The organism is Nitrospirota bacterium (assembly GCA_040757335.1).
Taxonomy (GTDB): Bacteria; Nitrospirota; Nitrospiria; order 2-01-FULL-66-17; family 2-01-FULL-66-17; genus JBFLXB01.
The window spans coordinates 57,672-111,198 of sequence record JBFLXB010000008.1; the positions used below are offsets into that span (position 1 = coordinate 57,672).

57 protein-coding genes and 1 pseudogene (1 of these 58 running past the window's edge) are annotated in these 53,527 nt (G+C 62.4%); 47 read left to right on the forward strand and 11 right to left on the reverse strand.

All coding sequences use genetic code 11. The annotated features are described in order from the left end of the window. From AB1451_06270 to AB1451_06330, 13 genes are all read left to right on the forward strand, one after another. On the forward strand, window positions 1-672 hold the 3' portion of the coding sequence (locus AB1451_06270; GenBank protein ID MEW6682513.1) for a sirohydrochlorin chelatase. It extends 177 nt beyond the left edge of the window; only the last 672 of its 849 coding nucleotides appear in the window; its start codon lies off the left edge, out of view; the stop codon is at window positions 670-672. Beyond that, window positions 662-1,042, forward strand: coding sequence for a ferredoxin (locus tag AB1451_06275; protein MEW6682514.1), 381 nt, complete (start codon window positions 662-664; stop codon window positions 1,040-1,042). Before AB1451_06270 ends, AB1451_06275 begins: the two co-directional genes overlap by 11 nt. Then, complete coding sequence (locus AB1451_06280) at window positions 1,039-1,662, forward strand: precorrin-8X methylmutase (GenBank protein MEW6682515.1); 624 nt, start codon at window positions 1,039-1,041, stop codon at window positions 1,660-1,662. Before AB1451_06275 ends, AB1451_06280 begins: the two co-directional genes overlap by 4 nt. Before the next feature lie 63 nt (window positions 1,663-1,725). Beyond that, complete coding sequence (locus AB1451_06285; protein ID MEW6682516.1) at window positions 1,726-1,908, forward strand: hypothetical protein; 183 nt, start codon at window positions 1,726-1,728, stop codon at window positions 1,906-1,908. Further along, a complete protein-coding gene (locus AB1451_06290) occupies window positions 1,908-2,327 on the forward strand; it encodes a hypothetical protein (GenBank protein MEW6682517.1) in 420 nt (139 codons plus the stop codon). Before AB1451_06285 ends, AB1451_06290 begins: the two co-directional genes overlap by 1 nt. A 6-nt stretch (window positions 2,328-2,333) precedes the next feature. Next, a complete protein-coding gene (locus tag AB1451_06295; protein ID MEW6682518.1) occupies window positions 2,334-3,425 on the forward strand; it encodes a cobalt-precorrin-5B (C(1))-methyltransferase in 1,092 nt (363 codons plus the stop codon). After that, on the forward strand, window positions 3,422-4,051 hold the full coding sequence (cbiE, locus tag AB1451_06300) for a precorrin-6y C5,15-methyltransferase (decarboxylating) subunit CbiE (protein MEW6682519.1): 630 nt from the start codon (window positions 3,422-3,424) through the stop codon (window positions 4,049-4,051). Before AB1451_06295 ends, cbiE begins: the two co-directional genes overlap by 4 nt. Then, window positions 4,048-4,686 (forward strand): precorrin-6Y C5,15-methyltransferase (decarboxylating) subunit CbiT, encoded by a 639-nt coding sequence (cbiT, locus tag AB1451_06305; GenBank protein ID MEW6682520.1) that lies wholly within the window; start codon window positions 4,048-4,050, stop codon window positions 4,684-4,686. Before cbiE ends, cbiT begins: the two co-directional genes overlap by 4 nt. Further along, window positions 4,683-5,426: a precorrin-2 C(20)-methyltransferase gene (cobI, locus tag AB1451_06310; protein MEW6682521.1), complete on the forward strand. Its 744-nt coding sequence runs from the start codon at window positions 4,683-4,685 to the stop codon at window positions 5,424-5,426. The genes cbiT and cobI overlap by 4 nt, the downstream gene beginning before the upstream one ends. Further along, the gene (locus AB1451_06315) at window positions 5,426-6,523 is read left to right on the forward strand and encodes a cobalamin biosynthesis protein (protein MEW6682522.1); all 1,098 of its coding nucleotides are present in this window, start codon (window positions 5,426-5,428) and stop codon (window positions 6,521-6,523) included. Before cobI ends, AB1451_06315 begins: the two co-directional genes overlap by 1 nt. Continuing rightward, window positions 6,520-7,437 (forward strand): precorrin-3B C(17)-methyltransferase, encoded by a 918-nt coding sequence (gene cobJ, locus AB1451_06320; GenBank protein ID MEW6682523.1) that lies wholly within the window; start codon window positions 6,520-6,522, stop codon window positions 7,435-7,437. Before AB1451_06315 ends, cobJ begins: the two co-directional genes overlap by 4 nt. Further along, window positions 7,434-8,210 (forward strand): precorrin-4 C(11)-methyltransferase, encoded by a 777-nt coding sequence (gene cobM, locus AB1451_06325; GenBank protein MEW6682524.1) that lies wholly within the window; start codon window positions 7,434-7,436, stop codon window positions 8,208-8,210. Before cobJ ends, cobM begins: the two co-directional genes overlap by 4 nt. Next, window positions 8,207-9,619 (forward strand): cobyrinate a,c-diamide synthase, encoded by a 1,413-nt coding sequence (locus AB1451_06330; GenBank protein MEW6682525.1) that lies wholly within the window; start codon window positions 8,207-8,209, stop codon window positions 9,617-9,619. Before cobM ends, AB1451_06330 begins: the two co-directional genes overlap by 4 nt. Before the next feature lie 186 nt (window positions 9,620-9,805). On the opposite strand, the gene AB1451_06335 is transcribed toward AB1451_06330, so the two are convergent. Beyond that, a complete protein-coding gene (locus AB1451_06335) occupies window positions 9,806-10,132 on the reverse strand; it encodes a helix-turn-helix transcriptional regulator (GenBank protein ID MEW6682526.1) in 327 nt (108 codons plus the stop codon). A gap of 288 nt (window positions 10,133-10,420) precedes the next feature. Between AB1451_06335 and AB1451_06340 the strand changes: the two genes are divergently transcribed. The 13 genes from AB1451_06340 (at window position 10,421) to AB1451_06400 (ending at window position 24,185) form a co-directional block, all read left to right on the forward strand. After that, a complete protein-coding gene (locus AB1451_06340; GenBank protein MEW6682527.1) occupies window positions 10,421-11,326 on the forward strand; it encodes a diguanylate cyclase in 906 nt (301 codons plus the stop codon). A gap of 945 nt (window positions 11,327-12,271) precedes the next feature. Next, window positions 12,272-13,615, forward strand: a complete 1,344-nt coding sequence (locus AB1451_06345; protein ID MEW6682528.1) for a TolC family protein — start codon at window positions 12,272-12,274, stop codon at window positions 13,613-13,615. Then, a complete protein-coding gene (locus tag AB1451_06350; protein ID MEW6682529.1) occupies window positions 13,612-14,664 on the forward strand; it encodes an efflux RND transporter periplasmic adaptor subunit in 1,053 nt (350 codons plus the stop codon). The genes AB1451_06345 and AB1451_06350 overlap by 4 nt, the downstream gene beginning before the upstream one ends. 166 nt (window positions 14,665-14,830) lie before the next feature. Next, on the forward strand, window positions 14,831-17,971 hold the full coding sequence (locus tag AB1451_06355; protein ID MEW6682530.1) for a CusA/CzcA family heavy metal efflux RND transporter: 3,141 nt from the start codon (window positions 14,831-14,833) through the stop codon (window positions 17,969-17,971). Window positions 17,972-18,020: 49 nt separating this feature from the next. Further along, entirely contained in the window at window positions 18,021-18,476 is a 456-nt protein-coding gene (locus AB1451_06360; GenBank protein ID MEW6682531.1) for a heavy metal-responsive transcriptional regulator, read from the forward strand. After that, complete coding sequence (locus tag AB1451_06365; protein MEW6682532.1) at window positions 18,473-18,748, forward strand: thioredoxin family protein; 276 nt, start codon at window positions 18,473-18,475, stop codon at window positions 18,746-18,748. Before AB1451_06360 ends, AB1451_06365 begins: the two co-directional genes overlap by 4 nt. A 14-nt stretch (window positions 18,749-18,762) precedes the next feature. After that, a complete protein-coding gene (gene merF / locus AB1451_06370) occupies window positions 18,763-18,978 on the forward strand; it encodes a mercury resistance system transport protein MerF (protein MEW6682533.1) in 216 nt (71 codons plus the stop codon). A 93-nt stretch (window positions 18,979-19,071) separates the two neighbouring features. Next, the gene (gene merA / locus AB1451_06375; protein ID MEW6682534.1) at window positions 19,072-20,481 is read left to right on the forward strand and encodes a mercury(II) reductase; all 1,410 of its coding nucleotides are present in this window, start codon (window positions 19,072-19,074) and stop codon (window positions 20,479-20,481) included. Then, complete coding sequence (locus AB1451_06380) at window positions 20,478-21,344, forward strand: transporter (GenBank protein ID MEW6682535.1); 867 nt, start codon at window positions 20,478-20,480, stop codon at window positions 21,342-21,344. The genes merA and AB1451_06380 overlap by 4 nt, the downstream gene beginning before the upstream one ends. Window positions 21,345-21,360: 16 nt before the next feature. Beyond that, on the forward strand, window positions 21,361-21,897 hold the full coding sequence (locus AB1451_06385; protein MEW6682536.1) for a hypothetical protein: 537 nt from the start codon (window positions 21,361-21,363) through the stop codon (window positions 21,895-21,897). 19 nt (window positions 21,898-21,916) lie between these two features. Next, complete coding sequence (locus tag AB1451_06390) at window positions 21,917-22,876, forward strand: NHL repeat-containing protein (protein MEW6682537.1); 960 nt, start codon at window positions 21,917-21,919, stop codon at window positions 22,874-22,876. A 127-nt stretch (window positions 22,877-23,003) separates the two neighbouring features. After that, window positions 23,004-23,531 carry a hypothetical protein gene (locus AB1451_06395; protein ID MEW6682538.1) on the forward strand — a complete coding sequence of 176 codons (528 nt, stop codon included), beginning with the start codon at window positions 23,004-23,006 and terminating at the stop codon, window positions 23,529-23,531. 381 nt (window positions 23,532-23,912) lie between these two features. After that, a complete protein-coding gene (locus AB1451_06400) occupies window positions 23,913-24,185 on the forward strand; it encodes a hypothetical protein (protein ID MEW6682539.1) in 273 nt (90 codons plus the stop codon). A 73-nt stretch (window positions 24,186-24,258) separates the two neighbouring features. On the opposite strand, the gene AB1451_06405 is transcribed toward AB1451_06400, so the two are convergent. The 3 genes from AB1451_06405 to AB1451_06415 form a co-directional block, all read right to left on the reverse strand. Further along, complete coding sequence (locus AB1451_06405; GenBank protein ID MEW6682540.1) at window positions 24,259-25,185, reverse strand: hypothetical protein; 927 nt, start codon at window positions 25,183-25,185, stop codon at window positions 24,259-24,261. A 1-nt stretch (window position 25,186) separates the two neighbouring features. Further along, the gene (locus AB1451_06410) at window positions 25,187-25,645 is read right to left on the reverse strand and encodes a hypothetical protein (protein ID MEW6682541.1); all 459 of its coding nucleotides are present in this window, start codon (window positions 25,643-25,645) and stop codon (window positions 25,187-25,189) included. A 193-nt stretch (window positions 25,646-25,838) separates the two neighbouring features. Further along, window positions 25,839-27,428: a hypothetical protein gene (locus AB1451_06415; GenBank protein ID MEW6682542.1), complete on the reverse strand. Its 1,590-nt coding sequence runs from the start codon at window positions 27,426-27,428 to the stop codon at window positions 25,839-25,841. Between the two features lie 396 nt (window positions 27,429-27,824). On the opposite strand from AB1451_06415, the gene AB1451_06420 reads away from it, so the two are divergent. The 10 genes from AB1451_06420 to AB1451_06465 all read left to right on the forward strand — a co-directional run bounded on the left by AB1451_06420 (window position 27,825) and on the right by AB1451_06465 (window position 40,379). Then, a complete protein-coding gene (locus tag AB1451_06420; protein ID MEW6682543.1) occupies window positions 27,825-28,157 on the forward strand; it encodes a hypothetical protein in 333 nt (110 codons plus the stop codon). A 12-nt stretch (window positions 28,158-28,169) separates the two neighbouring features. Further along, window positions 28,170-28,448, forward strand: a complete 279-nt coding sequence (locus tag AB1451_06425) for a metal/formaldehyde-sensitive transcriptional repressor (protein MEW6682544.1) — start codon at window positions 28,170-28,172, stop codon at window positions 28,446-28,448. Further along, a complete protein-coding gene (locus AB1451_06430) occupies window positions 28,445-30,385 on the forward strand; it encodes a cation-translocating P-type ATPase (protein ID MEW6682545.1) in 1,941 nt (646 codons plus the stop codon). Before AB1451_06425 ends, AB1451_06430 begins: the two co-directional genes overlap by 4 nt. Window positions 30,386-30,606: 221 nt before the next feature. Next, entirely contained in the window at window positions 30,607-31,002 is a 396-nt protein-coding gene (locus AB1451_06435) for a transcriptional repressor (protein ID MEW6682546.1), read from the forward strand. A gap of 12 nt (window positions 31,003-31,014) precedes the next feature. After that, window positions 31,015-31,323: a hypothetical protein gene (locus AB1451_06440; protein MEW6682547.1), complete on the forward strand. Its 309-nt coding sequence runs from the start codon at window positions 31,015-31,017 to the stop codon at window positions 31,321-31,323. Between the two features lie 103 nt (window positions 31,324-31,426). Beyond that, window positions 31,427-32,887, forward strand: a complete 1,461-nt coding sequence (locus tag AB1451_06445) for a MerC family mercury resistance protein (GenBank protein MEW6682548.1) — start codon at window positions 31,427-31,429, stop codon at window positions 32,885-32,887. A 344-nt stretch (window positions 32,888-33,231) separates the two neighbouring features. Then, entirely contained in the window at window positions 33,232-34,446 is a 1,215-nt protein-coding gene (locus AB1451_06450; GenBank protein MEW6682549.1) for an outer membrane protein transport protein, read from the forward strand. A 145-nt stretch (window positions 34,447-34,591) separates the two neighbouring features. After that, the gene (locus tag AB1451_06455) at window positions 34,592-35,647 is read left to right on the forward strand and encodes a class I SAM-dependent methyltransferase (protein MEW6682550.1); all 1,056 of its coding nucleotides are present in this window, start codon (window positions 34,592-34,594) and stop codon (window positions 35,645-35,647) included. An 18-nt stretch (window positions 35,648-35,665) separates the two neighbouring features. Beyond that, the gene (locus tag AB1451_06460) at window positions 35,666-38,989 is read left to right on the forward strand and encodes an ATP-binding protein (protein MEW6682551.1); all 3,324 of its coding nucleotides are present in this window, start codon (window positions 35,666-35,668) and stop codon (window positions 38,987-38,989) included. Beyond that, on the forward strand, window positions 38,961-40,379 hold the full coding sequence (locus AB1451_06465; protein ID MEW6682552.1) for a sigma-54 dependent transcriptional regulator: 1,419 nt from the start codon (window positions 38,961-38,963) through the stop codon (window positions 40,377-40,379). The genes AB1451_06460 and AB1451_06465 overlap by 29 nt, the downstream gene beginning before the upstream one ends. 240 nt (window positions 40,380-40,619) lie before the next feature. Here AB1451_06465 and AB1451_06470 read toward each other — a convergent pair whose 3' ends face one another. After that, complete coding sequence (locus AB1451_06470; protein MEW6682553.1) at window positions 40,620-40,898, reverse strand: hypothetical protein; 279 nt, start codon at window positions 40,896-40,898, stop codon at window positions 40,620-40,622. Window positions 40,899-40,922: 24 nt separating this feature from the next. Then, window positions 40,923-41,288, reverse strand: a complete 366-nt coding sequence (locus AB1451_06475; GenBank protein MEW6682554.1) for a VOC family protein — start codon at window positions 41,286-41,288, stop codon at window positions 40,923-40,925. Window positions 41,289-41,387: 99 nt separating this feature from the next. Between AB1451_06475 and AB1451_06480 the strand changes: the two genes are divergently transcribed. The 5 genes and pseudogenes from AB1451_06480 (at window position 41,388) to AB1451_06500 (ending at window position 44,397) form a co-directional block, all read left to right on the forward strand. Further along, the gene (locus AB1451_06480; GenBank protein ID MEW6682555.1) at window positions 41,388-41,843 is read left to right on the forward strand and encodes a helix-turn-helix domain-containing protein; all 456 of its coding nucleotides are present in this window, start codon (window positions 41,388-41,390) and stop codon (window positions 41,841-41,843) included. 85 nt (window positions 41,844-41,928) lie between these two features. Continuing rightward, window positions 41,929-42,516, forward strand: a complete 588-nt coding sequence (locus AB1451_06485) for a hypothetical protein (GenBank protein ID MEW6682556.1) — start codon at window positions 41,929-41,931, stop codon at window positions 42,514-42,516. A gap of 157 nt (window positions 42,517-42,673) precedes the next feature. Then, window positions 42,674-43,147, forward strand: a complete 474-nt coding sequence (locus AB1451_06490) for a GNAT family N-acetyltransferase (protein MEW6682557.1) — start codon at window positions 42,674-42,676, stop codon at window positions 43,145-43,147. A gap of 71 nt (window positions 43,148-43,218) precedes the next feature. After that, window positions 43,219-43,579, forward strand: a pseudogene (locus AB1451_06495) (nuclear transport factor 2 family protein). Between the two features lie 113 nt (window positions 43,580-43,692). Beyond that, window positions 43,693-44,397 carry a methyltransferase domain-containing protein gene (locus AB1451_06500; GenBank protein ID MEW6682558.1) on the forward strand — a complete coding sequence of 235 codons (705 nt, stop codon included), beginning with the start codon at window positions 43,693-43,695 and terminating at the stop codon, window positions 44,395-44,397. A gap of 96 nt (window positions 44,398-44,493) precedes the next feature. Here the strand turns inward: AB1451_06500 and AB1451_06505 are convergent, their stop codons facing one another. Both AB1451_06505 and AB1451_06510 read right to left on the reverse strand, forming a co-directional pair. Beyond that, window positions 44,494-45,474, reverse strand: a complete 981-nt coding sequence (locus AB1451_06505; GenBank protein MEW6682559.1) for an LLM class oxidoreductase — start codon at window positions 45,472-45,474, stop codon at window positions 44,494-44,496. 81 nt (window positions 45,475-45,555) lie between these two features. Next, on the reverse strand, window positions 45,556-45,882 hold the full coding sequence (locus AB1451_06510) for a metalloregulator ArsR/SmtB family transcription factor (GenBank protein ID MEW6682560.1): 327 nt from the start codon (window positions 45,880-45,882) through the stop codon (window positions 45,556-45,558). 722 nt (window positions 45,883-46,604) lie between these two features. Between AB1451_06510 and AB1451_06515 the strand changes: the two genes are divergently transcribed. The 5 genes from AB1451_06515 (at window position 46,605) to AB1451_06535 (ending at window position 50,724) form a co-directional block, all read left to right on the forward strand. Further along, window positions 46,605-47,114: a hypothetical protein gene (locus AB1451_06515; GenBank protein ID MEW6682561.1), complete on the forward strand. Its 510-nt coding sequence runs from the start codon at window positions 46,605-46,607 to the stop codon at window positions 47,112-47,114. A 149-nt stretch (window positions 47,115-47,263) separates the two neighbouring features. Further along, a complete protein-coding gene (locus AB1451_06520) occupies window positions 47,264-47,551 on the forward strand; it encodes a hypothetical protein (protein MEW6682562.1) in 288 nt (95 codons plus the stop codon). 21 nt (window positions 47,552-47,572) lie between these two features. Beyond that, on the forward strand, window positions 47,573-48,964 hold the full coding sequence (locus tag AB1451_06525) for a ParB/RepB/Spo0J family partition protein (protein ID MEW6682563.1): 1,392 nt from the start codon (window positions 47,573-47,575) through the stop codon (window positions 48,962-48,964). Window positions 48,965-48,973: 9 nt separating this feature from the next. Then, window positions 48,974-49,483, forward strand: coding sequence for a hypothetical protein (locus AB1451_06530; protein ID MEW6682564.1), 510 nt, complete (start codon window positions 48,974-48,976; stop codon window positions 49,481-49,483). Between the two features lie 89 nt (window positions 49,484-49,572). Next, window positions 49,573-50,724: a PDDEXK nuclease domain-containing protein gene (locus AB1451_06535; GenBank protein ID MEW6682565.1), complete on the forward strand. Its 1,152-nt coding sequence runs from the start codon at window positions 49,573-49,575 to the stop codon at window positions 50,722-50,724. Window positions 50,725-50,918: 194 nt separating this feature from the next. Here AB1451_06535 and AB1451_06540 read toward each other — a convergent pair whose 3' ends face one another. From AB1451_06540 to AB1451_06550, 3 genes are all read right to left on the reverse strand, one after another. Continuing rightward, window positions 50,919-51,872 (reverse strand): IS5 family transposase, encoded by a 954-nt coding sequence (locus AB1451_06540; GenBank protein MEW6682566.1) that lies wholly within the window; start codon window positions 51,870-51,872, stop codon window positions 50,919-50,921. Window positions 51,873-52,214: 342 nt separating this feature from the next. Then, window positions 52,215-52,913, reverse strand: a complete 699-nt coding sequence (locus AB1451_06545) for a hypothetical protein (GenBank protein MEW6682567.1) — start codon at window positions 52,911-52,913, stop codon at window positions 52,215-52,217. Further along, window positions 52,910-53,110: a helix-turn-helix domain-containing protein gene (locus AB1451_06550; GenBank protein MEW6682568.1), complete on the reverse strand. Its 201-nt coding sequence runs from the start codon at window positions 53,108-53,110 to the stop codon at window positions 52,910-52,912. Before AB1451_06550 ends, AB1451_06545 begins: the two co-directional genes overlap by 4 nt. 93 nt (window positions 53,111-53,203) lie before the next feature. On the opposite strand from AB1451_06550, the gene AB1451_06555 reads away from it, so the two are divergent. Further along, a partial coding sequence (locus tag AB1451_06555) for a DNA methyltransferase (GenBank protein ID MEW6682569.1) occupies window positions 53,204-53,527 on the forward strand: 324 nt, incomplete at its 3' end.

The following is a 53,527-nucleotide window of genomic DNA, read 5'->3' on the forward strand; positions in this document are numbered from 1 at the left end:
GTGCGCGACGGCCATGAGGATGTGGTCGTGCTGCCCCTGCTCTTCTTCGCCGCGGGCCACGCCAAGACCGATGTGCCCCGCGAGATGGTTCGGGCGCGCGAGCGCCATCCCGCCGTGCGATTTCACTACGGACCGCCGCTCGGCATCCATCCCGTGTTGCTGGACGTGGTGGATGAGCGCGTGCAGGCGGTCGAGCGCGGCCTGCCCTCGCGGGACCGCCGCGAGACCGCGATCCTGCTGGTGGGGCGCGGCAGCTCCGACCCCGACGCCAACGGCGACCTGCTGAAGATCGCGCGGCTCTACTGGGAGCACACGCGCTACGGCTGGGTGGAGACCTGCTTCATCGGCGTCACCGAGCCCGATCTGCCCACGGGCCTCGACCGGTGCGTGCGCTTGGGCGCGCGCCGGGTCATCGCGATCCCGTATTTCATCTTCACCGGCGTGTTGATCAAGCGCATCAATCGGATCGTGGCCGAGGCCGCCGCGGCTACGCCGGGCGTGGAGATCGCGGCGGGCGACTACCTGGGGCGGCATCCGGCGTTTCTGGACGTGGTGGAGCAGCGCGCGCGGGAGACGCTCGAAGGGCCGATCCTCATGTCCTGCGACACGTGCAAATATCGCGACCCTGATCTGGTCTTCAACGGAGCGGAGGCGCACGGGCATGGACATTAAATATCCGGAGGTCCTCAAGCCCGTGCTTAAGCCGTTTGCGCGCCACGTCCTGCTCTGCGTGAAGGGCCGGTGCGCGGAGACTGGCCGGTCCGAGCGGTTGTTCGACGCGCTGCGGGACCGGCTGGCCGCCGCCGGTCTCGACGAGGGAGCCGGGCGGGTCAAGCGGACCAAGTGCCAGTGCTTCGCGATCTGTAAGGAGGGTCCGATTCTGGTCGTCTATCCCGACGGGGTCTGGTATTGCCGGGTGACGCCGGATGTGCTGGATCGCATCGTGGACGAGCACTTGGTCGGCGGACGGCCGGTAGAAGAGTTCGTCTTTCATCAGGCAGCCGAGTCGTTGTGCGGTCTCGACGTGGAGGGACCGCCATGACCTATCCCACGATCGTTGATCCCGAGAAGATCGAGGCGGAGAGCTTTCGGATCATCGAGGAGGAATTGGGGCCGCACGAGTTCGGTCCGGGGGAATTTCAGATCGCGCGGCGGGTCATCCACGCCTCGGCCGATTTCGAATTCGCGCGGCGGCTGCGCTTTCACCCGCGGGCGGTCGAGGCGGGGGTCGAGGCGCTGCGGCGCGGGGTGGACGTGGTGGCCGACGTGGAGATGGTGCAGGCGGGGATCAGCAAGGTCGGTCTGGCGCGGTTCGGCGGGGGCGTGCGGTGCTTCATTTCCGACCCGGACGTGATGGCCGAGGCCAAGGCGGCAGGCGTGACGCGGGCGATCATGTCGATGCGCAAGGCGGCGCGGGAAGTCCAGGGCGGGATTTACGCGATCGGCAACGCGCCCACCGCGCTCTTCGAATTGATCCGGCTCATCCAGTCGGGCGAGGCCCGGCCGGATCTGGTCGTCGGCGTGCCGGTCGGCTTCGTCTCGGCGGCCGAATCGAAAGAGGCGCTTTCGGGCCTCGATTGGCCGTTCATCACCGCGCTGGGGCGCAAGGGCGGGACGCCGGCGGCGGTGGCCACCGTCAATGCTCTGTTGAGGATGGCCTAGGGGCCTCCGGGCTGGATGGAGCGAGAGGGCGGGCTCAAGGGCAAACCAAACAAGGAGGAAGAGATGGAACAGGTGATGACACAGGCAGTGACGGGGACCAAGCACGCGCCGATGAGCGTGATCGCGGCGCTGGGGGTGGTGGTGGCGATGCAGGCGGTGGTGATGTTCGGGCCGTCGTTCGCGGGGGCGTGGGCGCACGACGGGCTGCACAGCTACCGGCACAGCCTCGGCATGGCGTGTCACTGATGGGCGCGCGGGGCGTGACGGATCAAGCCCGGCCGTCGCCCTCGGTCCCGGCGATCGGGGCCAGCCTGGGCATCGGCGCGTTGTGGGGGCTTGCGAATCTGGGCGTGGTGGTGGCGAGCGGATGGCCCGAGCTGGAGGGACGGCTCGCGACCAATGGTGCGGCGTTCGCTGCCGGCGGGGCGCTCATGGGGCTCACCGTGGCGCTGATCCTGGCGCTGGTGGGGCCCGCTGATCGGCGCAGCCGGGTGGCGTGGTCGCTGGGCGCGACGTGCGCGGTCTGGATCGTCTTCGTTGCGGCCGGAGCTGCGCTGGGGGCGGTGCAGCCCGAGCGCTACCGTCTGGTGTGGCCCGAACTGCTCCGCGGAGTGGTCCTGGTGGCGGTCCTCGGCGTGCTGCTGGGGTTGGTTCGTCGTGGGTAGGGACGCGTGCAGGCGGCTGAAAAGAAGGGGATGCGCACCGGCTATACCACCGGGGCGTGCGCCGCGGCGGCGGCCAAGGCCGCGACGGGCGTCCTGGCCGGGTGCCCCACGCCGGACCGCGTGGCGCTGACCTTGCCGATCGGTGAGACCGTGACGTTTGCTCTTGCCGAGTGTACGGCGGAGGGCAATCGCGTGACCTGCGGGATCGTCAAGGATGCCGGCGACGACCCCGACGTGACCAACCGGGCGCTGATCCGCGCGACCGTCTCGTGGCTCGACGAGCCGGGCGCGGTGCGGTTGGAGGCCGGGGAGGGCGTGGGCGTTGTCACCAGGCCCGGTCTGGGTCTGGACGTGGGCGCGCCGGATATTACGCGCGGCCCGCGCAAGATGATCACGCAGGCCGTGTCGGACGCGGCCGGGGACGCGCTGCGGACGCGGGGCGTCCGGGTGGTGCTGTCGGTGCCTGGCGGCGAGGAATTGGCGAAGAAAACGGAGTTGCCGCGTCTGGGCGTGGTGGGCGGGGTGGCGATCCTCGGCACCACCGGGATCGTGACCCCGTATTCCACGGCGGCGTTCCGGGCCGGGATCAGCGTGGCGGTGACGATGGCCGCGGCCAACGGGCATCGTCATCTCGTGTTCACCACCGGCGGGATGAGCGAGCGCTTCGCGCGGAAGCTGGTGAACGTCCCCGAGGCGGCGTTCATCCAAATGGGGGATTTTGTGGGATATGCCTTGCAGGCGGCGGTCAAACGGCAGGTAGAGCGCGTCACGATCTCGGGCATGATCGGCAAGCTGTCCAAAATGGCCAAGGGCACGATGCAGACCCACGCGGCGGGATCAGACGTGGACACCGACTTCCTCGCGGCGCTGGCCGAGGAATGCGGAGCGGACGAAACGGCGGTGGCGGCGATCCGGTCGGCCAACACCGCGCGGCACGTGGCGGAATTGGTCGCCGAACACGGCGTCGAAGGCTTCTTCGACCGCCTCGCCGACCGGGTGTGCGCTGCGGCGTCGCGCCACGTGAAGGGCGCGCTCGCGGTCGAATGTCTGCTGACCGATTTCGAGGGCCGGTTGATCGGCCGGGCGGCCACCCCATGACGCCCGTTCAGGTCATCGGCATCGGGGACGACGGGGCCCACGGCCTGCCCGCGAAGCGGATCGCGGTCATCGAGTCGGCCGACGTCCTCGTGGGCGGCCGGCGGCATCTGGCGTTTTTCCCCGAGGCGGGCGCCGATCGGATTGAGGTCGGCTCCAATCTCAAGGAAGTCGCTACGCGGATCGATGGTGCGTCCGCGGATGATCGGAGGGTTGTGGTCCTGGCTTCCGGCGATCCCCTGTTTCACGGGCTCGGGGGGTACCTCGTTGGCAAGCTGGGCGCTGAACGGGTGGTCATCCACCCTCACGTCAGCGCGATGCAGCTCGCCTTCGCGCGGATCGGGGAGCCCTGGCACGCGGCGGCGCTGGTGAGCCTGCACGCGAAGCCGATCGAGGACTTAAAGCCGCCGATCGAGCGCGGCGCCACGCCGATCGGGATCTTCACCGATGAAACGAACACGCCGAATGCGATCGCGCGCTACGTTCTCGGGATGGGAGGCGCCTACTCGGCCGCGGTCTGTGAGAATCTCGACGGAGCGGACGAGCGGATGTGGACCGGGTCGCTCGAACGGATGGTTGCGGAGCCGTTCGCTCCGCTCAACGTGGTTATCTTACGGAGGATCGCATGACGACGCTTGCGCACACATATCCCTCGACGCGTTTCGGCCTGCCGGACGACGCCTTCGTCTACCGGTCGCCGGAGAAGGGCCTGATTACCAAACGCGAGATCCGCGTCCTGAGCCTGGCCCGCCTCGAGCTTACGCCCGACAGCGCGGTATGGGACATCGGGGCGGGCTCGGGCTCGGTGGGCATCGAAGCGGCGCGGCTCTGCCCGCAGGGGCGGGTTTTCGCGATCGAGAAGAACGCCGACGACTTCGCGCTGGTGCGGACCAATTGCGAGCGCTTCGGGGTGACGAACCTCACCGGCGTCTGCGGGAAGGCGCCGGCGGGACTTTCGGCGTGGCCCGATCCCGACGCGGTCTTCATCGGCGGGAGCGGGGGCGTGATGGCCGATGTGCTGGACGTGGTGACCCGCCGCCTGCGCCCCGGCGGCCGGGTGGTGATCAACCTGGTGACGCTCGACAATCTCGCCGAGACGGTGGGGTATTGGCAACGCCTCGACTGGCCGGTCGATTACACGCTGGCGCAAATTTCGCGATCGAAACCGATCCTCAATCTCACCCGCTATGACGCGCTCAATCCCGTGACGATCGTGACGGCGAGGAAACCGGGTGGGGGAAACGGGGAGGGGGTAAGCGGGTGAAACAGAACAACGAAGTCAGTGTGACGGCACAGACCGGGACGTTCTATGGGGTCGGCGTGGGACCTGGGGACCCCGAGCTGCTGACGCTCAGGGCCCTGCGCGTTCTTCAATCGGTTCCCACAATCTACTACCCGGCCTGTGCGCCGGGGGCGAAGAGTTATGCGTCCAAGATCGTCGAACGTCACGTGCGGCCCGATCAGGCACTCAAGGGCCTCCTCTTTCCCATGGAGAAGGACATGGAGCGCCTCCGGCCGATCTGGGAAGAGTCGGCGGCGACGATGGCCGGGGACCTTCTCGCGGGGCGCGACGTGGCGTTCATCACCGAAGGCGACCCGTTCTTCTACAGCACGTTCGTCTACATGGACCGGATCATCCGCCAACGGTATCCCCAAGTGACGATCGAGGTGATCCCGGCGGTGGCGTCGCCGATGGCGGCGGCTGCGCGGACCAGTGTCCCGCTTGCGATGGCGGACGAACGGCTGGCCGTGCTCCCCGCCACGTACGACGACGGATTTTTGCTGCGCGCGCTGGAGGATTTCGACACGGTGGTCCTGCTCAAGGTGAACAGCGTGATGCCCAAGGTGATGACCCTGCTGGAGAAGCTGGGGCTGCTGGATCGGGCCGTCTTCGTCGAGCGCTGCGGCAGCCCCGACGAACGGGTGATCACCGACCTCCGGCGGCTGGAGGGCGAGCGACTCAATTATCTCTCGCTGGTCATCGTAAAAAAAGGAGCCCTGTGATGGCCGACGTGGCGATCGTGGCGATCACCAAGCACGGTCTGGCGCTGGCCCGGACGCTCCACGCGGCGCTGCCGGGCAGCGAACTGCTCGCGTCGAAAAAGTTTCTCGCCGGCGAGGAGCCGGGCGTGCTCGCGATGGAGACGCCGCTCAAGGAGGAAATCGCCCGCTTCTTCCATCGCTACAAACAGATCGTCTTCCTGGTTTCGCTGGGGGCGGTGGTGCGTTTGATCGCGCCGCATCTGAAGGACAAGCACGTCGATCCGGGCGTGCTTGTGGTGGACGACCGCGCGCAATTCGTCATCAGCGTGCTGTCGGGGCACGTGGGCGGGGCCAATGCCTTCACCGACGAGGTCGCCCGTATTCTCGGCGCGACGCCCGTCATCACCACGGCGTCGGACGTGGGCAAGACGATCCCGGTCGACATCCTGGGGCGCGAGCTGGGATGGACGCTTGAGGGCGAGGCCAACGTCACGCGCGTGAGCGCCGCGGTGGTCAACGAAGAGCCGATCGCGGTCATTCAGGAGACGGGGGAGAAGACGTGGTGGACGCGGGATACGCCGTTGCCGCCGCAGATCAAACGCGTTGTCTCGCTGGACGAGGTGGGCGGCGCGGTCTTCGGCGCGTACCTGATTGTGAGTGATCGGGTGCTCGACCTCCCGCCATCCGTCGCCTCCCGCTGCGTGATCTATCGCCCCAAGAGCCTGGTGCTGGGCATGGGGTGCGATCGGGGCGCGAGCTTCGAGGAAGTCGACGGGCTCGTCAAAGAGACGCTGGCGCGGCACGGCCTGGCGCTCGCGAGTGTGAAGGCCCTGGCGACGATCGAGCAGAAGCGGGATGAACCGGCCCTGCTCCGGCTGTGCGAGACGTATCGATGGGAGTTCAAGGTCTATACCAAAGACGAGTTGGCCGATGTTCAGGCGGTGGAGAACCCCTCCGAGACCGTCCGCAAGTGGGTCGGCGTGCCCAGCGTATCCGAGGCGGCGTCTTTGGTCTACGCCGGTGCCGACCGACTGCTGGTGGCCAAGGTCAAATCGACCAAGGCGACACTCGCGGTCAGCCGGATGGTCTTTCCCGATCGACAAGGAGACACACGATGACGCAAGGCGCATTATCGCTGGTCGGATTCGGGCCCGGCCACGGCGAGCATTTGACGATTCGAGCCCGTGAAGCGATTCGCGAGGCCGAGGTCGTCGTTGGATACCGGACGTATATCGATCTGGTGGCCGATCTCTTGGAGGGCAAGGAGGTCGTCTCCACCGGCATGACCGAGGAGATCGAGCGAGCCCGCGCGGCGGTGGAGGCGGCGCGCGCGGGGCGCAAGGTTGCCGTCGTGTCCAGCGGTGACGTGGGGATCTACGGCATGGCGGGCTTGGTGTTCGAAGTGCTGCGGGAGACCGGGTGGGAGGCGGGGCGCGATTTTCCGGTGGAGGTGGTGCCGGGTGTGACCGCCCTCTCGTCGGTGGCGGCGCGCATCGGCGCGCCGCTGACGCACGACTTTGCCGCGGTGAGCCTGAGCGACCTGTTGACGCCGTGGGAGGTGATCGAGCGGCGCCTGGACGCCGCCGGGCGTGGCGACTTCGTGGTCGCCCTGTACAATCCGCAGAGCAAGCGGCGGACCTGGCAATTGGGCCGGGCGCAGGAGATCCTGCTTCAGTACAAGGCGCCCGAGACGCCGATCGCGGTGGTCAAGAGCGCGTATCGCGAGGGCGAGCGGATCGTGCTGTCCGTCCTGGATCGCATGAAGGACGCCGAGGTGGGCATGCTGACGACGATCCTCATTGGCAACGCCAACACGACCCGGTTCGGGGACTACCTCGTCACCCCGAGAGGGTATACCAACAAGTACGCCCTCGACTCGGGCGAACTCTTGTACCAGGGCGTCGACCGGCCGGGCCGCTCGTTGTCGCGGCCCGCGGGGTGGACGCCGGGGACGGACCCCACGGGATCGGGTCCTCTTACGGAATCCCTCCCCCTGGCGGGGAGGGCTGGGGAGGGGGGCGAGCCCTCATGAAGTATCCCGTCCACATCGTCGGCGCGGGGCCGGGCGACCCTGAGTTGATGACCGTCAAGAGCGTCCGGCTGCTCAAGGAGGCTGACGTAGTGGTCTACGCTGGGTCGCTCCTGAGCCCCGAAGTGCTTGCCCTGCTGCGCCCCGAGACCGAGCGCTACGACAGCGCGGTGATGGTCTTGGAGGACATCGTCGACGTGATGGTCCGCGCGGCCTCGTCCAGCCGGCGCGTGGTGCGGCTGGCCTCCGGCGACCCCGGCCTGTTCGGGGCGCTCGGCGAGATGGCGCGGCCCTTGATCGACGCCGGCCTGGAGGTGGAAGTCGTGCCGGGCGTCAGCTCGTTCCTCGCCGCCGCGGCCGCGCTGGGCCGCGAGTTGACGGTGCCCGAGGTCTCGCAGACCGTCGTTCTCACGCGCGCCGATGGACGGACGCCGATGCCCCCGACCGAGCGCCTCGTGGAGCTGGCCCGGCACCAGGCGACGCTGGTGCTCTTTCTGTCGGCCAATCTCGCCAAACAGGTACAGGCCGACCTGCTCGCCACCTACCCGCCCGATACCCCGGTGGCGGTGGTCTACCGCGCGAGCTGGCCCGACGAGCGGATCGTGACGGGCGCACTCGCCGGGCTGGAGGCGCTGATCCGCGAGGCACGGATCACCAAGACCGCGCTGATCTTCGTGGGACGATTTCTCACCGCCGAGGGCACGCGGTCGCGCCTCTACGACGCCACGTTCTCGCACGGCTACCGGCGGGCGACCGCTCCCGCCGGTGCGCCGTGACGTGGCCGCGCCTCGTCATCGCTGGCGCGCACAGCGGGGTGGGCAAGACCACCGTGACCCTCGCCCTCACGCTCGCACTTCGTGATCGCGGGGTGACGATTCAGCCGTTTAAGGTTGGTCCCGACTATCTCGATCCCACCTATCATTCGCTGGCCACCGGGCTCCAGTGCCGCAACCTCGACGGCTGGATGATGGGCGAGGCGGCGGTGCGGCGGTCGTTCGCGCTGGCGAGCGAGGGCGCCGCCCTCTCGATCATCGAGGGCGTGATGGGACTCTACGACGGCGCAGGACCGGCGACCGAGGCGGGGAGCACGGCCGAGATCGCCAAGTGGCTGGCCGCGCCCGTGCTGCTCGTGATCGACGCCTCGGGCATGGCCACCACTGCCGCCGCGCTGGCGCTCGGCTGCGCGCAGTACGATCCGAAGCTGCCGCTGGCGGGCGTGATCTTCAACCGGGTGGGAAGCGCGCGGCACCTGGCATGGCTCAAAGAAGCCGTCGAGCGGGCCACCCCGCTTCGGGTCGTGGGCGGGCTGCCGGAGGAGGCGGGGATCGCGATCCCCGAGCGTCACCTTGGGCTGGTGGGCGCCGACCGCACCATCCTCACCGATGATGTGCGGGCGCGGCTGGCGTCGCTGGCGTGGGAGTGGCTCGATCTGCGGGCGGTTGCGGCGCTGGCGGAGCGCACGCCGCCTCTGGACGTCCCGGAGCCGCCGGCAGCTCATCCACGGCGGCGTCGCCGGATCGGCGTGGCGCGTGACGAGGCGTTCTCGTTCTACTATCCCGACAATCTCGATCTCCTGGAGGCGGTGGGGGCCGAGCTGGTCTTCTTCTCGCCGCTCGGGGACGAGACGCTTCCGCCGCGCCTGGATGGGATCTATCTCGGAGGGGGATATCCCGAGCTGCACGCGGCGCGGCTTGCCGCGGGGGAGCCCATGCGGACGGCGATCGCCCGGTTCGGACAAGAGGGCGGATCGATCTACGCGGAGTGCGGCGGGATGATGTACCTGAGCCGCAGCCTTCACACCCTGGACGGCGCCCGGCATCCCATGGTCGGGCTGTTGCCGGGAGAGGTGCGGATGCTGGCCCGGCGCAAAGCGCTCGGCTACCGCGAGGTCGAGGCGCTGGACGACCTGCCCCACCTTCCCAAGGGTGAGCGGGCTCGCGGCCACGAGTTCCACTACTCGGAGTGGGTCGCTGAGCCAACGCCAGCCGACGAGGTCACTCGTCCCTATGCGCTCATCAGCCGAACGGGGGAGCACATCGGCGTTGAGGGCGTTCGGTGGCGGAACGTGATCGCCAGTTACGTTCACCTCCACTTCGCCTCAAATCCCTGGATACCGGCTAGGTGGCTTGGTTCGATTGACAGCGGTATGAGGTGCGAACGCCAGGCAGTATCTGGCCAACCCTGAACCGGTAGCCAATCCCCGCAGGCGATCTCTGGAAGAGTCTATCTGGCGCGCTGAGCAGGTGGAGATCGTGTCGTGGCAAGGCCCGCGGTGCGAACGACGGGCTGGCGGGCTGTCTCAGCCGCGCTAACACGCGATGTGGACGGGCCGGGTGCTGAGGGATCCGTGGCAGGCTTGTGGCCAAATGGCTTAGCGGGTGACGGCTCTCAGCAGTTTAACGATCAGCCGCAGTTGCTCGTCGGTTGCGTCGTTGACGAATGTGACCGCGACTGCTCTGAGGGTGTGGGGGTGATCCTGGTGCGCATACTCAAAAAAATCCTTCAGGTCGACGCGCAGCACCCGGGCCAAACGCTCCAGCGTGTCCAGGGAGGGAAAGCCGGCCCCCACCTCGAGTCGACTCAAGTGTTTCGGGTCAATCCCGGTCCGTTCTGCAACTTGGTCCTGTGTCCAGCCTCGCCGCTTCCGGAGTTCTTTGATGCGCGCGCCCAGGAGTACCTTGGTCGATGTCGTTCGCATAAACCTCCCTCGGGGGGTGATCGTCGTCCACAAGGGGAAGTTTAGGGAACTATGGGAAAGATGCCTTTTATTGCCAGAAAACTGTGTTTGAGATAGAGTACTCCACATCTCGCAGAGGTTTACGCTGTCGTTTCCCACCTCACAGGCCAGATCCCTGCGGCGTGCGGGTTCCATACCGACTGCGGGACAGTGGTGGGGTGGTGCGACTGCGATGTCAGGTGCCTAAAGTGACTGTGCGTCCGCTCGGAATGGGGCCGGGCGTGCCGAAGAGGATAAGGAGGTCCCCCCATGCCCACGCGGATTCTCATCGTCGAGGACGACAGAACCAGCCGGCAGGAGATGATTCAGGTCTTGAAGGCCTCCAATCCCTTTGTTGAGATCTTCGAGGCGTCTGATGGGATTGCGGCGCTCAAGATCCTCGCGGAGGTGTCGGTGGATCTGGTCATCGCCGATCTCGTGATGCCCCACATGGACGGAGGCAAGTTGTTATCCGCGATCCGGCAAGACGAGCGGTTCGAACACACGCCCGTCATCATCGTCACGTCAAAGATGGACATCCGGGACAAGCTCCTGAGCTTCGAGCGCGGCGCGCAGGACTATCTCATCAAACCCTTCCATCCGGCGGAACTGGTCGCTCGGACCCAAGTGATGCTGAGGCTTCGGGCTCAGGTTCTGGCGTTCCAGGAACGAGCCGTCATGGATGGCCTGACCGGTCTCTATAACCAAAACTATCTCGCCGCGGCACTTGAACGAGAACTCAGACGAAGTCAACGGAACGGTCTCAATGTCTCCTGTCTGATGATCGACGTCGACGATTTTAAAGTGATCAACGATGTCCATGGGCACCTGGCAGGCGACGAGGTCTTACGCACAATCGGTAGATTGCTCCGAGCCCATCTCCGCGGATACGATTTTGCCGTTCGATACGGGGGCGATGAGTTCCTCGTTGTCTTGGCCCAAAACACCTCGGAGGGGGCCATGACCGTCGCCGAGCGTCTTCGCGAGGTCGTCAGCAGCTATGTGTTTTTCCCAGGAGAGGCCTTGTCAAACCCGGTTCGCGTCACCATCGGGGTGGCCTCGGTGCCAGCCGGGTTGATCGACACCGCCGAATGCATCATTCGGGCCGCGGATCGCGCGCTCTATCAGGCCAAGGCGGCCGGGAAGAACCAAGTTCGTCTATGCCAAGGCCTCTGACTTGAAGATCCAGTGTACTTCAGGGAGGTATGGGGATGACACGCACCCTCTCATGCCGAAAGCCCCTGGGATCGCCCTGCAGGACGCTGTCTGGCGGCGGTGGCTTGTAACGATCCGATTGAATTAGTTCGATTATCTGTGACCAATTTTGTGGCAATGTTCTCAGCCGTTCATCGTTCCATCGTCAATCGGTTCTTTCCACAACTTTACCAACAAGTTGTCCGCAGATTCTGTTGACAGTCCGTCTCGCACTCGTAGATTTCGACGCTAACTTACGTCAGTTACAGAGACAGAGATCGATCAACGGATCGCCTGAGTCGAATGGGTGACTGCGCACGAAAAGAGTCCGGGTCCCTTGGGCGGCCGGGAATACCGCGCGTTGACTTTCGGTCAGGTGTCGAGTAGGGTTCAATACTGACACTGGCAATGAAGAGAGACATTCCCGTGCGATCAACATATCACCGGTCATCAGCCATCGGGATTCTTACCCTGCTGGCGGTGCTGATTCTGGCTCCTTGCCTGCACACTCAGGGAACGGAGATCGTCGAACCGCACGCGCCTGCGTCGCATGCCAGCGATCGGGATCCGTGCTGTTTTGATTCGTATACCCATCGGTTCGTTGAATCGCATCCGCCGTGTGCTGATGCCGTCACTGTCGCGCGGAGCACTACGAACCGAGAAACCGTCCAGCCGGTCACAGGCTCTGCTCCGGTTCCCGTCTCCTTAGAAGACTGGGGCCAAGCTGCCATCGAGTCGGCCACCCAGTTTCGCGAGAAACGCAGCCTCACGGTTCAATCCCCTTCTCTGTACACCCTGCACCGGCAGTACCGTCTCTAAACCCGTCTCCGCATCTCAACGCTAGGTAAGTTTACTCAGCGTTCCCGACCAGGGTTCGCGGCCATGGTGCACGCGCCAGGGTCTGGACACTTTGCTGCGGAGCGTTCGATGACCAATGACTTTTCCACACGACGAGTGCTCGTCGGTTTGGTGTTCGTGATGTCTGTGTCGGCATGGAGCCAGCCGGTCGTGGCCGAGGACCGTGCAGCTCATGAAACGTCCCGTGCCGTCACCGTTGAAGCAGCGGTTGAAACCGCCCTCCGACAAAACCCCGAGTTGAAAGCCCGCGAGGAGGAGCGGGAGACCGCCCAGGGCGCGCTGCGGCAGACGCGGGCGTACCCCAATCCGGAACTCGATCTCGCCCTGGAGACCGATCGGTTCTTTGCCGGAGATGGCGAAGGGCGCCGATCGATCGGCATCACCCAGACCATCGTCACGGTCGGCAAGCGGCGTCAGCGCCAGGACAACGCCCGCCTCGGCGTCACGGTGGTCGAGCAGACGATCGACAATGCGAAGCGGCAATTGATCGCGGAGGTCGAAGAAGCCTTCTACCGGCTGTTGTTCACACAAGAGCGCGTGAAGTTCGCACGAGAGCAGGCCGACCTGGCCAGCCGCTTAGTCGTCCTCAGCGAGGGGCGCTTCCGCGAAGGATTCGCGCCCGAAATGGACGTGACCCTCGCCAAGGTCGACTATCACACCAGACTGCAGGAGGCCGTGGGTCTCGGGCAGGAACTGGTAGAGGCGCGGTCTGCCCTCAACACGCTCATGGGACAGGCGGCCGACGAGCCGGTGGCCGCCCACGGCACCCTGCGCGCCGCTCCCCTGTTCATGAAGAAGAACTCCACGCCTCAGGAGGAGGCGCTCGGGCGGCGGCCTGACCTCCGCGCCCTGACCGTCGAACTCGAACGGGCCACGGGTGAGGTGGCGCTCGTTCGAGCGGAGCGCGTCCCGGATCTGGCCCTTTCGCTCGATGTGACCGAAGAGCGGACCGTCTTCGATGCGCCCGGACTCTCTGACCGCGATCGGCTCTGGGGGGCGAAGCTGTCGATCCCCCTCCCGCTGTTCGACCGCAAGCGAGGGGAGCTGATGGCCGCGCAATCGCGCCTCCGGCAAGCCGAATCCGAACGCGCGGCCTTGCGGGTCCGCATCGCCCAAGAAGTCCATGTGGCATTCGCGCGCATCGCCTCGGCCGAAGAACGGCTCCAGCACTTTGAGCGCGACGTGGTGCCCCTGGCCCAGAACAATCTCGATCTCACCCGACAGGCGTACGAACAAGGCTTGGCCGGGATTCTCCAGATCCTGGAGGCCCAGCGGCGGTTTGCGGAGGCGCAAGTCGGCTATCTCGGCGCCCAGTATGAGCACCACGTGGCGCTCGTGGCGCTGGAGCGAGACATCGCAGGCCGGATGGGTGGAGCCCCCATGAGCCGCCCAGACGAAGGAGACAGGCCATGACACGATGGATGAACGCGAGGAGATTCGGGTGGTGGGTCATCATCAGCGCGTCCGTGCTGGTCGGTGCGTGGCACCTGACGAATCCCAATCCGATTCGCGCCGATGAAGGGCATACCCGTCCCGAGTCCAAGGCAGAGCAGCCCCATGCTGACGCCAAGGAAGCGGGCGAACCGGCCGGTCATGCCGAGCCGGAAGCTCATGCCGCCGATGCAATGGAAGGCATTCGCCTGAGCGACGAGGCGAAGCGGAACATCGGCCTGACCGTGGAAGCGGCTGCGGCACGGACGATCCAAAAGGTCATCAGCATCAATGGCGTCGTCAAACCCCAGCCCAATCGCTTGGCGGCCGTTGGACCCAGGACCGAGGCCATCGTGGAGCGGGTGCTGGTCAATCCCTGGGATCGAGTAAAGGAAGGGCAGCTCTTGGCTGAGGTGCGGAGCCGCCAATTCGGCAATCCGCCCCCCCTGATTCCGCTCACCGCACCGATCGCGGGCGTGATCTCCAAATGGGATGCCAAGGTCGGCGAAGCCGTGGGGCCGGGCTCGGTGCTGTTCGAGATTATCGATCCATCGGTGATGTGGGTCGAAGGCGATCTGCCCGAGCACGAATCGCAGCAGGTCCGGGTTGGTCAGGTCGCGCGCGTCAGCGTGGTCGCGCTGCCGGAGCGCGTGTTCGAGGGACGCATTGTCCGGATGGGCGGGATGGTCGAGCCCGAGAAACGCTCGGTGCATGTGTGGGTCGAGGTGCCGAACCCCAAGTATGAGCTCAAGCCAGAAATGTTCTCACAATTGGCGATCGTTGTGGGCAGCCGATCTCAGGTCCTGGCGATCCCCAAGCAGGCGGTCCTCCGCGCCGGGGGCGAGTTGGTGGTCTTTGTCGAAGCAGGGGACGCGTACCTTCGCCGCAACGTGGCGACCGGGACTCAGGATGACCGCTACGTCGAAATCGTGCGCGGTCTCCAGCCCGGCGACCGTGTGGTCACGCAAGGCCACTACGAACTGCTGTCCTCGATCGTCATCAAGGGCGGCGTCCAAGAACACGGGCACTAGAGCCCGCCCATGAACGACCATCTGCGGCGTTGCCCCTGCGCATCCGGTCCTCACGTACGACCCAGTACGCTCCGGTCCGGTGCTCGCGGCGCCTTGCATCTGGCACATTCCTGGACGGCCTCAAACCAACGACTACCTGGGACAGGCTCTTAAGGAGGCATTGAGCATGTGGTCGAAGATCGTTGACTTCTCGTTGAAGAACTGGTTGCTCGTGGTCGCCGGAGCGCTGCTCGTTCTCTTCGGGGGCGCTCGCGTGGTGTCGCAGATGCCGGTGGACGTGTACCCCGATATCACCGACCCGCGGGTCACGATTCTGACCGAGGCGCCGGGCTGGTCGCCGGAGGAGGTCGAGGCGCTGGTGACCTTTCCCCTGGAGAGCGTGTTCAACGGCATGCCGTTCGTGACCCGCGTCCGGTCGTCCTCGGGGATCGGGCTCTCGGTGGTGATCGTGGAATTTGCGTGGGGCACCGACGTGTTCCGGGCCCGACAGATTGTCACCGAGCGCTTGGCCACCGTGAAGCTCCCTGCGGGGGCCGAAGCGCCGTTCATGACGCCGATCGCGTCGCGGCTGGGCGAGATCGTGGAGTTCGCGGTGGTGGATGAGAAGAACAGCCTCTCGCCCTTGGAGATGCGGGACCTGGCCGACTGGGTGATCCGGTTTCGGCTCCAATCGGCCGGAGGCATCGCCAATATCCTGAACATGGGCGGGTTTGTGAAGGAATACCAGGTCGTGGTCCATCCGGTGCACCTCACCCACTACGGGCTCTCCCTCCACGAGGTCTTCGAGGCGCTCGAGCAGAGTAATCTCAACGCGGCGGGCGGGTTCTCCAAGGAGCGGCAGCAGGAGTATCTGATCCGCGGGCTCGGACGGATTCAGACGGTGGCCGATATCGAGAACGTGGTGATCACCACCCGGGACAGCGTGCCGATCTACGTCAAAGACGTGGCCGAGGTTCGGGTCTCGGGTCCGGCGGTCCGCCGGGGAGCGGGGAGCCTGAACGGCAACGAAGCCGTGCTCGGGCGCATCGTGAAACAGCCGGGCACCAACACGCTGGAGTTGACCGCCAAGGTCTTTGCGATCTTCGAGCAACTCAAGACCACGCTTCCGGATGGAGTTCGAATCGCCACCGAGTATGTGCAGGCCGAGGTCATCGAACGCGCGATCCGCACAGTGAGGGAGTCCTTTCTCGAAGGCGCGGTCCTGGTGGTGGTCATCCTGTTCGTGTTCTTGTGGAACCTCCGCGCGTCGTTGATCACGCTCACGGCCATTCCACTGTCGTTGATGCTCGGCATCGTCTTCATCGCGGTTCAGGGCATGACCCTGAACGTGATGACCCTGGCCGCGCTGACCATCGCGATCGGCCTGGTGGTGGACGATGCGATCATCGTGGTGGAGAACATCCACCGGCGGCTTCGAGAGGCCTCGGCGACGCCAACCGATGTGGGGAAAGGGCGGAGGCGGGAGATCGTCCTTGCGGCCACGCAGGAGATCGTGGGCTCCGTGGTCTACGCCACGATCATCATCATGCTGGTCTTCCTGCCCATCTTTGCGTTCAAGGGAATCGAGGGCCGCCTCTTTGCGCCCTTGGCGACCACCGTGATCGTGGCGATGGGTGCGTCGCTCCTGGTGTCCGTGACGCTCAGTCCCGCGCTGAGCTATCTCTTTTTGGTGTCCCGGTCGGGGGTGAGTCACCGTGAGAGCCCGGTGCTGTCATGGGTGCACCGCTGGTATCGGCCGCTGCTGACCCGCGTGCTTCGGCATCGATGGCCGGTAGTCGGGGTCGTGTTCGTGATCATCGCGATGGCGGTGGCGCTGACGCCGTTCGTGGGCAAGGAGTTCCTGCCGATTATGGACGAGGGCACGTACGTGATCAACGTACGGATGTTGCCGGGCACGTCGCTGGAGGAATCGCTCCGCATCGGCCGGCAGGTCGAACGCGCCCTCTTGGAAATTCCCGAGGTGGTCTCCACCTCGGCCCGCACCGGCCGCGCGGAGCAGGACGAGCACGCCGAGGGCGTCAACGTGAACGAAATCTTGGTGAACGTGAAACCGCCGGAACAGCGCACTCATGCGCGCGAGGCGGTGCTCGCCGATATCCGGGAGAAGTTGGAGCAGTTTCCCGGGGCTGCCACGTTCGTCGGCCAACCGATCCAGCACCGGATCGACGAACTGCTCTCCGGCGTGACGGCGCAGGTGGCGATCAAGCTCTTCGGTTCTGACCTCGAGGTGCTGCGATCCACCGCGCAGAGCGTCGCCGCGTCGGTGCGGTCGGTCTCTGGCGCGGCCGACGTGCTGGTCGAGCAGCAGGTGGACATTCCCCAGCTCCAGATTCAGATCGATCGTACTGCCGCGGCCCGGTACGGGCTGTCGGTCGGCGAGGTGTCGCGCTTTATCGAGACGGCGTTCAAGGGAGAAGTGGCGACGCAGGTCATCGACGGGCAACGCACGTACGACCTCGTCGTCATTCTCGATCACGCCTATCGCGACGACCTCGAGAAGATGCGGCAACTGCTCATCGATACCCCCGCCGGTCCAACCGTGCCACTGGAGCGCGTCGCTCACGTCCGTTATGGCAAGGGTCCCAACACCATCAATCGTGAGAACGTGTCCCGCCGGATCGTCATCCAGTCCAACGTCCAGGGGCGCGACCTGGGTGGGTTTATCGAGGACGTGCAGCGCGCCGTGGCGCAGCGGGTCACGCTCCCGGAGGGATATTTCCTAGTGTACGGGGGACAGTTCGAAGCCCAGCAGGAGGCCATGCGGCAACTGATCCTCTTGGGCGGCCTGATCCTGGTCGCGGTGTTTCTCCTGCTCTACATGAGTTTGGGATCCGTCACCTCGGCCGTGCTGGTGATGCTCAATCTGCCGTTCGCACTGGCTGGCGGGGTGTTTGCGGTCTTCCTCTCTGGTGGCGTGTTGTCTATCCCCTCCGCCATCGGGTTCATCCTGCTGTTCGGCATCGCGATCCGCAACGGGATTATCCTGATCATGCACATTAGTACCCTCCGCGCGCAGGAAGGCCTCTCGCTGGAGGACGCGATCCTGCTCGGCGCCGAGCACCGCGTGAGCCCCGTGCTGATGACAGCGTTGGCGGCCGGAATCGGGATGGTGCCGCTGGCGCTGGCCACGGGCTCCGGCGCCGAACTGCTCAAGCCGTTGGCCACCGTGATCGTGGGCGGCATGGTGACCAGCACCGCGCTGACGCTCTTGGCGCTGCCGGCGCTGTATGACTTGGTGGAGGAATGGCGTGGTCCTCGTAACGCCCGGATATCTCCCCCCGCGCCCACTGTGCAAACGAGGTCTTGACCCTCTACCATAGTAGAGGGTGTAGCGTGTCAACCAGACGAGGTCGACCATGAACGCCAACCTTCGCATTGGCCTGGTGGCTCGGCAGGTCGGGGTCAGCGTGCAGACGATTCGGTACTACGAACGGCGGAAGCTACTGGTGCCCGCGGCGCGCACCGCGTCCGGGTACCGACGGTATGGGAACGACGATCTTCAGCGGCTGCAGTTCATCCAGCATGCGAAGGCGCTCGGATTCACGCTTAGGGAAATCGGCGATCTGCTGGCGCTTCGCATCGACCGTTCGGCACGCTGCGGCGACGTGAAAGAGCGCGCCGCGGCCAAACTCAACGAGGTGGAACGCCGCATCGAGCATCTGGAACACCTCGCGCGGGTCCTTCGCGGGTTGGTGCGGGACTGCCGTGCCGGTCGTTTGACCGGGGAGTGTCCGATCCTGCGGGCTCTGGAGGCACGCGCCGATCTCCGTGACCTGACCACGAAGCCGCTCGGAAGAGGGGGAAGACGATGAAGAGAACGGTTGAGATCTTTTCCGCGGGTTGTCCACTGTGTCGGGACGCCGAGGCCCGGGTCCGAGCCATCGCCTGCCCGAGCTGCGAGGTGTCGGTGCGGGACCTCAATGACCCGGCGACCGGGACGGACAACCTCAGGCGCGTGCAAGCCTACGGGATTCGAGCCGTGCCCGCCGTGGTGGTGAACGGCCGGCTCCTGGATTGTTGCCGTGCCGAGGGACCGACCGACGAGCCGCTCCGCACCGCGGGGATCGGCGTCCCGCTCAAGTAGGCGTCAGTTCGGTCGTGTTCAATAACCCGTCGCGGTGTGTCCGCGTCGGCCTGACGGGATCGCTCGTGGCGACCGTGTGCTGCGCCACGCCGATCCTGGTCGTCGTCCTGACCGCGCTGGGCCTTGGCGCGATCACAGGCTATCTCGACGCGGTCCTGCTGCCGCTGCTCGGCCTCTTCGGCGGCCTCACCGTGTACGGTCTCGTGCTGAAGCGGCGGAGGTGTTCCTGACAGCATGGCGCCGGGAACAGTGCGGGCTGTCAGCACCAAGCCCACCCGATCCCCGTTCCGGCGTGTCGGGCTCATCGGATTCTGGAGGGCCTCATGAGGACTGATCGCTCCTTTGATGTGGTGATCCTCGGCTCCGGATCATCGGCGTTTGCCGCGGCGATCAAAGCGACCGAACTGGGCGCGCGAGTGGCCATGACCGAGGCGGGTCTGATCGGGGGCACGTGCGTCAACGTCGGGTGTATCCCCAGCAAGACGTTGATCCAGGCCGCCGAACTCTCGTACGCGCCCGTCCACACCGCGTATCGTGGGCTGGGGGTCCCGCAGGGGAGGGTCGATCTTGCCGCGTTGGTCCGGCAAAAAGACCGTCTGGTCAGGCGCCTGCGACAACACAAGTACCTCGAGGTCGCCGAGGGCAACGACCAGATCACGCGGCTCAAAGGCCGTGCCCGGCTGGTCTCGCAGAACCACGTTCGCGTCGGCGATCGAGTCGTGAAGGGCCGTTGGATGTTGATCGCCACCGGCTCGCGGCCGTGCATCCCAAGCATTCCAGGGCTTGAGACCGTGAGATACCTGACCAGCACCGACGCCTTGGCGCTTACAACTCGGCCGCGGTCGATGGTCGTCATCGGGGGCGGGTTTATCGCGCTGGAACTGGGCCAGATGTTTCACCGCTTCGGTACCAAGGTGACGATCGTCGAGCGGGGGCCCCGCGTGCTCAAGGCTTTTGATGACGAAATTGCCGAATCGATCCAGGCCATCCTCAGAGAGGAAGGGCTCGCCATCGCGACACAGACTCGTGTGAATGGGGTGCGCCGGGTGGGTAAGCACATCGCGGTCGATGTCACGCGTCACGGGCGGGCGAAGCGACTGAAGGCCGAGCATCTTCTCATCGCGTGCGGGCGAACGCCGAACAGCGATGGGATCGGGCTGGAGCACGCCGGCATCGCGGTGGACGCCCAAGGGTTCATCCAGGTCAACGACGAACTGCGGACGACTGTCGAGTCGATCTGGGCAGCCGGTGATGTCACAGGACCGCCGCTCGCCACGCCGGTTGGTGCCCGGGAGGGCGTGCTCGCCGCCGAAAACATGTTCAAGGGTGCGAAACGCACGATGGACTATACGGCCATCCCTCGCGCCGTGTTCACCGACCCTGAGGTCGCGGCGGTGGGCATGAGTACCGCCGAGGCCAGAGCCCAAGGTCTGCAAGTCGAGGCCGATTGCCTGGATCTCATCCACGTACCCAAGGCCGCGGCGATCTATCAGACGAAAGGCCTCGTCAAGATGGTCATTGAACGTGGTACAAAGCGCATCGTAGGGATGCAACTGGTGGCATCACGCGGCGCGGACATCATTCACGAAGCAACCTTGGCCGTGCGACACCGGTTCACCATCCACGATCTGATTCGGACCATTCATGTCTATCCCACCATGTCGGAGGCCATCCGGATGGCGGCCCAGATGTTTATCAAGGATGTGTCCAGGCTGTCTTGCTGCGCCGAATGAACGCATCGACGAACGCCAACGTGGTTGCCAAGTCGAAGATCCGATCGGCTGCCACGGTGATTGCGGTGCTCACCGCGATCACAGGCCCGATGCCCGCGCTGGCGCACGAACCGATCTTTATGATCAGCCACGAGGCACCGGGGAAGGGTGCGTTCGATGTCCACACGGCGTTTCAGCACGAACGGCGGGGGGCTGAGCGCGGGCTGGAGGTGGAACAAGAGTTCACGTACGGCGTGACACGGGATCTGGCCGTCAGACTTTCCATCCCGTATGTGCGGCAGGAGATGACCACCAATCAGGGGCAGGTGGACGAGAGCGGGCTTGGGGACCCCAGGGTCCGGCTCAAATGGCGATTCTGGGATAAAGACTTGCCTGGCGTGAAGTATGCCGTGGCTGGTGTCTTGGAATCGACCATTCCTCTCGGCACCGGCGATGCCAGATTGGGCAGGGACCAGCCAAGCCTCCTCGCGGGCCTGGCCCATGGGCGTGAAGGGCTGTCTTGGTACTATTTTGTGGATGCCCGCTACCTGTACCATGTCCCGGACGACGACACAAAGCCGAGTGACCGGATCTATCTGGACGCGGCCTACGGTCTGCGCCCTGAACTTCGTGGGTTGGAAGACACGGATATCGTCTATTTCTTTGAACTGAACTATCTCCATGAACGGAAAGCGGAAGCCAACGGGGTTGTCGACCCTGATTCAGGGGGAGATTTTCTGTTCTTCTCTCCCGAGGTGTTAATTTCCCCCACGAACCGGGTGATGTTTCGAGGCGGAGTGCAGATTCCGATCCTGCAATCCTTCAACGGGCAGCAAGAGCCGAAAGACTTTGCGCTCAAAGCGCTGGCCGAGTTTCGATTCTAGGGGAGGAGGTGGCGGCGTGAATATCAAAGCCATTCTGTTTCTAAACCTTGTGGCCGGTTGGCTCATCGCAGCGGCAGCCGACGCAAAGGTGATCAGCCCATCCGACGAACAGGGTGAGAATAGGATCTCGATCCGCGCGGACGGCCTGGCCTGCTACTTCTGCGCCTACGGAATGGAGCGCTTTTTCAAACAGTCGGGACGGATCGCCTGGTATGACATGAAAATGGCCGAAGGAATCGTCGAAGTCGGGTTTATCAAGGGGAAGCCGATCCTTGATGTCAGGACCCTCAAACAGTATGTGCACGATGCGGGCTTCTCGCCCCGTGAGATCAAGGCCAAGTTGGTGGGACGGCTGACGCCAACGGACGAAGGGTATCGCTTCCGAGTGACGGAGACCGACCAGACGTTTCCAGTGGAAACCAACGCGGTCGTTCGAGCCGCACGAGAACTCGTGGATCAGGAGGTGACCGTGATCGCCCGTGTGCAGGAGGTCCAGGACGCTCCGCTGAAACTGGTGCCTGAAGCGATCCGGCCAAAAAAACTGACGCCGTGAGAGATCGCTCCCAGCGGCCATGACCTCCCCGGCTTCCCTTGCCTTCGCATTCAGCCTCTTCGTCTGGGTGACCGTCTCAGCCGCAGGAGGCCAACAGGGCTTTGAGCTCGTGGCGGTATGGGGGAAACCGGGCAGCGGCCCTGGGCAATTTCATGAACCCATGGGGCTCGCCTTGGATCCTGAGGGAAACCTGTACGTGGCCGATGCCCGCAATGTCCGAATTCAAAAGCTCTCCGCGAGTGGCGACTTTCTCCTGGCCTGGGGAGGGCCCGGTGCGGGTCAGGGGGAGTTTTCAAAGCCCGTGGATGTCGCGGTGGATGCCGACAGCCGCGTCTACGTCAGCGACTATGATGTGGACCGGATACAGGTCTTCACGTCCGATGGCCAATATCTCCGGCAGTGGGGACAGAGCGGCAAGGAGCCGGGGCGGTTCACGGTCGCCGCAGGTTTGGGGATCGATCGTGCACGGCAACGGATCTATCTCGCCGAGTTCTACAACAAGCGGGTGGAGGCATACAGCCTGGAGGGAGACCTGCTGTTTCAGATCGGAACACCCGGAAGGGTTTGGAGTGGAGCCATGAACTACCCCACGGACGTGGCGGTGGATGGGGATGGAGACGTCTATGTGGCGGACGCGTACAACCACCGCATCCAGAAATTCTCGCGCGACGGGACATTCCTGGGAAAATGGGGTGGGCCGTGGGGCTGGGGAGTGCCCTCATCCTGGGAAGGATGGTTTCGGGTGCCGTCCGGCATTGCGGTGGATTCATCCGGACGGATCTTCGTGTCCGACAGCGCAAACCAGCGAATCGTCGCCTTTTCACCACGCGGCCGAGTTTTGGCCACGTGGAATCTGGATATCTCAACCGACCTGTTCTCGCCCAGTCGGGTTGCCATTGGGCCGAACGACCGCGTCTTTGCAACCGACACGGCTCATGACCGGGTGCTCGTGTTGGAATTCGGCACGCACCGCCGATGAGGAGAGACTGCCGGCGCCCACTATGTCCGAAGCGACTCGAATGGCGGCCCAGATGTTCACTCAGGATGTGTCAAAGCTGTCCTGTTGCGCGGAGTAATGGAGTAATACGGAGAAAAAGGAGGTCTCAATGAAAAGCAAAATCATCTTAGCGGCAGTTCTGAGCACCGTGAGTCTGATGCTGACCAGCAGCATAGGAGCCGCGGCGGAACCGCAGACGATGCTGATCCATCTGAAGACCAGCCTCAAACACGACGACGCGCAGATCTGCGTGGCCTACAATGCCATCTGGGCCGCGCTGGAAGAAGGCTTGAAGGTCGACGTGCTCATCGATGCCGACGCGGTCAATACCTACAAGGTCGGCTGGTGGGGTAAGGACGATATCGAAGGCTATAAGCTGCCGGAGCGGATGCGGGAGGTGCTGGCCCGGCAGTTCAGCGTGCCCCTGGAACGCGTGCCCGGGGTGTACGGTGAGTACCTGGTGATGCTGCACGACAAAGGCGCGGAGTTCTACATCGATGAAGAGATGCTGATCACCGCGGGCATCGCCAAACGGCCGGGCGATCTCGATCGGGTCTCCAACAAGTTCTTCAAGCCCGTGACGCTGCCCGAGATGATCCGGCTGAGAACAAGCGCGGATGTGTACCTCGTCTACTGATCGAGACGGCGCCGGTTGTGGCCGCACGGGTCGAGGGGCGCCGGTCCCTTCATGGCCAACCTCGTGAACCATCGACACGTCGTCGATAGGATGAAACCTTGTGGGGGAGGCCCGTGTCCCACTCGGGAGGCCTCGGCGCGACCTCGGGGCACGCCTTGCCTGGCGGATACGCGTGTACGTTGCCGCACACCCCTCGGACTGCGATCGGCATGGCGCTGCAAGCCCTCACGCTCATGATTTGCTGGCGGCTTGGCTGGACATTCGGCGCGACGAGTAGGAGTGCAAGCTTCACGTGGTTCCACCTCTCTGCCCGCTCGGCATCTCACCAGCAGACTTCGGTCGGCTCACTCTTCGACGCCTCGACTCTCCTGACGATAGATAATGAACTCGGTCGGCGTCAGGTGGCCGAGCGAGCACCCCCTGGCCGCCCGCTATCGCCGGGTCATGCGCCACCGTGGGCACAAGAAGGCCCTGGTGGCCGTGGCCCATGCGATCCTGGTGATGGTCTACCATCTCCTCTCGCTGCAGGTGGACTACCAGGAACTGGGCGAATGGTACTTTGACCAACGCCACCGGGAGTATGCCACACGGCGCTATGTGAAGCTCTTGGAGGGGCTCGGCCATCGGGTCATCTTAGAGCCCGCCGCGGCGTAACGAAAACTACCGGGTGGTGGCATTTTCTGAGCAGTAGATATATGAGGTATTATCAGCTGGATTCGTCGCAACGTCATCTATCTGATTTTTCCTTGAGACGGTTGAACACCCGATCTTCGCCAAACATTTCCACGTCGCGCCGCAAGGCTTGGAACATGTCCGAGAAGGCGACCCGGTCAGGATCTGACCGAAAGGCATCGTCGATTCGTTGTTTCTGACGCGGAGAGAGCGCTCTTTGCAGTTCCGCTGTGCGCAGCGCCCGGGATTCGAGGTATTGGCCGATGGTTTTGTGTAACTGATACTCCCGTGGTTGGATCGTCCCCTCCAACACGTCCACCCGTGTGCCGCCCCACCATTCAGGATGCGGCATTTGAACGAACCCGAAGACTATTAACCGACCCATCTTGGCGTAGACAAACGCCGAATTGCTGTTACTGCCTACATCGGTGTCAATCACGCGACTGAGATATCGATTCATGTTCGACGGTAAATCGCCGCCCTGAACATTGGCGATTAGGGTAACTGGCAGCAGATGCAGCTCGAACGCGCCCGGATCGGAGACCCGGTCAGCCATGAAGTCGCGCCACCGGCCAAGCGCCTGTTCAGCCAATTCGAGCTGCTGGGCCGTGAGATGCTTCAATTCGCCCGTGTGTTTGAAGGAGAGAAGAACCCGCCACACTACTGACGCGACGAACTTGGCCAGCCATGGCCCATACTGAACCCTCATCGAGGCGTCGGCGTGGTACGGGTAAAACAGCGAATTCGCCGTCTGGGTTTCCCAGTTGCTAAAACGTTCTTCACAGACAGCACAAAGAAGGTTGGCCTTCTGACCATCTTGTAGTCGAACGTTCGGCGCAATGCCGGACCGGAACCGGCCCGTCGGCGAGGTCTCAATTTTCCACCGATAGACGAAACGCGGAATGATGTGGCTGTCACACAATGGCGCAGCCGTTTCGCAGAATGCGCAGGTCGAAAGTTCGATCTTCGGGAAGATCGCCATCCTAGGTGCGCCGGAAGAACTCTCGAGTGGCCTCGATCAAGCGATCCTGTAGAAACAAAAGGTGTTTGCGACCTTCGCGCTGCGTGTCAACGGTCCGAAAGCCCAAGCCCAACTCGGTCACTGCCATGTTAATTTTCGCCTCGATAGGGTCACGTGGGTCGAGAATGATCTGGACTTTATGGATGAGCGGTAGGATTTGCTCATATTGGTCCCGCTGATATGCCTCTGGATCTGAAAAAAAGAGCAGATCAGCGATGGCATCGAGCAGCAGATCTTCCTTCTTTGCGCGGAACCGCGCGCGCGACTCCCCCGAAATTTGGGCGGTGAGTTTCTTGAATTCGGACTCGATGAGCGCCTGCGTGTTGCCCTTCTGTAGCCATCCGGCGACTAACGTGCCAGCGAGTGTGCCGACAATCGTAAGAACGCCGCCAACGATCGCGACAATCAGGACATCGGACATCACATCAATTGCTCATTCACCACTAGCCGAGGCTAGCACAACGTTTCGAGGACGCGCAAGCACAACGCGCTTCATGGCCACGCACGGGCGCCAGACTGCATACACACCTCGTCTCGATGTGGGGCAACGTTGGGATCTTGGATGAGAGAGGAGGCTGAGACCTTCCTGACGGCGGACGGGGGAGTTCGCCGTGTTAGGGTGAGTGATGCGATGTCGGTGCGGGCAGGTACTGCAGGCTCCTCCTGAGCGATGCGAGTACCGGCGTCCGCGAGACATCTTCCTCGGCGCAGGCGCCCAGGAGCCGTTCGATGGCTGATCGCAGATCCGCGACAGCGTCGTCCGGCGTCCCAGCCGCCTGCGCCAGCATCCGGTAAGTCCGGCGGGCCTGCTCCAAGAGCGTTTCAGCCCGCCGGAGGCGCTCTCCTTTGGCCATTGTGGCCAGTGCGGTGAAGAGCGCCCGCCGCAGCGTGTCCCGATTCGGCGTGGACCGGTACACCAACATGGCTTCCGACAAGTCCGCGAAGCCGCCCCAGGCAAGGATCTGGGGCCGGTAGCCCGTGCGCGGCCGCTCCGCCGCGACGCTGGATCCCCGAAACCCGCCGTAACGGGATTCGAAGAGCGCCAGCGCCGCGACCCGCTTTGCCGCCTCGACGTCCCCGCCAGGCGGTCGCATCCCGGTCCGAAACGTCTTCACGAAGATCTCCACGACGGGATTAGATCTTCTCTCCCGCCGCCGTTTCACGGCTCGCTTCAAAAAGCTGAAGAGCCGCGAGGCGTAGAAGTCCTCCATGAAGCGATCGAGCCGGGCGAACCTCGACGACGCCTCGTCAGCGCGGAGTCCTGCAAAGGCCAGCGCCTGGGCCTTGTAGCTCGGATGGTTCATCCGGCCATAGGCCACGGCCGCCACCTCAGCAACGACTTCGCCTGGCACGGTCGTCGGGGCCGGTTTGCTCCGAGCGAACGCGGCAGAGGTCCGGCACACTTCCAGGTGGAGCCGGTAGTACCTGGCTCGCTCGGACCGCGCTAGATCCCGAAGCGGCGCTTGGTCCAGGTGCCAGGCCTCGGCGATGTACGGGAGCTTTTGATCGAGCTGGGCTTCAAACACCCCTTGGTCGGGGTGAAAGAAGCTCGACTCTTTCATCAGCACCCGCAGCACGCGCCGCCGCTGGTCCCGGAAGAGCCGTACCGGCCGCAGATCGGTGGGCAGGATGCCCGAGCCCATGACGCGTTGAGGATCGCCGTCTGGGTCCTGCGTGAAGAACAGAAAATCGTCTTCAGACAGGCTCGATAACCACCGGCTGACTTCCTCTTGCGTCCCAGGATCGGTCTCCATCCACCGGTCGCCGACGAGGCTCCACAACAGAGCCAGCGTTGACTCCGGCCGGTCCGGATCCACGAGGGCCGAGGCCGCCGCCCTCCGGTAGAGCGGATTGCGGCGCCTGGCAAAGAACGCGGACACGAGCTGGCGATGCGCTGCCATGAAGCGCTCGGCCCGCTCCTCCGCCTCCTCATCCAGTTCCTCCACGTGGAAGCCTTCGCGGAGCACTGCGAACCCGCTGGCTTCGTCCCGGTCCGCGAGCCGCTCGTCTGGGCCTTCGAACACCTCCCAGACAAACTGGCCTCGCGCGGCATCCGGGACGCGATGTGACAGGACCTGAACTTCCGGTTCAGGTGATGGGAACGCCCGTTCATAGACACCGGCTGCGTCCCCCACGGAATGTTCTCCGGCCTCCAGGCTGTATCCGTCTGGAGGCCCCAGGCATGTGCGATGGTCTTCGTCCATGAGCTGTTCTCCTTTCCCCCCGTCCTCCCACGGGCCGATGGCTCGGCTGGCGAGAGGGCGAGGGGAACAGGAGAGGAGAAGACGGTTTCCCCGTCCGCCAACAGCAAGGTCTCACGATTCAGTTGTCAAAGAGCGGTTGAACCTGATGCTGCGAAGATAGTCCGGTCTCAGAGGGGAGGAGCAACCGAGATCGGCCGTCCACCTGCCGTTTCTGGCAAGTTCTTTTGAGAACTGAGGCGAACCCGCGTGGAAGTGAATGGCACGTCTGCCCTTAGCGTATGGGTACTTGTATACCATACCCCCCTATGATATATTGCTTCCTCGCGTAAACAATCGGGAGAGGCCAGAAAAGCCGATGCGACTCACCCGACTAAATTCCCACCAGAGGAGGTGTCCATGTGTAATACACACAGTGCCGGTCACGCCCATGGCGTCCGCAGCGATGCAGACAAGGCAGTCGCCGATCTCCGGGATGATTTGATCGAAGAACTCAAACTCATCACCAAGTACGAGGCGCAGATCCCGGTGATTGCCGCGGAGGACTTTCCCGCGGTAGACGATGTGGTTCATGTCCTGGGCCATATTCGGGACGAGCATAAACACGCCGCCGATACCCTCATTGAGTTCATCAATCGGCTCGACGCGGGCCAACGGACCACGGAGGCTCACGATGACCAGCACAAGCAGAGGAAACATATCCACGAACACCAACCCGCCCCGGAACGGTAACCGTGGGGGAATATGGCCCATACGATTGGGAGTAAAAAGAAACTGATCAACCGCATCCGCCGCATTCGCGGCCAGGTGGACGCGATCGAGAAGGCGGTCGCCTCGGAACGGGAGTGCGCGGATGTCCTCCAAACCATTGCCGCCTGCCGGGGCGCGATCAATGGCCTCATGGCCGAGTTGCTCGAAGGGCACATCCGTTTCCACGTGCTGGATCCGGACCGCAAATCGAGCGCAGAACAATTGGAGGGGGCGCAAGAGCTGATCGATGTGATCAAGGCGTACCTGAAATGAGCGGCTCGGACGACCACGCGCATCAGAACGGGCAACTCGAATGGCGGGAACTGGGGCTGATCGCCTTCGTCGGGGTTGCCGCACTGGTGACGTGGTTCCGGCTCTGGCCGACGGTGGCCGGAGTCGACGTGCTCCCGTTGGCGGTCACCCTTCTCGGCAGCTACCCCATTTTCCGGGCAGCACTGGCGGCCCTGCTGGAGCGAAGGATGACGATGGAGTTGTCGATGACCATCGCCATCGGGGCCGCGCTCGCGATTGGCGAGTATTTCACCGCCCTCGTCATCGTCTTCTTCGTGCTAGGGGCCGAAGTGCTTGAGGGTCTGACCGTTGCGAAGGGACGAAACGCGATCAGGCACCTGGTCGATCTGCTTCCCTGGACCGCCATCGTTCGAGGCCCGGATGGCGAGCAGGCGACAGACGTAGGCGCGCTCGCGGTGGGGGACATCGTGGTCGTCAAGCCCGGCGGCAGAATTCCGGTCGACGGCACCGTGGTGGCAGGACACTCGTTCGTAGACCAATCGACCATTACCGGCGAGTCGATGCCGATCGAGAAGGCGCTGGGCACGTCGGTCTTCGCCGGGACCATCAACCATTCTGGCGCCCTCGAGATTCGGACGACGGGCATCGGGCGCGAGACCGCGTTCGGGAAGATCATCGAGGCGGTCGAACGCGCAGAGCAATCACGCGCGCCGATCCAAAAGACCGCCGACCGGCTCGCCGGCTACCTCGTATACTTCGCGCTGGCCTCCGCGGCGTTCACCTTCCTCATCACCCGCGACATCCGGTCAACGATCTCGGTGGTCATCGTCGCGGGTGCGTGTGGGATCGCGGCCGGCACACCGCTGGCCATCCTGGGCGCGATCGGGCGGGCGGCGCGGCTCGGCGCGATCGTGAAGGGCGGCCTGTACCTGGAACTACTCGGCCGGGTCGATACCGTAGTGCTCGATAAGACCGGCACCGTGACCTTCGGTACTCCCGAGGTGATCGCGGTACTTCCCTGCGCCGGGGTGAGTGCGGACGTTCTGCTCGCGACAGCGGCCACCGCCGAGACGCGCTCCGAGCACCCGGTCGCGGAGGCCATCCTCAAGCGAGCGTCCGAGCAGTCCATCAAAACCGAAGCCGCAGAGGCGTTCACCTATACGCCGGGACGGGGCGTTCGGGCCGTGCAAGGCGGCGACGAGATCCGTGTCGGTAACCGGGCCTTCCTCGCCCAACACCAGATCGAGACGAACGCGTGTGCCACGCCGCCACTAGGGCTCTCCGAGGTGCTGGTGAGCCGCGGTCAGCGCCTGCTCGGCGCGCTTCAGATCGCCGACGTCTTGCGGCCCGAAGCTATCGAGGCGGTCAGCCGACTCCGCCGAATGGGCATCCGCATCGTGCTGTTCACCGGTGATGCCTCCGCGATCGCCCATACCGTCGCCCAACAACTGCAGGTCGACGAGGTGGCCGCGGACCTCTTGCCAGAGGACAAACTCGCCCGCGTGAATGCTGTGATGAAAAGTGGCCGGGTGGTGGCCATGGTGGGGGACGGCGTCAATGACGCACCCGCGCTCGTGGAGGCTAGTGTCGGCGTGGCGATGGGGTCGGGCACCGATGTCGCGATGGAAAGCGCGGATGTCGTCCTCCTTGGAAGCGATCTGTTACGGTTCGTTGAGACGCTTCAGGTCGCACGGAGCTGCCACCGGATCATCATGCAAAACTTCACCGGAACGCTCGTCATCGATGGGGTCGGCATCGGCATGGCCGCCTTCGGGTATCTCAATCCGCTGATCGCGGCTTTTATCCACGTGGCGTCGGAGCTGGCGTTCATGCTCAACTCGACGCGGCTCCTGCCTCGCGGGTCGGGCCTGACGCCGATGGACACGTGCGCATCGTACGGCACGCCAGTCTCCAGCCCGTCCTGGGTCGGACCGGCGCCAGAGATTCGCTCCTCATAACTGCGCAGACAGTTAGCAGCAAAGTCGCTGGTGGTGGCGTTTGGTGCGAAGCTGACTTTGAAACAGTCGTGTCCCTCGCCGAAACGAGTAAAACAGCCGACCCTTGTCGTCTGATTTGTGTTGCTGGGATGAGGGGGGACTTTGCGTTTGACCTTCCGGGGAAAACGCTTGACTTTGAATTTCGGATTCCCTAATATTGCGAATCATTCTCAATTACGATGATGAACACAAAAGAACAGATGCTGGCGACGTTGAAGAGTGCAGGATACAAAATCACCATCGCGCGGCGACGGGTGGTTGAATGGCTGGCACGGCACGGCGGGGTGTTCTCCGCCTATGACGTGGCGAGCGCGCTGCCAAGCCTCAACGGTGCCTCCGTGTACCGGGTGCTGAATGTGCTCGAGACCATCGACATCATCCATCCAGTCATGACCCTCAAGGGCCAACAATACTATGAATTACACGGTGGAACCTCCGGCCATCACCACCACGCCCTGTGCCTTAGGTGTGGTGACTGGCGCTGCATGACCTGTTCGGTCGAAGCTCCCAAGATCTCCGGCTTTACCGTGACGCATCATTCCTTTGTCGCGACCGGGTATTGCGGCCGGTGTACATGAGTTGAGACTGTGATGACACGATCGAACCCCCATACCGGCATGGTGGTGATCGTGGTCGCGGCCTACGCGCTTCTGGTATTTCCCTTGCCGCTGACCATGCTGAGCCATGGTCTCGCGATGGCGCAGGGCGACGCCGCGCACTCCGACCACGATGAGCATGCCTGGTTGGATGACGTCGTCAGTTCTGCCCTCCAGTCAGACGGGGTGGTTTTGCTTTCGGGGACGGCGGTCGTGACGCAGCTGCTGGAACCTCCCGCGCCTGTTTTCTCCACAACCCCCAACGCAGACGTTATCCGCGGTCCACCTCCCCGTACGTCGTAGTCCTCTCTTTTCAACACTGAGATTCGGATATTTAAATGGTGACGGCGGTGGTCGTTTTTCGCCCACGGCGTGCCGTGTACTGCATTTCTTGAAGGGAGAAATCATGTGGATGATGTGTGTGGAATTCATTCGTCGCCAAGGGTCGGTTCACCATGCCGCGACCGAACTGAATCCAGGAATTCAGGGAGCCTTACCGCTTTCGACCACGGGGCGTATCGACCGTGTCGGGGCGTGGCTTTCATTGAGTTGCGCGGCCCACTGTATGGTGGCTCCGCTCTTGCTCATAGCGTTCCCGCTCGCGGGGTTAGGACGATTCGTCAACCATCCCATCGAAGGTGGTTTGTTGGTCGTCTCGGTCGGGCTGGCGGTGGGTAGCCTGTGTTGGGGCTTCCACATTCACCGGAGGGGGCGGGTCTTATTTGTGCTCGGCTCTGCGCTCGGAATGATTGCCACGGGACGGTTCTGGGCTGAAGAATCTCACGAAACGATCTTGGTCACGGCTGGGGCGGTGACACTCGCCGCCGGCCACCTGCTCAATCGCCATCTGTGCAAGGCCTGCGTGCCCTGCCATCACGGCGAGGCGGAAGTCGAGTCCCACCGATCTCAACCGGCCGTCGCCCACCATCGCTCCACTCCGCCCAACCGCGCATCCTTCCTTGGGTTGCTCTGCCTTGTGGCCTCGGTTGGATTCGCGCCCGTTGCAGCGTCTGCGGCCCCAATCCCAGTGGTGGCGACCATTCCGGTGTTGGCCGACTTCGTGCGTGCGGTCGGCGGCGACCAAGTGCAGGTCAGGAGCCTGATCACTGGCTTGGAAAGCGAGCACACCTACACGCCGAAGCCCAGCGACCTTGAAGCGGTGCACCAGGCGGCAATGCTCGTCAAAGTCGGCCTCGGACTCGAGGTGTGGGTCAACGGCATGATCAAAAACGTGGATAATCCGTCGCTGCTCGTGGTCGAAACCTCACGTGGCATGGACATCATCCCGGGCGGAGATTCGCATGCGCACGTTGGAGAGGGTCACCGTGATTCGCCCGAGACGGAAGAAGCACACAGGGAGGGGAATCCCCATGTCTGGTTGGATCCCGACAACGCGAAGATCATGATCCGTTACATTTCGGAAGGCCTCATCCACGTCGACCCGGCGCGACGCGCGATTTACCTGGCCAACCAAGTCGCGTATCTGAAGCAACTCGACGACCTCCAGCGATCGATTGCGGAGGGGTTTGCGTCGGTCTCCAACCGAAAGATCATCACCCATCACCCGGCATGGCCGTATTTCGCGCGGCGGTTCGGCCTCGATATTCGGGGCGATATCTACACCCAAATCGGCAGCGAGCCATCGGCCAAACGTATTGCGGGCCTGGTCCGGACGGTCAATGCCGAGCACATTAAGGTCATCGTTTCAGAGCCGCAGCTCTCCCCGAAAATCCCCGATGCCATCGCTCAGGAAACGGGGGCCAAAGTGGTCGTGCTGACCCCGCTTCCGGGGGCGCTATCGGACACGGGGGATTATCTTTCGATGATGCGCTACAACGCGCGGACGCTGATCGAGGCGTTGAGATGATTCCACCTGGCACGCGATTCAGTTGTCGAAGGCCAGGGGTTGCGACGACCCGAGCATACTGGTTGTCATGGCGGGCAAGCGCCGGGAGGCAAGCCAGACCACGCCTTGTTTTGGCGAGCCAAACGCTCGAGACGGAATGGGGCCCTGGGACAAAGCGTGTCCTCATCGCGGACATCGTTTGTGGCATGTCGTGTCCGCTGTTCTCAATGTCCTCTTCTCAGCGCGCGTTACAGGGCCTATAATGGGCGCCTTTGAGGCACTGGCCTTGCATTGGAAGTTGCTCGGTGGGGGTGACCATCATGCGAGGAGGCTCCAATATGCGCGCGGGATGCTGGGTTCTTTCGATGCTATTTGCCGGAGCGGTCTTATTGAGTGGCTCACAGGCTGCCAACGCGTCTGGCTTTTCGATCTACGACTTTGGCGCGGCGGAGCAAGCCAAAGGGAACGCCGTGGTGGCCCAGGTCGATGCCCCTTCGGCCGTGTTCTATAACCCGGCAGGGCTGGCGGGCCTTGAAGGGACCGATCTCCAGGTGGGAACCACTGCTGTCTTTCCCAAGACCGCTTTCCACAGCAATGTCACGGGCCAAGACACGGACGGCGATGCCGGTGCAGCGTTTCCTTCCTATCTGTTCGTGTCGCAGCGATTGGCTGGTGCCTGGGGGATGGGAATCGGCATCTTTGCCGCCTCAGGGAACAAGGTCGAGTATCCCAAGGACTGGGAGGGTCGTTTTGTCGTGACCTCCGCGGAGTTGCGCCAAGTGCATCTGGCGCCCTCGGTGGCGTACCGCGTCTCGCCGCAGGTGTCGGTTGGAGCCGGCGTGGTCCTCACGCGAGCCGACTTCCAGCAAGCCAGTCAAATCGACTTGTCGCTGTTCAGCCTTCCCGAAGGGACTGCCGATCTGGAGGGTGACGGCTACGGGGTGGGCGCGAACGTGGGCATGCAGGCCCGGTTCGGCGCCACTGCGGTCGGCGCGGTCTACAAGAGCGCATCCAGCATTTCCTTTGACGGGAACGCCAGATTTCAGGTTCCCGCGCCCGCGGCGTCGTTATTTCCCAGCGGCGGGATGGAAACCTCGCTCAAGTTTCCCCAGATGGTCATTGTGGGAGTAGCGAACCGGGCGATTCCGAGGCTGACCCTAGAGGGCGACGTGCAATGGAGCAACTGGAACACGTTGGACAGCCAGGCCATCCGGTTCGATACCAACACGCTCACGGTCCAGGACACCAGCGTGCCCCTCGATTGGCAGGACACGTGGACGTTTCGTATCGGCGGTCAGTACGACGTGAGCGACACGGTGGCCTTCCGAGCCGGATACAGTTTTGATCCAAGCGCCGTTCCCGATTCGACATTGAGTCCCGTGTTTCCGGAACCGGACAAACAGCAGATCACCGTGGGGCTGGGAATCACCCGAGGATCGTGGACCATTGACCTCCTGTACGGAGTCCTCATCACCGAGAGCCGGCAAGCGAACAACTCGCTGACCGGTCTTCCAATCCACAACGGGACCTACGACAGCTCAACGCAGGCCGTCGGACTTTCCGTGCGCGGCCGGTTCTGACCTTGTGGAAATCCGCGGCCTTGTGCTAGATTCGCGGCACGTCGGCATCCGCGGAGACTTTCTTGCCGCCTTCGCTGCGCTTCCCATGCCGATCCCGGCCCGGAAGGGCCGATCTCACACGCGCTTCGCAAAAGAAGGAACGAACATGCGCGTCGGGATGATCCCCGAAAATCCGCTTGAATGGCTGCTGACCCGAGCCAATGCGTTGCCGTTTCCTGTCGCCGACACGTTCGTGGCCATCATCCAGGCCCGGGCGATCATGGCAGCGACCCGCCTCGGCGTGTTCGAGGCGCTCTCCAAAGCGCCGGCCTCGGCCCCGGAGCTTGCCGCCAAATTGTCATGCACGGACAAAGGCATCCAGATTCTGCTCAACGCGTTGGTGGGCTGCGGCTATGTCGCGGAGAGCGGTGGCCGTTACGACCTGGCGCCACGTGCGCGCAAATGGGTGACGCCCGACGATCCGCGATCCATGAACCGGTTCATCGACTTCCAGTACGACCACTGGGAGTGGTGGATGCGTCTCGATGACGCCATTCGCACCGGGGCGACGTTGGACCTGCACGCCGGCATGCTCGATCCGGCCGGGTGGCGCCGCTACATCTACGGGCTACACGATCTGTCCAAGATGGCCGCGCGGGAACTCGTCCTGCGGTTTCGGTTGCGGCCGAACCAGACCCGATTGCTCGATATCGGGGGCGGCCATGGCGCGTACCCGGCCGCGTATTGCCGCAAGTATCCGAATCTTCACGCCGTGATGTTCGATCTCCCCCCGGCCTTGGACGTGGCGCGCGAGATCGTACAAACCCACTATCGGGACGTGGCGAATCGTATCGAGCTTCGCCCCGGAGACCTGGCCAAGGACGATCTGGGGAGTGGCCATGACGTGATTTTCATCTTTAACCTTCTGCACCACTTCGACGGCGCGGAAATTCGCCGCATCGTCCAGAAAGTGGCCGGCGCATTGAATCCCGGCGGTGCGTTCGTGATCCTCGATCAATTCAAGCGTGAAAAAGGGGCGGGCCCGGAATCCTACGCCGCGGTCCTCACGCAGCTCTTGTTCTTGGTCACCAGCAACGCGGGAAGCCTGGATCTCGGCGAAGTTCGTGCTTGGTTGGAGGAGTCGGGTTTTTCGAACGTGCGAGCGAAGAACCTGCGAGTCGGTCCCGGAACCTCGTACATCACGGCGGTCAAACGCGCGTGAGAACCCAGAGGCGGGTGTATGACGATCGTGCCCAAGGGCATGCTGATCGTCGGTACTGCCATCGCGACGGCGTCCATCGGCGTCTTGGTCCTCAAAGATCGCCGGAACGCGCCCAACGTGGTCGGGTTCTTCTTGTGCCAGGCGGCCGCCCTCCAGGCGCTCTTCCTCCTCGGCCGGGAATGGCTGCTCGACCAGAACCGCGTTCCACTCCCCTGGAATAACCTCGCCGACGCCAGCGGCGTGTTGTTTTCATTCGCCGCCGTGTCGTTCGCCCTCGCGTTTCCCCAACCCGTCCCTCGCTTCCGCGCCGCGGTCACCGTGCTGGCCGTGGTCTCCGCGCCCATTGCCGCAGTCGCTCTGGCAGGCGGCAACTTCGCGGAGCACGCCGTGGTCGACGGGGTCCACGTCTTTACCACCACGCCTTTCTACCGGGTCTACATCGGTTACGTCCTGCTCTGCATGGTGGCGACGTTTGGAGTCCTGGTTGCCAAATACCGTCAGGAGGGGACTGCGAGCGCGAACGAGACCGCCCGGAAAGCGGTCGGGACGGTCCTGATCGGCTTCTCTGGCGCGATCGCGGTCGGACTCATTTTCGCATTCATCCTGCCCCTCCTTTTCCACGAGGTTCGATACTTCTATCTGCAAACGCTGGGCTTTCTGATCGCCACGCTCGTCGTCTTCTATTCGGTTGTGCGGTTCCACGCGTTCGACGTCCAGACCGTGGTGCACAAGACGCTGAGCTGGCTCGCCTTGTCGTCGGTGCCGCTGGCCGTCGCGTTCTGGGCGGGCTCCTGGCTCAAGCCCCGCATGGCCGAGGCGTCCTCGTCGGACTGGGGACTGGCGATCGGAGGACTCGCCTTCCTGATCGGCCTGTATCTGTACGTCGCGCAGCCGTACATCGATCAGCTCTTTGACCGGCGGCAATACAACCTCCGGCGGACCCTGGAGGAGATGATCACGGATCTCGCGGTGCTCCAAGAACTCCGTCCCATGGCGGAAGGCATCCTCGCGCGTGTCTGCCGCGTGCTCCCGGTCGAGGGCGCCTGCGCCATGGTGCTCGCCGATTCACGCGACCGGCTGGCGGTCGTCGCGTCGCAGGGCCGTGGCGTTGAGGACTCGATCGGGCTTCAGGCCGACGCGCTGAAGCGGCTCGAGACTGGAGAGGTGCTGGGGCTCGATCGTGTCCGAGACGATGCTGTTCAGACGTGGCTGGAGCCATTGAACTTCGCGGTCTGTTTCCCGCTGGTGCAGCACGGCCAGGTCGTCGGAGCCATTGCCTTGGGGAAGAAGCGGAACCTGCGCCGGTTCTCCCCACGGGAAATCGCGTTTCTGTCGCGAGTGGCTGCGACGGCAACCATCGCGGTCTCCAATTCGCTGCTCCTGGAACGGGTTCGTGAGCTGGACCGCCTCAAAACGGAATTTCTCTCGGAGATCGCCCACGAGCTTCGCGGGCCGCTCTTCGGCATTTCGAGTATCGCCGATGGGCTGGCGGCGGACGACGATCACGCCCTGACCGACGACCACCGCCGGCTGATCGACGTGATCCGCGTGACCGCGGTGGAGATGAAGGAGCTGGTGGAGCACCTGTTTGACTTGAACAAGCTCGAAATGGGGGTTATGCGGTTCGAGGTTCAGCCGATGGACGTCCCCACGGTGGTGAGCCTGGCGGTCGACCTGGCGAGGGATTCGGCTCGGGCCAAGGGCCTCGCTCTCGATTTGGCGATCGACGACAGCCTTCCTATGGTACAGGGAGACCGCGCGCGAATCCGGCAGTGCGTGACCAATCTGCTCTCGAATGCGATCAAGTACACCGACCGCGGGACCATCCGCGTGTCTTGCCGTCTTCACGGGACCAACGTGCGCGTGGCTGTCGAGGACACCGGGCCGGGGATGGGTCCGGAAGAAGTGAAGACGGCGTTTGAACGCTACCGGCGCGGCCGAGAGGTGGCAGCCATCGAGGGGACCGGCCTGGGGTTGGCGCTGACCAAGGAAATCATCGAGGCCCACGGAGGCAGCGTGGCGGTCGACAGCGCACCAGGGCGGGGAAGCACGTTCTTCTTCGATCTTCCAGTCCAGCAAGTGACGCCCCAACGCGTGACGGAAGGGTCGCACGGCTGGCCGGGCCGGCCGTTGTTCAGAACTGCGTCCCTCGGGACAGGGCCCCAAGACGGCTCTTCGTGGACTATGCCGGAGTCCCTACATGGCCGGGGTGAAACGATTCTGGTCGCCGATGATTCTGAAACGGATCGTGAGGCGCTCCGAGCGTCGTTGGCGGGGAAGGGATACACGGTCTTGACCGCCAGAGACGGCCTGGAGGCGCTAGACCTGGTGCGTTCCCGCAAGCCGGGCTTGGTGGTGACCGACCTGATGATGCCCCGGCTGTCCGGCGCCGAGCTCTGCCGTCTCCTCAAAGAGGATCCCGATACGGCCTCCGTTCCCGTGATCCTGGTCACGGCCCGCAACAGCCTGGGCGACATGGTCTTCGGGATCGAGATGGGGGCTGACGACTATGTGGCCAAGCCGTACGACACGCACGAGCTGGCCGTGAGGATTTCCGCGCTACTGCGCATGCGGAGGATCCGGGAGGACCTCGAGTCGGCGCAGGCCCGCCTGGTCGAGATGGAACTGATCGCGACCTCTGCGGGGACATTGGCGCACGCGGTCAAGAACCCGGTGGTGATCATCAGAAACTACGTGAAGTGGCTGCGGGACGCGATTGAGCGTTCGGACAGCCGTGAAACGGGTGACGCGCTGGCGCGGATCGACGCGGCCGCCGCGGCCATCGCGCGGATCATCGACGGCCTCAAGCGAGCACACCTGGAGCGGCCGAGGAAGACCTGGGTCCACCTGCCGGAACTCCTGGATGGCGCATTCCGTGAAATGGCAGAGACAGCGGCCGGCGCGGACGTCCGTGTCGTCCGGGAATATGAAGACGGGCTGCCTCCGGTTGAAGGGGACGCGTCCCAACTCATGATGGCATTCACGAATCTACTGACCAACGCGATCGAGGCGATGCCAAACGGAGGGATGCTGACGCTCAGAGTTTTTACAACGGGCTCCGAAGGCATCCAGATCGAAATTCAGGATTCCGGATCGGGGATTCGAAAGGAGTTGCAGGAGCACTTGTTCAAGCCGTTCATCACGACAAAGATCGGCGGCACCGGACTGGGGCTCTGGACCGCGAGGCGGATCATCGAAGCCCATCACGCCGGACGCCTGGTGATCGATTCTGTTCCAGGAAAAGGCACCGTGGTCCGGGTGTGGATGCCGACGCGAAGCCCGACAGGCAACGCTGTGCGAGAGGTGGTGAATCATGGAACGAGCCGAGATTCTGATCGTTGAAGACGATCCCAACTACGTCGAACTCTACGGGGCGGTCCTCAAGTCCGCTGGCTACACGACGGCGGTCGCGTCTGACCCCAAGGAGGCGCTCGCTTCGATCCAGCGGCGCGCGCCTGACTTGGTACTCCTCGATCTAACCTTCGAAGGCACGCCGCAGGCGGGATTGGATTTCATCCCAGACGCGCTCCACCGATGGCCGGATCTTCCCATCACCGTGGTGAGCAGCCAGGATCAGAGCGCGATCATTACCAAAGCCCTGGAGTTGGGCGCGGTGGATTACATCGTGAAGGATCAATCGCTTTACGACCTGCTCGCGTTCCGGGTGAGCCAGACGCTGACACGCACGCGTCTGGAGCGCCGGATCAAGATGGACGGCGGGTTCATCTTCGACGCCGGCCGGGTAATCATCGGGCGGTCCCCCGGCATGTTGCACGTCTACGACCTCATCGAGCGCGTCGCCCAACACCGGTCCACGGTCCTCATTCTTGGCGAGAGCGGGACCGGGAAGGAACTGGTCGCCCAGGCCATCCACGCGCGCAAGGGACTGCCCAACGCGCCGTTCGTGTCGATCGACTGCGGCGCGGTTCCCAAGTCCGTCCTGGAACCGGAGTTGTTCGGGGTGAAGGCGAACTACCCCGGCTTCCACAACAAAGAGCGACTGGTCGGCAAGCTGGAGGCCGCCGGAGACGGGACGCTCTTCCTCGACGAGATCGGCAACATGGAGATGGACCTGCAGGCATCCTTATTGCGGGTGCTGGAGGAGCGCCGGTTCACACCGCTAGGGGAGACCACGAGCCTAGCGCTCCGAGCCCAGGTCGTCGCGTCGACCAACGTGAACATCGACGCGGCGATCCGAGCTGGAAAATTTCGCGAGGATCTGTACTACCGCCTCAACGAGGTGCCGATCGTGCTACCACCGCTCCGCGACCGGAAAGAGGACATTCCGCTATTGGTGCGACACGTGCTCGCTCAACACGAGGTGCGGTCTGGAGATCGGATCGAGATCGTACCGGAGGCGGTCGAGAAACTGATGGCGTATGCCTGGCCGGGAAACGTGAGGGAACTCGTCAAGACTCTACAACGTGCGGGCACATTGTGCCGATCGCGTTATCTCACGCCGAAAGACTTGGATCTCAGCCCAGCGACTAAGCCTGCAGTTGCTGCCACCGAATTCACACCCATCGACGAGTCGATTCTGTCAATCTCGGTGCGTATGCCGTCGGAGACTGCACCGTTGGCTGAGTTCACTCGCGTGGCCAGGAGGGCCTATGCGCGGCATGCGATGGCGCAGGCCAAGGGCAATCGGCTCATGGCAGCGGGACTTTTAGGTGTGGATATCAGGACGCTGCGGCGGCTTCTGAACGACCATCGAGAGGATGAGGCGTCGTGACGGGTGTTGCAGAAATCGTGGAGGGCTTTATGTTCAAATAGCATGTCGGACCCGGTCGAGCAATCCAGGCCCACGGCTCCAACTGGTTTGAGGGGTCGTTAAAAGATGTCACACGATTGTTACTGAAGAGATTCTATTGATTCTCCAAGAGGATGTGGGTAACCTGAAATGCAGGTGTAAAATGAGACGCCCCAATCGGGCGTCTACTCAAATGTTGGGCATCACATTCCTGGTCGGGGGCTAGAAAATGGAGGTGAAAAAGGGGATGATCACGCGCCAGAGCGTAATACCTGCCAATATAGTTGGCGCGATAACCCCAAAGAACGCCAAGAACCGCTCACGACCACGGCTGGCACGATACCCGCGCAACCATGTCACGAAGACAAAGATGTTGATCGCGATTTGAATCAGGCCGGACACAACATTCAACCCTACGAAGAAGTCCGTGAGATTGGCGATAAGGAAGAAGGCGAGCCCAGTCGCTGCTGAAATCGCCATCCACCGTCGATTGTTACGCATAGGAAGCTCCTTCATAAACTCTATTCATTTCCGGCTATGAAGTGCGACATGATTGCCCTCAGTGTCCTTGAAAATTGCCATAAAGCCATTCTCTCCGATACGGGTTTTATTTTTGATAATTGTTCCGCCCGCAGCCTCGACGCGCGCCAGAGGTGCGGATAAATCTTCCCCGCCATTGAGGTAAACCATCGTGCCCGCAGCACTTGGCTCACTATCCTTGCTCTCTCTCAGAGAGCCGGATGCTACGCCCGGGACAAAGGGGAAATTGGCTTGTTTGCCAGGGCCGATTTCAATCGACTTCAATTCGACAGACATCACCGTGGAGTAGAACTTCATTGCCCTGTCCAAATTCTTAACTGGAATGTCAAACCAAACGACAAAGTTATTCATTACGATTCCCCTTCCGTTTATTAACTTGCAATATGCAAGTATAAGCAGAATACCCAAAGTAATTGCATTTTGCAAGTCATTTTTATACAATACATTCAAATGGGCAAAAGCAAGACAGATTGCAGGCAGTCAGGGTGCCCCATCGCTTTTACCCTAGATTTACTCGGGGATAAATGGTCGCTGTTGATTATCCGGGATATGATTTTCAAGGGAAGGTGCTACTTTGGTGAGTTTCTTGAAGCTAACGAAAAAATAGCGACCAATATATTGACTGACAGGCTCAAAAAACTCGAAGACAGTGAGATTGTTACTAAAACCCAAGACCCTGAGCATCAGAAGAAATACATCTATGAACTTACACCGAAAGGGGTTGGTCTCATTCCAGTAATTCTTGAGGTCATTCTCTGGGGCACAAAAAACGATCCGAATACCAAAACTCCAAAAGAACTTTTTCGGCGCTTAAACAAGGACAAATCTGAATTGACCAGGGAAATTATTGAGGCGGTGAAAAACCATGAGCCAGCCCTCAATTGTTTATCGAGTATGAAATATTAGATGCCGAAATGCCCAACCCGGCGTTCAAGCAGGACGCCGCAAAAGCGCGGCGCCCCTTAACTTTACGTTAGGCGAAGACAAATCGGTGAGTTGCGTTCCGAAGGAATTTTTAAGTGCTGTTGCGATTGGGCTCACACTGGTAGCGTTCTTTCCCTACATCAGCGCAATCCTTAAGGGCACAGTTAAGCCGCACGTGTTTTCCTGGGTCATCTGGGGAACAACTACATTCGTAGTGTTTCTTGCGCAGCTTGACGACAATGGCGGTGCCGGGGCTTGGCCTATAGGCGTATCCGGAAGCATCACAATAGTGATTGCGTTACTGGCTTATCTGAAGCGGGCTGATGTTTCGATCACTAGAACAGACTGGTCATTTCTTGTCTCGGCAATCTCTTCCTTGCCGGTTTGGTATTTAACATCAGACCCGTTGTGGGCCGTTGTCATTCTCACAACCGTCGATGTTCTGGGGTTCGGTCCAACGGTCAGGAAAGCGTATGCGTCGCCACACTCAGAATCATTGCTGTTCTTTGCTCTGTTTGCGGCCCGTAATCTCATCGTCATCATGGCGCTCGAAAACTACACCGTAACAACGGTATTGTTTCCTGCTGTAATAGCGGCAACATGTGCGTTGTTAATTGCAATGGTCGCGTACCGCAGAAATGCACTGGCAATTTGAGAGGGCGATGGAACCATCAATGCGCATTAATCTCAGAACAGATTTTGGGCGCATAAAGCCGAAATCGTACATCCCGATTAGTGATGCCCAACGCGTTCACCCCGACGCGCCTAAGCGGTGCGCTGGTTGACGTGCCCGTTGGGCTATCGAGTTATCTGTGACGATCACTGAGGCGACGACGGCGGAAGACTACTCGGGCGGCCGAGCGCTCATTGAAGAATACACGGCCGTGTTGGGCGTTGACTTATATTTCCAGAACTTTGGGGGGGAACTTGCAAATTTGCGAGACGTGTATGGACCGCCCGCTGGTTGTCTGCTGCTCGCGCGAGAAGGCGCGGCCGCCGTCGGCTGCGTGGCAGTACGGCGTACAGAACAGGAGATCTGTGAGATGAAGAGACTCTATGTCAGACCCGAGCAACGTGGCCGCGGCGTCGGGCGGTCGTTGGCCGTGGCGGCACTTGCACGCGCACGAGGGCTTGGTTACCGCCGCATGGTGCTTGATACGTTGCCAGCGATGAGCAAAGCGCAGTCGCTGTACGAGTCGATCGGGTTTCGAGAAATCACGAGTTATTACCACAATCCTTTGCCAGGGGTCCGGTACTTAGCGGTCGATCTTGTCGTCACTGTATAAGAGACCACGCCGCCTCCGGCTCGGGTCGGCTGTCGGCTGCTCAGCCGGAGTGGAGTAAGGAGAGAAGGACGATGATCGACAACACATTCGCCACGCATTTCGCAGAAGAATGGATCGGGGCATGGAACAGCCATGATCTGAGCCGCATTCTCTTGCGCTACGCTGAGGACTTTGAGATGTCCTCGCCGGTCATCGTGACGATTGCCGGTGAACCGTCAGGAACGCTGAAGGGCAAGGATCAGGTCGGCGCGTATTGGGCGAAGGCCTTACAGCTAATTCCATGCCTGCGTTTTGAGCTGATCACGACCCTGGTCGGGGTAAACAGCGTGACGCTCTACTACTAAGGGTGCGCGCGGCCGACTCGCCGCCGAGGTGTTTCACTTCGGCCAGGATCACAACGTCGTGAAAGCGTTCGCGCACTATGCCGATTGAACTGCTCCTACGGCCAACCGGTTCAAGCGGCTCCGGCCTTACGCGACACGGGGCATAGGGGAATGAGATCCGAGATCTACACTCCTGGCCATAGTGACAACGCGTCCGACTTCATGGCCAAGCGAACGCTTGAGTCACACGGGGAGTTCTTTGCGCCGTACCTTGAGCCTGGCATGTCCGTTCTCGATGGTGGGTGCGGTCCTGGATCGATCACCGTGGGGATCGCAGCCCGCGTCGCACCCGGGAACGTGGTCGGCGTTGATGTCGGGTCGTCCCAGATAGACCGCGCAGTGGCCACGGCGACGCGCGAGGGTGTGCGCAACGTCCGCTTCCAAACCGCCAACTGTTACGCACTGCCGTTCGGGGACGGCACATTCGACCGGGTTTTCAGCCATGCACTCATGGAGCACGTGGCTGATCCGGTCCAAGCGCTGCGTGAATGCTTTCGAGTCCTCAAGCCCGGAGGCATGATCGGCGTGTGTAGCCCTGATTGGGGCGGGTTCATCCTCTCCCCTCCGTCGCCCGAACTGTCGCGAGCGGTCGAGGCGTACACGACGCTCCAGTCCAAGAATGGTGGCGACGTGGATGTGGGACGGAAGCTCGGTCTCCATCTTCAAGCCGCCGGGTTCGGAGTCGTTCGCCTGTCTGCACGATACGAGTGCTATCCGTCCCTTGAGTTCATCGGCGAGTACCTGGCGCTCCAGCTTGAACGAGAAGGCCACGGACAATCGGCAACCGTCTTTCGTGCGTGGAGTCAACAGAAGGCAGGCATGTTCGCACAAGCCTGGGTCTCTGTGGTGGCGGTCAAGCCCCGATGACGCCGAACCCTACCTTCCACCGAACTCACCGCAGGCGGCGCGCCGGTGGCGGCGCCCGTTAGCGTTGCGCCGCTCGACCTCGGTTGAGAGGCGTCACTACCGATCGGCGACCGCTTCGTTTACCGCCGAATCGGTCGTGAACAGCGGCAGGACCTCCTCCCCGATCTCCTCCAAGACATCCGCAGCCGGTCTGCTGCCGTATTTGAGATTCAGGACGACATGATTCACCCCGATCTTCTGCAACGCCTGGAGAAACTCGATCAACCGGTTTCTCCCCAGGCGGAAACCAAGGTGAATCGGCTCCGGGGCGTCGTCTCGATCCGTTGTGAGGTCAATGTAGAGAGATTGAGCGAAGGGTTTGAACGTCTCCGGGCAATAGTGTTGTGTCAGCTCGCGCCACTCCGTTATCGCCAGCGCCTGGCGGCTCAGACTCCGCGGGTAATAAATCCATCCATCCGCATTCTTTGCGATCCATGCCAAATCCTGCTGACTGTTGCCTGTAACCAGCACGGGAATACGTCCGTCATGTGGCTTTGGAATGAGATCGACTCCATCCATGCGCCCAAAGGGCGATTCAATGACGGGAAACGAACTGTTCAACGCTTCAAGAACATAACGCAGGGTCTCGCGAAGCCGCTCGCCTCGCGTGGTAAAATCGATTCCGAATGCCGGATATTCCGACGGTCGGTCTCCCGAGGCGATCCCAAGCACCAACCGTCCCCCGGAAAGCCGGTCAACCGACGCGGCCGCCTTGGCAATATGTAAGGGATGCCTGATCGGGAAAATGATGCTGCCCGTGGCTAGCGCAATGCGTGACGTATGCGCGGCGATATAGCCAAGATAGACCCAGGGATCATAGATCTGTCCGACATCGCCGAAGCTCGGGTCGCGGAGGGGGACATCGCGAAACCACAAGGCGGAAAACCCCAACTGTTCCGCGCGCCGGGCGAGCTCAACCTGATGCTGCATGAGGGGTGTATCGCCTTTATAAGATTCGATGGCGAAGAACACACCGAGCGTTAATCGGCCAGGCGCAAACATTCGTCGGAACCCCGAATTTGTTCTCGGCGTATCCATCGAACTCTCCTTAATCTAGATATCCCGATCAGTCGATATATTAATCCGTACGTCAGACCCCATCTGATGCCGGAAGGTCAGCTAGAGACTACGCTTGATGTGCCGTGCCAGGGCTTCGATGCCCTTCTCATCGCGTTTGTAATATGTCCACTGACCTAGCCGTGTGACGGTGACGAGGCCAGCCTCTTGCAGCTCGGTCAGGTAGAGGGAGACAGTCGACTGTGAGAGGCCGACCTTGTGTTGAATGTGTTTCACGCACACACCCACCTCACGCATATCTGCGGCCTCCTGCCGAGGAAAATGCTTCTCCGGCTCCTTCAGCCAAGAGAGAATCCGTAAGCGCGTGTTGTTGGATAAAGCTTTAAATGCCGCGATCAGACCGTGGCTATCGTCGGTAATTTTGATCATGGCCGAACTATATATCTAGGATTCTCGATATATCAATATTAAAGCGCACTCGCCTCACTGGGAGGGGAGTCAAACGGACGATTTCATCTTGAAGCGCTGATGGAGACCGAGGACATTCGAGGCGGTGTGCCGGTCTCCGAGGTCAACGTTGGGTTTAAGATCGCACCCCGGCCGCGGACGAGTAAGGAACAGTCCGGTTCACTCGACGGCGCAGACCTAAGACGTAGCCCACGATCTGGCTCCCGCTCGATATTTCGCCCGCAGCTCAGCGCCTGATTCGTTAGGCGGACGCGGAGCCAGGCGCAAGGACCCCTCCTCTCTGATCGCCGCGACAACGTCCAAGATACCGCGCGCCTTTGTGCGCAGGCTTCCGTAGGGTGTAGAGACAATCGGCCAATACGTGGCCGTCCCACCAGCTCACCAAGTTGCAATCCAACACGCAGCCGCGTGATGCCCCAGCACCGAAGAACCACTCTCGCCAAAAACTGATCTCGTCTGGCCGTTTTTCGTGTGATCGTGCCTTGGTCTCGCCCCGTATGATCGCTGCGAGCGCGTGGCGCCTTCCGCACCTCGGACGATACCTTTGGAAGAAGCGGTCACAAGAAGCGCATTTGGCGCACGGGGTGTCCGGCGACCCGCCTCACGACGGCTGGAGGTAGTGAATTCTCGTCGCGCCGGTCGGCATGGTTCTGGCAATTTCCCTCTGCGACCCTGTCTGCGTCATGGATGACGTCCCAACAAAATCTGGCCAGAAATACAAGGCTCTGAAGGAACGGCTTTGGAACCAACCACGTCCTCGCCAGATTCTGGAGCGCCTCGAACAGCACCACGCCACGCCGCCGATGCTGGAAACCGTGGCGCAGACCTTTGTGAACGGGCGGCACGGGGATGCCGAGATTCAATCGGCCATCTACGGCGAGCTGCTCCGCAACCGGGATCGGACCGCGGTGCTCAAACGAGTCGGCGATCTCCGCCAGTGCTTCCAGAAGATCCAACAAGATCTGTCCCACGTCGCGCGCGAGCTGCGTCAACTCAAGGTCTGGGAGGGACACCGTGTCCTGGGGTACGAGTCCTGGGGCGAGTGCCTTGAGAAGGAGTTGGAGTTGTCCGATCAGGTGGCGAGAATGCTGCTTCTGGCGGAGGAACAGGGGGACCGGGCGACGTTCGATGCGTTCATGCGGACGCTCATTAAAGGGTACGCCGCGCCACGACCGCCGGTGCCGGTGAAATGAACGAGGGACCGCCCGAGGCCTGGTGTTGGGAGACATTGCGGAATCTGCGCTGGCCGGCCCGCGTACTCTGCCCACACTGTCACCGACCCGCGGGCCGGTATCATCGAAAACGGTATGCGGTGTACTACAGGTGCGTGCCGTGCCGGCGAATGTTCTCGGACCTCACCGGCACTCCATTCGAGGGTGGCCGGTTGCCGCTCGCGTGTTGGTTTCGAGCCGTTGCGTGGCAGATGATGAGCGAGACCGCGAGTTCCGCCGCGCTCGCCCACGCGGTCGGGGTGGACCAGCGAACCGCAAGGAAGATGCAGCGTCGCCTAGCCGCACTCGACCGTGATCCGTTGCTGCGGTCGATCGGAACCAGCGTCCTCTGCCGGAAGCCGGACTGGTATGTGCACGTTGGGGTGGGTTCCGACACGGTGTCAAAACCCACCCGTTAGTGCATGACGTGGGAGAGTGAGATGAGCATCGAGCAACAGAGTGAGCATCGCGAGATGGACCGGCTCATCGAGCAATACGTCGCAGATCCGCAGAGCCTCTCATTGGAGGAGCAGCGACGGATCTATGAGCACTTTCTGAACCGCGCTGGCACGGACGACGCCGAAGCCGATCAGTTGAAGCTGGCGCTTCAGGCCGTAGATCAAGCCCTGGGCCGCGCCAAGCAGGGGGATCCGGCGTTTCGGGTCACCCCACGGGGGACGTACCGGCGGCGCGACGCCGAGATGAAACTGGTGCCGATCGACGCCCTGATTCCTAACGACGACAATCAGGACCTGTTTCGGGACATGGAGGGCGAGGACTTTGAGCAACTCAAGGCCTCCATTCAGGAACTCGGGGTGATCGAGCCGTTGGTCGTGGACGAAGAGATGCGCGTCATTTGCGGCCACCAACGGCTGCGGGCGGCGAAGGCGCTGGGTGTGGGATCGGTCCCGGCGGTGATCCGGGCAGTAGGGGAGCCCGAGACCCGGGCCATGATCACGATCGAAGAGAACATCCGCCGGCGCCAGCTCCAGCCTTCTGAGATGGCCCGCGCCATCAAGAAACTCGCGGAGCTGAAGAGCCGAACCGGGCAGGTGGCCGCGGCGGTCGGGCTTTCCGATCGGCAGGTCCAACGCTATCGCGGTCTCTCGGATCTCATCTCCGAGCTGTCGGCCCTGCTGGACGGCGGCACGCTGACGCAGCAGGTGGCGATTCAGTTGGCCCAGTTGGACGAGACCGTGCAGCGCGAGGTGTATCAGGCCATGAAGGACCGGATGGCCAGGACCCTGGAGGAGCAGAAATCGGTTGAGTTCGAAACGATGCACGCCGGGCTCCTCAAAGAACTCGACGATTTATCGGCGGGGGCCAAGAAGCTAACGGAGCGCGACGGCGAGCTGACTGCGCGTCTGACCGAATTACAACAGCGCCTGGATCGCGCGGAGGGACAGGTCGGGGGCGAGATCAAGGCCAAAAAGATCCTGGAGGAGGAACTCGAGAAGGTCCGCGCCGAGATGTACCGGAAGGTCCAGGAGAAGCAGGCGCTGATCGACAAACTCACGAAAAACACCGAACCGACAGTGGTCCCACCGCCCGATTACCAGGCGCTCAAATCCGAGAACGCCAAACTCAAGGCCGCGTTGAAAGAGAGAGGGGAGTCCGTCGCAAAAGCAACGCCCCAGGCCGGCGCCGTTTTGGCCGAACTGGACGCCCTCATCGGTACCCGGTTATTGGCGATCGATCCTGACTCCCTCACTCGGAACATCTCACCAGCCGCGAAAGACCAGCTCCAATCTCTCCTGCGAAAACTGGAGGCTTGGATCGCAGGTGTCAAACAACGGCTCGGCGCTCCTCGTATCGCCACCAAGAAGTCCTGAGGAGCAACGGTGTCGCCGCTCGATTCCGACGACGAGTCGACCGACCAGGATTCAGCGCCGCAACTGTTCACCGACGACGAACGCGATCTCCTCGTGAGACGCCTGGCGCTCTGCGGCCTTCCCACGCGAGAGATCGTCCGCATCACGGCTGCTTCCGGCCGGACCGTGGCCCGCATCATCCAGCGCTGGGGCATCCGGCGGCCAAGACCGGAGCACCGGACTGTCGCGAGAATGCGGAGAACCCAGCGCCTCGGAGAAGTTCTCGCCGGATATTACACCCTGAACGAGATCACGCTCGATTCGCTCGATCGGTTGGCCAGGGAACACGGCCTCTCGGTCAAGGAACTGTTCGATCTAATCCGCGAAAACGTCTCGCCGTCCCGCTGGGTGATCCGCACCTGTCTGGCCTGCGGCCAATCGGCCCTGACGTCGTCGGCGGCTGATCGGTATTGCTCGGCGTGTAAGGGCACCGTGAAGAAAGCTCGAGGAAAGGTGGACGAGACGGTGCTTTACGAGTGATACGACTGGACCCGGAGCGCGCTCACCTTGTCATTTCCCTCTCGTTTCACTATTCTGGGCCGCAACAATTCTGCGGTGGAGAAACGCGCATGAAGCGACCGGTGCGGGCGACGTTGTATCACCGGATTCGGGAGATCCTGGAATCGGCCCGGACCCTCGTGGCTCGGACGGTCAACACCACCCAAGTGGTGGCGAACTGGCTGATCGGGCGGGAGATTGTGGAGGAAGAGCAGAAGGGACGGCGGCGCGCCGGGTATGGCGAGCGGCTGCTGGAATCCCTGGCGGAACGTTTGTCTGAAGAATACGGAACCGGCTATTCCGAACGAAACCTGCGTTTCATTCGTCAATTCTATTCCGAATACTCCAGCCTGCTGCCCACGGATGTCATTCGGCACGCACTGCGTACCGAATCCGGGGGTACGCAGAAATCGCTGCAATCTGCGATCTGGTACGCACCGCGTACCGAATCCTGGAAGCCCGGGCGGCTTCACCAGAACCTTTCCTGGACCCATTACCGGACGCTGCTCAGAGTGGAGAACACACAAGCCCGTTCGTTCTATGAGATCGAGGCGCTCAAGAACAACTGGTCGGCGCGCGAGCTGGAGCGACAAATCAACAGCCTCCTCTACGAGCGGCTGGCGCTCAGCAAGGATAAGAAGGGGCTGATGAAATTGGCCACAAAGGGCCAGAACGTCCAGCAGCCTGCGGATGTCTTTAAGGATCCGGTGGTCATGGAGTTCTTGGGGTTGCCGGAGTCGCCCCGGCTCGTTGAATCGGACCTTGAACAGGCGCTGATCAACAATCTGCAGGCGTTTCTGCTGGAACTCGGAAAGGGGTTCGCGTTCGTCGCCCGTCAGGAGCGACTGACGCTGGACGGCGACCATTTCTATATCGATCTGGTCTTCTATCACACCGTCCTCAAGTGCTACGTCATCATCGACCTCAAGACCGGCAAGCTGACGCACCAGGACCTTGGCCAACTGCAACTGTACGTCAATTATTACGATCACGAGCGGCGAACTGAAGACGACAACCCCACGTTGGGTCTGATCCTGTGTGCGGATAAGAACGACGCCGTGGTCCGGTACACCCTGGGGCCTGAGCAGGAACAGAAAATCTTCGCCAGCCGCTACAAGCTGTATCTGCCTACCGAGGCCGAATTGAAGGCGGAGATCCGCCGCGAGGTCCGGCAACTGACGGGCGGGCATCTGACGCGCACGCCGCGAAGGCGAACGCCGTGAACCGTTCTCCCAAAGGGCTTTCATGCGCCAACAGGCGCGGACTGCCGCGTAAATCTTAAGGAACCTCTGATTAAGGCTTCCTGAGCGCGCCAGGGGCTCTTGAGGAGTCGTCAGGTGGCGTGGTGAGCAAGGCGGGATGCGGCCCCTGCGCCGACTCGCTCGCGGGCGCAGCGGGAGACCGGGAGGACCGGGGGTTATCCCGCCGCGAGCAGCACGCGCCGAGCCATGTAGAGATTGGCCAGGGCGCACGTCACCCACAGCCGGTGCGTATTCTTCGCCAGCCCTCGATAGCGGACCTTGGTAAAGCCGAAGAGGCGTTTGATGACCCCAATCGCATGCTCCACCTTCGCCCGCACACGCGACTTGGTGCGGTTGCGGGCGCGCTCCGCGTCACTCAGCGCTCGATGACGGCAAGCCTTGCGCTGGGTCCAATCTCGGGCCGCGGGGGCATGGGCCCGAATAACGTCGCCTTGCCCGCTGTAGGCCGAATCGCCCCACACGCGCGTCTCCCGGCCGTGCAACAGCTGCGGCAGGACCTGCGAGTCGTGGACATTCGCGGCCGTGGCCCCCACCGCGTGAATCAGTTTCGTCCGGCTGTCCACGCCCACATGGGCTTTCATGCCGAAGTACCACTGGTTGCCCTTCTTCGTGGAGCGCATCTCGGGATCGCGTGCGTGGGCCTGATTCTTGGTCGAGGTCGGCGCGCTGATGATCGTCGCATCGACAATGGTCCCGCGGGCGATCCGCAGCCCGTGTGCGGCCAGATGCTGGCTGACCGCCGCAAAGAGTCGCGGGCCGAACCCGTGGGCCTCCAGGAGTTGACGGAACTTGCAGATCGTCGTCTCATCGGGCACGGGTTCGCGCCCCAGGTCGATGCCCACAAACCGACACATCGACCCCGATTCATACAGCGCCTCTTCGGCGCCCGGATCGCTCAGGTTGAACCACTGTTGCAGAAAGTACAGCCGCAGCATCCGCTCCAGTCCGACGGGCGGGCGGCCGTTCCCGGCCTTCGGATAGACCGGCTCGATCAGGGCACACAACTCCCGCCACGGTACGACCCCGTCCATCTCGGCCAGGAAGTGCTCCCGGCGGGTGGGCTTGCGATACGGCTCGAAGGGGCTCGCGGCGAACGTCATCTGGCGCATGCGGCATCCTCCTTAGGGATGCCGCCATCATACACCAAAACGCGGTAACTTGATCAGAGGTTCCTTAAAGAAACGCTGCCCAGTTTTTGGGCGATGTGCTCAGAACACGTTCATTAGGGCTCTCCACTCGCGTTCCCACAAGCTGTCCATACGATTTTTAACAGTATCTGTGGAGATGCTCGACGTCGTCGCCAGCCGCTCGGTATTGCTTGACGTGTAAGAACACGGTCAGGAAGGCGCGGGGGAAAATGAACGAGGCGGATCTCTACGATTGACCGTCTCAGTTCGTCGAGGGGCGGGCCGCCTCCATTCCCGAACGATTTTTCCGGCGCGGCCGAGGGCCTAGGAATAGAGTCGTTTACTACTGCCAGCCAAGAACCAGTCAATACAGCGGTTTAAGTCGTCGCTCCAGTATTCATCCGGGCGGTCTGGAACGGGCTGGACAATCTCAATTAACTCCGGTTGCTGAGGCCTTGGCAGCAGCCAATTGCTGACCGTGTATAGAAACCGCTTCCAGTCTCCAGTCGATGGATGAAGATTCACAGCCAGAATGTCAAAGTCGCCAAAACGGTATGGGCGTGTTTTCTGGCCATCCTTCTCGCCGCTTCTGGTCTTTTGGACCTCGGCGACGTACATCCTTCCCGAAGGACACGTCAGAGACGCGCGTGACCGCGCCGCGTACTCCTTTGGAACACCGGCCTCCTTTCGCTGGAGCTTCACCTGAATTCGGACACGAGCGTCGGCTTTCTCAAGGAGAAAATCGTAGGCTGGGTTGCCAATGATCCCGGCGGCCCTCCAACCTATCAACTCCGGAACAATCGCCTCTTCAAAGGTCGCCTCCGCGAGAATGCCACGAATCCCGCGCTGGGTCAGATCCGACGAACGTGCAATTGCCGTCAGGATCGCTTCAGCGGTCGTGCCCCATTGCTCTTCGAGCGGGTGAACTGGAATCCGCTGTCGCAGGTAGTTGAGGACGAGCCGCCGCTCTTCCTCACTGGATCTGTCGATCAATTCGCGGATCTCATCCGTCAGTTTGCTCATTTCGTCGGTCGTCCAGCCGGCTCCGGTTTGAAGTCTTCTACTTCTTTCCGTCGGACAAGTAGGCGTCCTCCGATCTTTAACACGGGCAACCGTCCTTTCTTCACCAACCGCGCGATGGCCTGCCGTGATACACCCCGAAGCCGTGCGGCTTCGGCCTGGGAGATCCATTCATTGGGGTCACGAAAATGAGTTGACATTGTCAATCAATTATGCTAGGAATCATTTGCCGGTCATTATATAATGACGTGCCCAAAAATGGAGGTTAACTGCCGCCCATGCCACGAGACCGCGTGCGCACCGATTTGAATCGAGCCGATGTAAAGACTTCTCTTTCCAGTGAACCGCTTTATCGAACAACCTACGGCGCCGCGTTCCTCGGCGACTCGCAAGAACTGCTTGCTCAAATCCCGACGGGCAGCGTCAATCTCGTTTTCACGTCTCCGCCTTACGCACTCCACTTCAAAAAGGAGTACGGGAACGCCCAGAAAGGTGACTACGTCAGGTGGTTCCTTCCCTTCGCGACTCAGATCCTGCGCGTGTTAAGAGACGACGGCAGTTTTGTCCTGAATATCGGCGGTAGTTACAACGAAGGGAAACCCACCCGTTCGCTTTAT

Bases quoted from the DNA above. Each gene is read 5' to 3' on its own strand.
- AB1451_06285 (MEW6682516.1), top strand. From the start codon at position 1,726: ATGGAACAGGTGATGACACAGGCAGTGACGGGGACCAAGCACGCGCCG.
- AB1451_06410 (MEW6682541.1), bottom strand. From the start codon at position 25,645: ATGTCCGATGTCCTGATTGTCGCGATCGTTGGCGGCGTTCTTACGATT.
- AB1451_06395 (MEW6682538.1), top strand. From the start codon at position 23,004: ATGAAAAGCAAAATCATCTTAGCGGCAGTTCTGAGCACCGTGAGTCTG.
- AB1451_06445 (MEW6682548.1), top strand. From the start codon at position 31,427: ATGTGGATGATGTGTGTGGAATTCATTCGTCGCCAAGGGTCGGTTCAC.
- AB1451_06455 (MEW6682550.1), top strand. From the start codon at position 34,592: ATGCGCGTCGGGATGATCCCCGAAAATCCGCTTGAATGGCTGCTGACC.
- AB1451_06465 (MEW6682552.1), top strand. From the start codon at position 38,961: ATGGAACGAGCCGAGATTCTGATCGTTGAAGACGATCCCAACTACGTC.
- AB1451_06480 (MEW6682555.1), top strand. From the start codon at position 41,388: ATGGGCAAAAGCAAGACAGATTGCAGGCAGTCAGGGTGCCCCATCGCT.
- AB1451_06470 (MEW6682553.1), bottom strand. From the start codon at position 40,898: ATGCGTAACAATCGACGGTGGATGGCGATTTCAGCAGCGACTGGGCTC.
- AB1451_06435 (MEW6682546.1), top strand. From the start codon at position 30,607: ATGAACACAAAAGAACAGATGCTGGCGACGTTGAAGAGTGCAGGATAC.
- AB1451_06415 (MEW6682542.1), bottom strand. From the start codon at position 27,428: ATGGACGAAGACCATCGCACATGCCTGGGGCCTCCAGACGGATACAGC.
- cbiE (MEW6682519.1), top strand. From the start codon at position 3,422: ATGACGCCCGTTCAGGTCATCGGCATCGGGGACGACGGGGCCCACGGC.
- AB1451_06520 (MEW6682562.1), top strand. From the start codon at position 47,264: ATGTTCTCGGACCTCACCGGCACTCCATTCGAGGGTGGCCGGTTGCCG.
- cobM (MEW6682524.1), top strand. From the start codon at position 7,434: ATGAAGTATCCCGTCCACATCGTCGGCGCGGGGCCGGGCGACCCTGAG.
- AB1451_06390 (MEW6682537.1), top strand. From the start codon at position 21,917: ATGACCTCCCCGGCTTCCCTTGCCTTCGCATTCAGCCTCTTCGTCTGG.
- AB1451_06365 (MEW6682532.1), top strand. From the start codon at position 18,473: ATGAAGAGAACGGTTGAGATCTTTTCCGCGGGTTGTCCACTGTGTCGG.
- AB1451_06280 (MEW6682515.1), top strand. From the start codon at position 1,039: ATGACCTATCCCACGATCGTTGATCCCGAGAAGATCGAGGCGGAGAGC.
- AB1451_06500 (MEW6682558.1), top strand. From the start codon at position 43,693: ATGGCCAAGCGAACGCTTGAGTCACACGGGGAGTTCTTTGCGCCGTAC.
- AB1451_06535 (MEW6682565.1), top strand. From the start codon at position 49,573: ATGAAGCGACCGGTGCGGGCGACGTTGTATCACCGGATTCGGGAGATC.
- cbiT (MEW6682520.1), top strand. From the start codon at position 4,048: ATGACGACGCTTGCGCACACATATCCCTCGACGCGTTTCGGCCTGCCG.
- AB1451_06400 (MEW6682539.1), top strand. From the start codon at position 23,913: ATGAACTCGGTCGGCGTCAGGTGGCCGAGCGAGCACCCCCTGGCCGCC.
- AB1451_06335 (MEW6682526.1), bottom strand. From the start codon at position 10,132: ATGCGAACGACATCGACCAAGGTACTCCTGGGCGCGCGCATCAAAGAA.
- AB1451_06350 (MEW6682529.1), top strand. From the start codon at position 13,612: ATGACACGATGGATGAACGCGAGGAGATTCGGGTGGTGGGTCATCATC.
- AB1451_06515 (MEW6682561.1), top strand. From the start codon at position 46,605: ATGGATGACGTCCCAACAAAATCTGGCCAGAAATACAAGGCTCTGAAG.
- cobJ (MEW6682523.1), top strand. From the start codon at position 6,520: ATGACGCAAGGCGCATTATCGCTGGTCGGATTCGGGCCCGGCCACGGC.
- AB1451_06340 (MEW6682527.1), top strand. From the start codon at position 10,421: ATGCCCACGCGGATTCTCATCGTCGAGGACGACAGAACCAGCCGGCAG.
- AB1451_06540 (MEW6682566.1), bottom strand. From the start codon at position 51,872: ATGCGCCAGATGACGTTCGCCGCGAGCCCCTTCGAGCCGTATCGCAAG.
- AB1451_06525 (MEW6682563.1), top strand. From the start codon at position 47,573: ATGAGCATCGAGCAACAGAGTGAGCATCGCGAGATGGACCGGCTCATC.
- AB1451_06380 (MEW6682535.1), top strand. From the start codon at position 20,478: ATGAACGCATCGACGAACGCCAACGTGGTTGCCAAGTCGAAGATCCGA.
- AB1451_06430 (MEW6682545.1), top strand. From the start codon at position 28,445: ATGAGCGGCTCGGACGACCACGCGCATCAGAACGGGCAACTCGAATGG.
- AB1451_06315 (MEW6682522.1), top strand. From the start codon at position 5,426: ATGGCCGACGTGGCGATCGTGGCGATCACCAAGCACGGTCTGGCGCTG.
- AB1451_06475 (MEW6682554.1), bottom strand. From the start codon at position 41,288: ATGAATAACTTTGTCGTTTGGTTTGACATTCCAGTTAAGAATTTGGAC.
- AB1451_06405 (MEW6682540.1), bottom strand. From the start codon at position 25,185: ATGGCGATCTTCCCGAAGATCGAACTTTCGACCTGCGCATTCTGCGAA.
- AB1451_06275 (MEW6682514.1), top strand. From the start codon at position 662: ATGGACATTAAATATCCGGAGGTCCTCAAGCCCGTGCTTAAGCCGTTT.
- AB1451_06510 (MEW6682560.1), bottom strand. From the start codon at position 45,882: ATGATCAAAATTACCGACGATAGCCACGGTCTGATCGCGGCATTTAAA.
- AB1451_06345 (MEW6682528.1), top strand. From the start codon at position 12,272: ATGACCAATGACTTTTCCACACGACGAGTGCTCGTCGGTTTGGTGTTC.
- AB1451_06355 (MEW6682530.1), top strand. From the start codon at position 14,831: ATGTGGTCGAAGATCGTTGACTTCTCGTTGAAGAACTGGTTGCTCGTG.
- AB1451_06420 (MEW6682543.1), top strand. From the start codon at position 27,825: ATGTGTAATACACACAGTGCCGGTCACGCCCATGGCGTCCGCAGCGAT.
- AB1451_06440 (MEW6682547.1), top strand. From the start codon at position 31,015: ATGACACGATCGAACCCCCATACCGGCATGGTGGTGATCGTGGTCGCG.
- AB1451_06290 (MEW6682517.1), top strand. From the start codon at position 1,908: ATGGGCGCGCGGGGCGTGACGGATCAAGCCCGGCCGTCGCCCTCGGTC.
- AB1451_06545 (MEW6682567.1), bottom strand. From the start codon at position 52,913: ATGAGCAAACTGACGGATGAGATCCGCGAATTGATCGACAGATCCAGT.
- AB1451_06550 (MEW6682568.1), bottom strand. From the start codon at position 53,110: ATGTCAACTCATTTTCGTGACCCCAATGAATGGATCTCCCAGGCCGAA.
- AB1451_06425 (MEW6682544.1), top strand. From the start codon at position 28,170: ATGGCCCATACGATTGGGAGTAAAAAGAAACTGATCAACCGCATCCGC.
- AB1451_06360 (MEW6682531.1), top strand. From the start codon at position 18,021: ATGAACGCCAACCTTCGCATTGGCCTGGTGGCTCGGCAGGTCGGGGTC.
- AB1451_06450 (MEW6682549.1), top strand. From the start codon at position 33,232: ATGCTATTTGCCGGAGCGGTCTTATTGAGTGGCTCACAGGCTGCCAAC.
- merA (MEW6682534.1), top strand. From the start codon at position 19,072: ATGAGGACTGATCGCTCCTTTGATGTGGTGATCCTCGGCTCCGGATCA.
- AB1451_06505 (MEW6682559.1), bottom strand. From the start codon at position 45,474: ATGGATACGCCGAGAACAAATTCGGGGTTCCGACGAATGTTTGCGCCT.
- AB1451_06460 (MEW6682551.1), top strand. From the start codon at position 35,666: ATGACGATCGTGCCCAAGGGCATGCTGATCGTCGGTACTGCCATCGCG.